Raw genomic sequence first — 57,671 nt, 5'->3', positions numbered from 1 at the left:
CGGCGGCAAATTCACGGATATTTGGCGGATTTACCGTTTGTGAAGGAATTTAAAACAGCAGAGGAAGGAGAAGGCGGCGGAGCCGGTGTGACCTTGGTTTATTTTAAATAAATAAAAAAGAAAAAAGTACGTGTACCTTTTCAGGCAACACGTACTTTTTTCATGCGGCAAAATGATAGCGGTCGGGGGCTGTAGGTATCCCGGACAATACGCCCAAATAGACGGAGGCGTTGCCGGGGTAAGAAACTTAGCGGGCAAATCCCGCTTTTTCAAAGGTTTCGCCGATAGGATAGCGCAAAATTAAGTCTGCCGCCGTATCCATGTCGGTAGTACTTTTATTAATTAATACGAGTTTATGTCCGCGGTAATAGCGCACTAATCCGGCCGCCGGATATACGACCAAACTGGTGCCGCCGATAATCAACATATCCGCTTGGCGAATGTATTGTAGAGCGGCTTGCAATACGCTTTCATCCAGGCCTTCTTCGTAGAGCACTACATCCGGTTTGATAGTGCCGCCGCAAACGTCGCAACGAGGAATGTCCGGTGCATCGGCCATATAGGAAGCGGCAAAAAATTTTCCGCATGATTCACAGAAATTGCGATGAATACTGCCGTGCAGTTCCAATACATTGCGGCTGCCCGCTTTTTGATGCAGCCCGTCAATGTTTTGGGTAATTACGGCTTTTAATTTTCCTTCTTTTTCCAAGGCGGCCAACGCATAATGGGCGGCATTCGGTTGTGCGGTTAGGCAGAGCATTTTATCATGATAAAAGCGATAAAATTCGTGCGGCTGAGACCGATAAAAGCTGTGGCTCAAAATCGTTTCCGGCGGGTATTGATAGGTTTGATTATACAAGCCGTCGGTACTGCGAAAATCGGGAATGCCGCTTTCCGTAGAAACCCCGGCACCGCCGAAAAATACAATATTTTGTGAGGATGAAAGTAAATTTTGGAATTTTTCTATAGGGGACATGCAACCACTCCTTTACACGTATAGTGAACCCGTTAAGGGGAACGTTTTATTTATTATACTACATTTTGTCGGCTCATAAATAACGTGAAAATAATCGGCACAGGTATACAAAATACAATATTTTTTCAGCGGTCCGGGATACTTGAGGAGAACGTAATCTATAAATGAAAAATAAGAATACAGAAAAAACGGCTAAAACGTAAAACCGGAAAAGACTGAATACCCCGAAAATTACGGGATATATAGAAAAATATCTATTTTTTTATGTAATATGTGGAAATGATATAAATATTGACATAAAAACGAAAAAATATTATGATATTTTTATGTTTTTCAGAACCTGTATGCGGCAGTTCGGATTCATGTATTTTTGGTATGAATATAAAAGGTGCATATAGGTTCCGAACCTTAATAAAAAAAGGAGTGGTTTTCGGATGATGCCTATTTTGGACTATTGGGACGGCGTATTGTATTATCCCGTATTAATTGTAATTTTAACGATTGCGGGGGTTTATTTTACCGGTAAAACAGGCTTTGTGCAGTTGCGCATGTTTAAGGAAAGTATTCGCGTAGTCATGGAAAAGCCGGCGAAAGAAGGTTCGGTATCTTCCTTTCAGGCTCTTATGGTATCGACGGCATCACGAGTGGGTACCGGGAATATTATAGGGGTTTCCACCGCCATTTGTTTAGGCGGTCCGGGTGCCGTGTTTTGGATGTGGTTATTGGCATTAATCGGCGGTTCTACGGCATTTATTGAAAGCACGTTGGCACAGATTTACAAACGCCGTGATATATATGGCGGCAGTTTCGGCGGTCCTGCATACTATATTTCGGTGGCGCTGAAAAAAAGATGGATCGGTGTGATTTTTGCAGTCGCTTTGATTTTGACGTATGCCGGCGGGTTCAATCTTCTATGTTCCTATAATATGCAATCTACTTTTATTGCCTATTCTTTTTATAACCCCGACACTACACCGTGGATTATCGGGGCCATATTTGCGGTCATTGTAGCCTATTGTGTATTGGGCGGCGGCAAACGTATTATTAAAATTACTTCTGTATTGGTACCCGTCATGGGGGCGGTATATATTATTGCGGCAATTATTGTTATTTTAATGAATATTACTGCCTTGCCGCATGTATTCAGTGTGATTTTTGCCGATGCGTTTGATTTTAAATCTATGTTGGGCGGCGTTTCCGGATCCTGCCTGATCTATGGGATTAAACGCGGGTTGTATTCTAATGAAGCAGGTATCGGTTCCGCTCCGAATGCGGCGGCGGCGGCGGATGTCAGTCACCCCGTTAAGCAGGGGCTGGTGCAAATGTTATCCGTATTTATCGATACAATTTTAGTTTGCAGTGCGACGGCGTTTTTAGGGTTGTTTTCCGGCGTGCCTATTACGGAAGACGCGGCGGGCGCTTTATATGTTCAGCAAGCCGCCACTTCCGTATACGGTCATTTCGGCCCCCTGCTTATTACGGTTTGCATGCTGCTTTTCGGCTTTTCCACATTAATCGGCAATTTATATTATGTGGACAATTGTATTCGCTTTATTCATAAAAAAGGCCCGTCCCGCTTGTTTGTATGGTGGTTTCGCGCAGCCTGCGTGGCCGTTATTTTTATCGGCTCCGCTATGTCGATGGCGGCGGTTTGGGATATTGCCGATATTTTAATGGCCATTATGTGCATTATTAACATTCCGTCCTGCGTGGTTCTGGGGAATGTGGCGGTAAAAGCATTGAAGGATTATGCCCGGCAGAAAAAAGAAGGGAAAAATCCCGTGTTTAAGGCGGCCGATGTGGGGATTGAGGAACACACGGTGGAATTTTGGAAATAAGAAACGCTTTCCTTTACTTGACAATATAGCTATTTACCCTTACAATACGGCTATATACAATAAGTTTATATACAAAAGCAACGAACAAGACGGCAGGTATGAGATGCTTTGACAGCGAATCGAGGATAGTGAAAGCTCGAGAAGAGCAGTATACAGGCGGATCACTTGGGAGCTGCAGGAAACTGTCGGGTCGCATCGTTATTGTGCGTATAAAGTGGCTGTAAATACAGTCAATAGGGTGGTACCACGGTGATTAAACATCTTCGTCCCTTTGGGGCGAAGATGTTATTTTTTTAGGAGGGATCGGTATGGATTACGGCAAGACATTACATTTACCGGAAACGGCATTTCCCATGCGCGGCAATTTGCCGAAACGGGAACCTGAGTTTTTGAAATTTTGGCAAGAACAGGATGTGTACCATAAACGTTTAAAAAAACGGGCAGGCGGACCTAAATTTATTTTACATGACGGGCCTCCGTATGCTAATGGGAAATTACACATCGGCCATGCTTTAAATAAGGTATTAAAAGATATTGTGTTAAAATATAAAACCCAACAGGGGTTTTATACGAAATATGTTCCGGGTTGGGATACGCACGGATTACCTATTGAACATGCCGTTATTAAAAATACGGGGTTAAATCGTCATGAAATGACGCCATTGGAATTGCGGAAAAAATGTCGGGATTATGCGTTGGAACAAGTGGAAATTCAAAAAAACGACTTTATTCGTTTCGGCGTGTTGGGCGAATGGGAGCATCCGTATTTGACGTTGCAGCACCATATTGAAGTGGAACAAATCGGCGTTTTCGGAAAAATGGCTAAAAACGGGCATATTTATAAAGGCAAGAAAACAGTATATTGGTGCCCTCATTGCGAAACGGCGTTGGCCGAAGCCGAAATTGAATATAAAGAGGATAAGTCGTTTTCTATTTTTGTAAAATTTAAAGCAGTGGATGTGAATTGCCATATGCCGAAAGACGCCGATCCGGACAAGGTATTTGCTTTAATTTGGACGACGACACCGTGGACCATTCCTTGTAACTTGGCGATTAGCGCCAATGCCGACTTTACCTATGTATGGGTCAAAGTGGCGGAAGAATATTTACTTATGGCGCAAGAACGGGTGGACGAAGTAATGAAGGCCGCCGACATAGATACGTATGAGATTTTACCGGAACGTATGCAGGGAAAGCAGTTGGAAGGATTCATTTTTCAACATCCGTTTTATGAACGAAAAGCCCCGATTCTGCTGGGGGATCATGTTACGTTGGATGCCGGTACCGGTTTGGTTCATACGGCGCCCGACCATGGGCAAGATGACTTTGAAGTGTGCATGAAATATTCGGCCTGGGATATTAAACCGTTGGGAACGGTAGATGAAACGGGACGATATACGGACAAAGTTCCCGGATATGAAGGCGTGTTTGTGTTTGACAACAATGTGCCGGTGATTAAAAAATTAGCGGCCATCGATGCATTGTTTGCCAAAAGTACGTTCCGTCACCAGTATCCGCATTGTTGGCGTTGTAAAGAACCTATCATTTATCGGGCTACGGAACAGTGGTTTTCTTCGGTAGACGGGTATCGTCAAGAGGCCTTGCAGGCGATCGATCAAGTGCAGTGGATTCCTTCCTGGGGGCATGATCGAATTTATAACATGATTCATGATCGGGGAGATTGGTGCATTTCACGGCAACGGGTATGGGGCGTGCCGATTCCTATTTTTTATTGTAAGCATTGCGGAGAATATATCATTAATGATGAAACCGTGGCGCATTTGCAGAAAATTTTTGCCGAAGAAGGCTCGGATGCATGGTGGGCACATAGTGAAGCGGAACTTTTACCGGAAGGATTTACCTGCCCCGCATGCGGCAGTCATGAATTTCGCAAAGAAAGCGACATTATGGATGTTTGGTTTGACAGCGGCTGCACGCATCAAGGCGTGTTGAAACATGATCCGGATTTGTCGTATCCCTGCGATTTGTACTTGGAAGGTTCGGATCAGCATCGCGGTTGGTTTAATTCTTCTTTATTGACGTCGGTGGCAACCAACGGGTATGCTCCGTATAAAGCGGTTTTAACACACGGATTTACGGTTGACGGGGAAGGCCGTAAAATGAGCAAATCGGTTGGAAATACAGTAGCGCCGCAGGAAGTTATTGAAAAATACGGCGCCGATGTAATGCGGTTATGGGTATCTTCCGCTGATTATCAGGGGGATATTCGGTTGTCGCCCAAGATTTTAAAACAATTGTCCGATGTATATCGGAAAATCAGAAATACGTTCCGTTATTTATTGGGAAGTTTGGCGGATTTTGATCCGGCGAAGGACAGTGTGCCCTATGAAGCGTTAACGGAATTGGATAAATGGGCGTTGTCGCGATTGGAGCAGGTGCGGGAAAGTGTGACGGAATCTTATGAAACCTATCAGTTCCATGTCATGTACCATACCATTCATAATTTCTGCACTGTTGATTTGAGTGCGATGTATTTGGATGTCATCAAAGATCGATTGTATACGGAACGACAGGACGCTCCCGTTCGTCGCAGTGCACAAACGACGATATACCGAATTCTCACTACGTTAGTAAAAATTGTTGCCCCCGTATTGTCATTTACTGCGGAAGAAGTATGGCAACATATGCCGGAAACGGTTGATAAGGAAGAAAGTGTGCATTTAACGGATTGGCCTACGGCGCATCCGGAATATCGTAATGCCGATTTGGAAGCGCGTTGGCAGGAATTTCTTTCGTATCGCAGTGATCTCATGCGGGTTTTGGAAGGCGCACGGCAGGCGAAAACGATCGGCCATGCGTTGGATGCGGCGGTAACGGTCTATGCGGAAGGGGAAACGTATGACTTTTTGGCTACCTGGAAAGATCGTCTGGCCACTTTATTAATTGTCAGCGAAGCCACGGTGGTGAAAGGTACGGCACCGGAGAATGCGGTGCCCGGAGAAGAACATGAGGATATGAAAATTGTGGTTACGGCCTCGACACATGTAAAATGTGAACGTTGCTGGATACACAGTGAAAGTGTAGGTAAGGATGAACGGCACCCGACGCTTTGTGCGCGTTGTGCCGCCGTATTGACACAGGAATAGGGAGCGTGTCACGCCCGGTAACGGGATGTAGCGGATAGCAGTAGAGAGAATTTTTCGTTAGGATGGGTACCGGTTAGGATATCAGACCGTATTCATCCTAACTTTTTTATTTTCAGCGACGGCCTGGCGGGATGAAACGAGTGGTGAATTGCAAAAAAAAAAGCGCCGTATCCATAAGGAATACACGCGTTTTTTTTACATATGATGCCGGGCGATAAAATAAGTAATCCCCGTAATGAGCAAAATCAGTATAAGCAGCAGGTAGGTAATTCGTTCGGTGATAGGCGAGGGAGCTGTCGGTTGTTGTAAAAACGTATAGCGCTTTCGCAAGGTCATAATGACAGGTTTATATAGGACCATAATAAGAACGCTGTTTACGACGCCTTTTATTATATTGAACGGTAAAAAAGCGGGGAGCATCAGCTTCACAACCGCTTCGCGACTACAGCCCATGTAAATGGGCGCAAGGCAAAAATTCCATAACAGCATAAACGCCGTCATTACAACGGTACCGAAAACTAAACTGACAACCGCGCCGCGTTTGGTGTGATAGCGCCTATAAGTATAGGTCACTATACAAGCAAAGGCGCTACTGGCTAAAAAATTCATGATACAGCCCAATATTCCCGTATCACTGACCGTAATCATTTCTAAAAAAGCGGTAATCAAAGAAATAATCAGTGCCGTTAAGGGGCCGAAAATGAGGCCGCCTATAGTAATGAGCGCATCTTTGGGAGAATAGGTGAGAAACGGTAAAAAAATAGGAATGCGAATACAAATTACCGCTAATAACGATAAGGCGCAAAACATGCTGATAACAGTAATTTTATGAGTACGAAAATTCATGAATCATATCCCCCTTTTATCGGTATGGAAATAAAAGTTGTTATTATAATCAGGGGCATACTTGCAGGCAAGAGAGGCCCCGGAGCACGATTTATAAATTTTAAGAAGAATTATTACAATTCTTTAGGTTTTGTTTTATTATAGAGGGAACTTACTATTATTATAGTATATATAGTAGCATAGGGAGATATGAAGTGCAATATAACCGGGGCGGGAAAGCGGAAAATTGATAACCGCATGCACTATAATGAAAAGAAAATGAGAGTATTACATAAAATCATTCACAAATTATGCGATTCTTGAGAATATGCATAAAAAATAAAAAATAAAATATAATAATGAATCTCAACTTTATGCGGCAAATAAATTTTTCGACAAAAAATTAAAATAATAAAGAATAATTGTGCGGAAATATATTGTATATAAAAATTTAGAACTATTAAGAATGATAAAATAAAAGCATTGCTATAATAGAATACTATATTGCATTATTCGACATATGCATTATAATGATAAAAGAAACACACACGGAAGTGTAAGGTGTTCCGTTAGGCGGTTTTGTCAGTTGTAGAATAAGAGAAGGCGGGAGGTGAAAGCCTGATTCTTGGCACTCTCCGTTATCAGAAAAAAGGAAGAATAGGGATTTTGATAATCGGGAAATCAAGAAATGCGAAGAAACAGCAGGAATATACTTCGCAATTACAGAAAGGGTGAATATTCATGAATGCTTTGGATGTATTTTTATCAGTCTTGCCTATTTTATGGTTGCTGATCGGGTTAACCGTATTGAAAATGCCGGCTTGGAAGGCGTGCAGTATTGCGGCGATTATTTCCTTTATCGTTGCCGTAGGGCCTTTCGGAAAAGTAGTGATTGTTATGCTGTCCGGTGCTTTGGAAGGGGTGGCCTTGGCAATTTGGCCTATCTTACTGGTTATTACGGCGGCTATTTTCACGTATAATTTAGTCGTACATACAAAGGCTATGGAAACGATTAAAACTATGTTGACCAGTGTGAGCCCGGACAAACGGATTTTGGCCCTGCTGTTGGCATGGGGCTTCGGCGCTTTCATGGAAGGGATGGCCGGGTTCGGTACGGCCGTAGCAATTCCGGCAGCCATGATGGTGGCCTTGGGATTTGATCCGTTAAAATCTATTTTGGCTTGTTTGGTAGCCAACTCCGTACCGACGACATTCGGTTCTATCGGTATTCCGACGACTACATTAGCTTCTTTGACGGGGTTGGAGCCGACCCAATTGGGGACCTTTATTTCGACGCAATTATTTGTATTAAATGTTATTTCGCCGTTCTTTGTGGTCGGTATTATTTGCGGGGCCAAATCGCTGAAAGGGGTATTTTTCCCGACCTTGATTGCCGGGTTGGCGTTGGCGGTTCCGGAACTGGTGATCAATTTGGCTGTAGGACCGGAATTATCCGTTATGATTTCTTCGATTATTGTAATGGGTGCGATTATTGTTTGCGCTAAAATATTCAAACCGAATGATCCCGACTATCGGGTAGATGCGGAAGTAAGACCCGTATCCACAAGTGAAGGGATTACTGCGGCTATGCCGTTTATCCTGATTTTTATCTTGTTGCTGGTAACTTCGAAACTGTTTCCGTTCATCAACGGGCCGCTCAGCTCCATTAAGACGGCGGTACATATTTACTTAGGCGCGCATGCCAAACCGTATACGTTTGTATGGATTGCGACGCCGGGGATCATGATCTTTATTTCCGCATTTTTGGGCGGTGCCTATCAAAAAGCTAAAGGCGGAGAAATGCTCAGCGTGCTGGGGACTACGTTTAAAAATCTGAAATTTACGTATGTAACCATTATTGCGGTGGTAGTGACTGCAAAACTGATGACCTACAGCGGCATGACGGCTAATTTGGCGAGTGCGTTGGTAGGTGTCACCGGTACGGCATATCCCGCATTTGCGCCGTTTGTCGGTGCAATCGGCGGATTTATTACCGGTTCCGGTACGAACAGTAACGTTCTTTTTGGGCCCTTGCAGACCGCGGCGGCAGCAAAACTTATGCCGGGAAATGCCGGGCTGGCTTCGTGGTTGGCGGCAGGCAGTTCCGGTGCAGCGGGAACCGGTAAAATGTTCTCGCCTCAGAGTATCGCTATCGGTATCGGTGCGGTAGCTCCGGCGTTGGAAATTTTCATTAAAGATAAGAACATAGAAAGCGGTAAAGCAGAGCAATTACGACAAAGCATCAAAGCGAATGTTATTATGCAGAATGTCGCTAAATACTTCGTTTTATATGTTATTATAAGTGGCGTAATTTGCATTTTCGGTATGAACATATTCTTGCATTAAGGAAGTTCCCTCTCTTTTTCATGGCAAAACTGCGTAAAGCGGCAGTATCAACTGATACTGCCGCTTTTTGTTGCGCAAGATTCTGCCGCTTGCGAAATCGCGGTAAAGTGACAAAATAATCGGTATATGGCTGCGGCAATAAGAGGGTATATACAAATACCCGACGTATAGGCAATAGAGGTGTGTAAGCCGCAATATACTGCAAAGAAAGAGAACGGCCGTATACAGTGCGGGTGTGCCGGTTTCAGCGGTGGGGAGACGCGGAAGCGGGGAGGTCAACGTCCGGCATTTTATTATAACGGTCGCTTACAGGTAACTGCCGGAGAGGATCGCAGCATGGTGAGGCGGTACGGGTTTATGTGTCGAATAGTAGGCGGTACTATAAAGAAATCGGGACGGTTTTCAGGCAGCGGGAAAAAGGATATAAAAAAATAAGGGCGATACTCTTTATTAGAGAGAGTATCGCCCTTATGGGAAACTTTCACGGTAATCGTACCGAGATTATTTTGAATACAATTCGACAATTAACGTTTCGTTAATTTCAACCGGTATTTCATCTCGTTCCGGCATACGAGTCAACGTACCTTCAAAGCCGTCAAAATTCTTTTCAATATACGGAACATCGAATGTTTTGAGTTCCTGGAAAGATTTTTTGTACATTTCATTGTCGCGGGACGCTTCTTTTAAAGTAAGAACAGAACCTACTTTAACGTGGGCCGAAGGAATATCGCAACGTTTGCCGTTGACTAAGATATGTCCATGGTTCACCATTTGTCGAGCTTGACGAATGGAATTGGCAAAGCCGATGCGATAGACGATATTATCCAAACGGCATTCCAGTAATTTTAACATATTTTCACCGGTTACGCCGTCCATTTTTTTAGCTTTATCATAATAACGGACAAACTGGCGTTCGAGCAAGTTATAGTATGCGCGAAGTTTTTGTTTTTCCAATAATTGTGTACCATATTCAGACATTTTTTTCTGACGTTGTTCTTTTTTCACACGTTTTAATGCTTTAGGATGTCCGTACACATTGAGTCCGAACCGGCGACATTGTTTAAAACGTGCTTCTCTCCTCGTTGCCATTGTTTACATCACCTCATGTAGTTTATTTGTGACATGCATCATGTCACAATATGAAACCATAATAACATAGTGTATAGATCGTGTCAATATCTTATAAATACAGACGGAAGGTTACTTTTGAATGGAATTGTCACAGGTAATGACAATATTGGTATCGTCGTTTTTTATACGGGTTTTGATCACGGTGAAATTGCCTTTCGTGGCAGGTAAGGCCTTTTTTAATGCGGGACTGTACCAGGATTGGGTTTCCATGGCGGTTACGCCTATATCGCGTTTGCGAGTGCCGCGTTTTCGGCTGTCTTTGGGGATCAGGGCGGTAAGGGCGGGAATCTCGCCGACTTGGGGATTTAAGGTAATAGTAGTGGCCTGCCCTTGGGTAAAGGTCACTTTGCAGGTACCGTTCCGGTATACTTTCAAGGCGGTACCCTGCTGATAGGGCATACCGAAGACGCGATTCCAATTTCGGGCAGTATTACCGAGGCCGGTTATTATGCGGGTATGATTAATTTCCGGCCGCTCCGGTTCGTCCGGCGGGTTTTCTCCCGTCGTTTGCGGTACTTGCTTTGCAGGGAGCGGTCGGGGATGCTTGGTTTTATGGCGACTGTCGGTATAGGCGATATCCTTTGTCGTTTGTTCCGTTTCGCGGGCGCGATCGTTTTGCGGGCTGTTTTTCGGCGTATTTTGCGATTCTTGCACGGACGGAAACGAAACGGGTTTTCCGGAATACGTAATATTGTCACAACCGCCACAGCACAGGGCGGTTACGGCACAGAGGGCAATGAGTATTGTTCTGTTCATACGTGGCCTCCTAAGAGCGACGGCGTCGATTATTGCCGCCTTTATGTAATGTTTTATGACGTTTTTCTTTGGTAGCCTGATAGGTGGCGACAGGTAATTTATCTTTGTAAATTCGTTTCTTTTTAGGCGCCGTAGGGGCTTGTTTTACTTGTATTTTTCCGGAGGCCGTATATTTGGTAATGGTGGCCCGAATCGCATGTTCAATCCGACGTACCCAATCTTCGTCCGCCGCCGTCGCCAAGGTGACGGCAAGACCGTCATTACCGGCACGTCCGGTACGGCCGATACGATGAATATAGTAATCTATATCGTGCGGGACATCATAATTAAAAACGTGGGTAATGCCGGCAATGTCCAGTCCGCGTGCGGCAATATCGGTAGCTACGAGTAATTGTGTTTTGGCTTTGGAAAAATCGCGCAATACTTGGGTGCGGCGTCCTTGTGAAAGATCGCCGTGAAGTTCGCTGACGGCAAACCCCGCCCGGATCAGTTGGCCCGCTAAAATCGAAGTTCGTTCTTTAGTATTGCAGAAAATCACACTTAAATACGGATTCATTTCGTGTAACAGTTTACAGAGAAAGGAAAATTTTTGTTCTTCTTTTATCATGTATATGCGTTGTTCAATAGTTTCCAAAGCAATACTGCTTCCTTCCAGCACATGAAACACGAACGGATTGTGCATATGTTTTTTTGCCAGGCTTTTTATTTTATCCGGTACGGTTGCGGAAAAGAACAGCAGTTGTCTTCTTTTGGGGGTCATGTCGAGCAGCGTATCGACATCTTCTAAAAAGCCGGTTTGTAACAGCTGGTCGGCTTCGTCCACAATGATTCGGCCTACGCCGGTGAGATTTAGTGAATGCCGCCGACAATGATCCAATAAGCGACCGGGCGTCCCGATAATCACCTGCGGATGACGTTGTAATTTTTGTAATTGATTTTCGATGGTTTGTCCGCCGATAATATTCAGTACGTCAATGTGCAAGGCGGCGGCCAAGTCGGTGGCGACGGCGGTGATTTGTTTGGCCAATTCGCGTGTCGGAGCGAGGATTAATACTTGTTCCTGATGTTGGTCCGGGTGTATTTGTTGTAATGCCGGTAATAGAAAGGCGAGTGTTTTTCCCGTTCCGGTTTGCGCCTGTCCTAAGATGTCGCGCCCTTGAAATAAGGCGGGCAAGGCCTTTTCTTGTACCTGCGTAGGAACGGCGATTCCCCGCTTTTTTAACAGTTCGCAAAGAATCGGGCTTACGCCCAAGGTTTGAAATGTAGTATTCATGGATAATATCCTTTCCCGTATAAAGTAATCATTAATATTTATTTATTATAGCAAGGTACTGTCGGAATGACCAGAGGATACATATTGTGTGACATGATGTGTCGTACGGGTTGGAGGAAGGAGGGATGTACGGGGGTAAAATATTGACAGCAAGAGTAAAAGAGTATAGAATAGCTATAAATTAGGACATCGTCAATGAACGGGTGTAAGTACTTCCATGGGAGCTCTCACAGCGAGTCGGTGCAAGTGTAAGTCCGATAGGGAGAAATGGCAAGGAATGGGCCCGGGAGATGCGCTTCGAAAATTAAGTAGGTGCCGCCGGTCGCTCCCCGTTATTAGAGTGTTTATATGAGTCGGGCTATATGCCAACCGGGGTGGTACCGCGGAACGTTTTTCCTTTCGTCCCTATAAGAGGGCGAGAGGTTTTTTTTATCTTTGCTTAAGGTAAAGGAGGAGCTGTTATGGCAGTTATTTTTTCGGGAATTCAACCGAGCGGAAATCTTACGTTAGGAAATTATTTAGGCGCTTTGCGTAATTTTACCAAGATGCAGGAGCAAAATGAATGTTACTATTGCGTGGTTAATCAACATGCGATTACGGTGCATCAAGATCCTGCTTTATTGCACCGGCGGACGCGGGAATTGGCGGCAATTTATTTGGCGGCAGGGTTGGATCCGGAAAAAGCGGCGTTATTTGTGCAGTCGGAAGTTCCGCAGCATGCACAGCTGGGGTGGATTATGACCACGTTATCGTATGTCGGAGAATTGGAACGGATGACCCAATATAAAGATAAGGCGGCTAAACAGGGCGATTCTATTCCGGCCGGGTTATTAACGTATCCTCCTCTTATGGCGGCGGATATTTTATTGTATCAAACGAATTTTGTGCCTGTAGGCGATGACCAAAAACAACATTTGGAAATTACGCGGGATTTGGCGCAACGGTTTAATCGTTTGTATCAAGAAGAGGTATTTACCATTCCGGAAATTTATTTAGGACAAGGCGGCACGCGTGTCATGAGTTTACAAGAACCGACCAAAAAAATGAGTAAATCGGATGATAATACGATGGCTACGATTTATGTACTGGATGCGCCGAAGGATATTGAAAAGAAAATAAAGAGGGCACAAACGGATAGTGAAAATTCCGTTCATTATGATGCGGAAACAAAACCGGGTATAGCTAATCTTATGGATATTTACGCGGCCGTGACGGATACGGATCATGCGGCGGTGGAACGAGAATTTTCCGGCCAAGGATACGGGCAGTTTAAAAAGAGTGTGGCCGCCGCCGTTATTGCGGCATTGGAGCCGATTCAAAAGCGGTATGCCGAGTTAATTGATAATCCCGTGTTGGATGCAATATTGGATCAAGGTGCGGTTAAGGCCCGGGAAACGGCCTCTCGTACGTATGATAAGGTTGTACAAGTGATGGGATTGGATCGTAAATAGGAGAAGAATATGAGTCATTTTTTTGCTATTCTTTCACGGATGAAATTGATTCGGCGTTGGAGTTTGATGTATAATCGTCGCTCTGAAAATGTACAGGAACATGCGTTGGAAACGGCTGTTTTGGCGTATCATTTATGTGTGCTGCATAATACGTATTTTCACGGCGCACTTAATGGGGAACATGCTGCCGTATTGGCGATGTATCATGATGCTTCGGAAGTTTTTACGGGGGATATGCCGACTCCGGTCAAATATTTTAATTCCCGCATGCGACAGACGTACGGGACGGTAGAAGAGCAGGCGCGGAAACGATTGCTGTCCGCGCTTCCTGCGGAGTTGCAAGCGGGGTATAAACCGATTATTTGTTATCCCGAAGAAGAACCGGAATGGCCGTTGGTTAAAGCTGCGGACACGTTATCCGCGTATTTAAAATGTTTACAGGAAGTAGCGGACGGAAATCGAGAATTTACAGAAGCGTTTCATACGTTGGAAGGGCAATTACAAGCGTTGAACATGCCGGAGATTACGCTGTTTCTGGAAACCTATGCGCCGAGTTTCAGTCTTTCGTTAGATCAAATGCATGCGAATTCTGACGGCTAGTACGGCAGGAGGAAAAAGGAGTTTTATTATTTTTGTGGAATATACTAAATAAGCCCCTGAACATCAGTAATGGAGGTGTCAATATGACACTCAGTTTGTTTTGGTCACGGTATATATTGGAGCTTCGGGAACAGCATTTACGTGCGATTGACGAGAAGTATCAATACGTTATCGCCGGAGAACGTTGGAATTGGCTTTTAGCAAAAATTCCGGAATCGGAACAGATTCGTATATTGCGCGGTCATAATCATGGCGACACAGCTTGGACATGTAAAGTTTGGCTGGAGCATATGATTGAATGGATTCGGGAGAATAAATCAACGGCTGTGTACGAGGCGGTCTTGGATAAGATTGAAATTATAAAAATGAAAACCGTAGAAGAGTTGGAAAAACAAGCGGCCTACGGGTTGTCACCGGAAGAATTGAGGTCTTTTCGGGATGCCGGCTATTTTCAATGGATTTCGGAAAAAACGCATGACGACGTACGTTCCGATTAAACCGGGAGAAATCATATGAAACGGTTACTATACGGATGGATTCTCTTTTTTGTTTTTGTATGGGGACAGGCGGCGGAACACCGGTTGCGGCTAAGGACAATGCGGCGGTTCGTATTGTTCATGTTGCGGGACAGTTGGCGGAGAGTCGGCAGGTATTGCTGCGACGAACGTTAACGCAAGCCGCAACCGAAGGCGCACCGGCGGTGGTAGTCGTATTGTCCGTTACTTCCGGTCAGGAACGACAGGCGCAACAAGTGAGTGCAGTGTTGGCGGCATCATCTGTGCCGACGATTGCCTATGTCAGAGGTGCGAACAGTGCGGCCGGAACGGCGATTGCTTTATCCTGTCGCCATATTATTATGGCCCCCGGCGGGCGCTTGGGAAGGTATGCAACCGAAGGAGATACGCAGGCGTGGCGTTCTCTATTTGAAAACAATGCGGCGGCAACGGGGCGAAATCGTTTGGTGGCGGCCGCGATGGCGGATGCTACCGTAAAGGTACCGAACTATACGGCGTCCTCGGCATATACTTTGACGCTTACTCCCGACCGGGCACAGACGTTGGGATTTTCGGAAGGAACGGCAACGACTGTCGAAGAGGCTTTACAATTTTTCAGCTTAGGGCGTTTCCGAACCGTTGACGTAACCGTTACCCCGGGCGATCAGTTGACGGGCATCCTGCAGAATGTGTATGTACGGATGGTCTTGGTCGTGCTGATTATGATGGCGATACTTGCGGAAATTAAACTGGCCGGCATCGGTGCCGGAATGGCTGTCGCCGTTGTTGCGGGGATTGGCTTGTATGTTTCGGGGGCATCGACGATGAACTTTGATTTTCGTGTCATGGCGGCCTTTATGGGCAGTATTCTTTGTTTGGGGATAGAGTTGGTTATACCGGGATCGGGGGTGTTCGGTGTAACGGGTGTTATTCTTTTATACGGCAGCTTATTTTATTTTTTGGGCGCCAATGTAGCCGCCGTGTATTTTTTGGCGGCCTGTACGGTAGCTGCAGGGGTTGTTTTTTTCTTGCTTGCAAGATGGCTGCCGCACAGTCGCGGGCTTGAAAAATTAGTATTGCATCAACGACAGCAAACGGCGTACGGTTATAGGTCGCAAAAAGATTATAGTTCCTATGTATCGGCTTGCGGCAGAACGATTACCGTTTTGCGTCCCGCCGGTATTATTCGGGTGGACGGGGAACGTATAGATGCCGTATCGACCGGCATGTTTATTGAAAGGGATGTAGCTGTTCGCGTACTTCGTGTGGAAGGCGGGCGAGTAGTAGTGGAGCCGCTTCCCGAACGATCATTATGAGCGCAAAGGAGGACTTTTCATGTTTATTGTATTTCCCGGTTTTTGTATTGTTGTAGCGATCCTGGTTATTTCCGCATTTTTTCATTTTGTGCCGTTGGGGTTATGGATTTCCGCCATGGCGGCAGGAGTTTCTGTCGGCATCGGCAATTTGGTAGGGATGCGTTTGCGGCGAGTGGTGCCGTCAAAAATTATTTTACCGTTAGTGAAGGCTAATAAAGCGGGATTGAATATGAATGTGAATCAATTGGAAGCGCATTATTTAGCCGGCGGCGATGTCGATCATGTGGTAGATGCGTTGATTGCGGCACATCGTGCACAGATGGAATTAACGTTTGAACGAGCCTGCGCGATTGATTTGGCGGGAAGAGATGTGTTGGAAGCGGTACAAATGAGTGTGAATCCCAAAGTAATTGAAACGCCGTTTATTTCCGCCGTAGCTCAAAACGGTATTGAGTTAAAGGTACGAGCGCGAGTAACCGTGCGGGCCAATATTGAACGGTTGGTTGGCGGTGCGGGAGAAGCGACGGTTATTGCTCGTGTCGGGGAAGGGATTGTAACCAGTGTGGGATCGGCTGCCGATCATGCCATGGTATTGGAAAATCCGGATGAAATTTCAAAAACTGTTTTAAGTAAAGGGTTGGATGCCGGAACGGCTTTTGAAATTCTTTCTATTGATATTGCCGATATTGACGTGGGACGTAATATCGGCGCCCGGTTGCAGACCGATCAGGCGGAAGCGGATAAACAAATCGCGCAGGCGAAAGCGGAAGAAAGACGGGCGATGGCGGTAGCCAAGGAGCAGGAAATGCAGGCGTATACACAAGAAATGCAGGCGAAAGTTGTAGAAGCGCAGGCGGAAGTGCCGTTAGCCATGGCGATAGCACTTAAATCGGGGAATTTAGGCGTAATGGATTATTATCAAATGAAAAATATTATGGCCGATACACAAATGCGCGATGCTGTGGCAAAAGCGGGGATACCCAAGCATCAACATCGACAGGTGGGAGATTCCGACACCGGACACGGCGAATCGTCGTCTCCGGAGGATAAGTAGGTGAGAGAATGCGAATAGCGGATTCTGCTATATCATTGGCAGGAAATTTTAAAATTATTTTTCCCATTATATTATTTGCCGTGTTTTCTCTACCGGATGTACTGCGAAGAAAAAGAACGTATAAGAAGCGTCGAAGGTCTCGTTCGTTTCCGATACCGGCACGACAAGAAAAAAAGAAACGGGATCCGTTGATAGCGGAGACGAAAGAAAAAGAGATTCGCCAAGAAAATACCGCATCTTTTCCGGCGTCGATTGTCGGTCCGGATAAAAAGTCGGCAACAATCGCTTCACCTATGCGGTCGTCGGCGCGCCGGCGACCGGTGTCCGGAGACGGTTGGCACGAGGTAGCTCCTGAGGCGCAAGACCTATATGCGGGAATTATTTGGTCGGAAATATTACAACCGCCTTTGGCGATACGTTCGCGGCAACATAGAAAATGAAATTACTGAAATGAGGAGGGGTTCTGATGATTGAGGTAACAAAGCATTATATGGAAGGGTTTCCCTGCTTGCATGTGTCTTGCGGAGAACGTCCGAAGGGGGTCATTTTGTTTTATCACGGCTGGTCTTCCAATAAAGAGAAGCAAGAGGTGCGGGCAAGACTTTTAGCTGCATATGGCTACGATGTAATTATTCCCGATGCTGTAAATCATGGGGAACGGGGAACGTTGGATTATGATTCCAAACGAATGTATGGAAATTTTTGGCAAACCGTGTTTCAATCTTTTCGGGAAGTCCCTTTGTGGTTAAAGTATATTATTCATTGGAATAGACGGGTTCCTAAAATCCTTATGGGCCATTCTATGGGAGCGATTACCGCCTTGGGGATTATGAGTTTTTTTGATGAATTTTGTGCGGCTGTAGCGATTAACGGTACCGGCTGGTGGGCGGAAGCGGATCGGTTGTTTCATCAAGATTTGGACATTCCGCCGTTTAAGGGTCAACATGCGTTGGAAATGAATTTTCGTGTGACGGATCCCTATAAACATGCGCATTTGTTGGGAGGTCGGGCCATTTTGGCGTTGAATGGGGCGGCGGATACGACCGTGAATCCGCTTTCACAAAAAAAATATATGGAAGAATTATCTCATAAAGAAGAGGTTACGTCCGAACATATTTTGTATGAAGGCGTGGGACATTATGTTACTACCAATATGATGGGAGATGCCATCGCGTGGTTGGAGCGAAATATTCCGCGGTATTAATGAACCTGTTTTTTATTGCCGCACAGCTCCCTAATGGTGTATAGTTAGGGAGCTGTGCGTTTTTTATGCAGCGGCGCGGTTGCGGTTCGGAAATTCGGAACAGTCGGATGAGGGAAATCGTGAAACTCGTCGGTCGGCGTAGGTAGACTATAATTTTATACATCATTAATGAAAGAGGTGCGTATGGGGATGAAACACATACATATTATTGCGTGCGGCGGTACGATTGCCGGCATCGGCGAGCGGGCGGAGTCACTTACGCAATATCAGGCGGGAAAGTTGGCGTGGCAAGAGATGGTGCAAGCTGTACCGGCTATACGGAAGACGGCGGTTTTAACCGGAGAGCAATTTTGTAATTTGGACAGTGCCGATATGACGGAAGCGCTTTGGATTAAACTGGCCGGGAGAATCCGGACCGTATTGCAAAAGGATTCGTGTGACGGAGTGGTCGTCACACACGGTACGGATACATTGGAAGAAACGGCATATTTTTTAAATTTAACCGTACATACGGACAAACCGATTATTTTGACGGGAGCCATGCGCCCGGCAACGGCGTTAAGCGCCGACGGTCCGCTTAATATATTGGCGGCCGTACAGACGGCGGCGGTTCCCGAGGCGGGAAAATATGGGGTATTGGTCGTGATGAATAATCGTATATGTGCTGCTCGCTTTGTAGAAAAAACGGATACGGCACAAGTGGATTCGTTTCAATGTCGGCAACAGGGATATGTCGGTGTGGTGCAGGAAAACAGACCGTATTTTTATCAACGGCCATTGCGCTTACACACTTACGAGTCGCAGCTTATATTGCCGATAACCGATGAATTGCCGTATGTACCGATTGTATATTGTCATGTGGGGATGGATCCGAATCTTTTTTCCGTATTGGCGGCCGCCGGGGCGCCCGCAATGGTTTTGGTCGGCTTGGGACATGGCAGAATGCCGCAAGGCGTTTATACGAAGATCGAGGCGTTGCAGAAACAAGGCGTACTGTTTGTGCGGACGAGTCGGGTGTCGGGAGGGACGGTTACTTTTTTACAAGAATATGCCGGGTGTCTTTGGGGAGATTCGCTGACGCCGCAAAAAGCAAAAATTTTATTGCAGCTGGCATTGCTGCAGGGGGCGGATTCTACGCGGATACAACACTTGTTGCAAACGCATTGAAAAGAACGCTTGTTCTGCTGTATGGCCTGTGCTACAATGAAAACAAATTTAAAATGCAGGATAAGATTTGCAGCGTTAAGACGGGAGAAGGTAATATGAACTTTGTTATACGCAGGGTAACTGCGGTATTGGTACTTGTCGTTTTGACCGCATCTGTGGAAGCGGCCGGGGCGGTAGGGCGGCATGCGTTGTCGCCGACCTCTACGGCCGTGACTGTGCAGGCACGGCAATCGCCGGGGCTTCGGGTAAGCGGCGGTAAGCCGAAGACGGCTCGCCAACCGCTTACTCGGGAGGAATTGGCGGGTTTATTGGCGCAGATGACGGGGATACAAACTCCTCAAAACGCAACCTATAAGGGTGTGCATGCCCGTCCGACGAAGAGTGCCGTAGTCTTAGTTACCGGTCGGCATAGTATGACCGGTTTTAAACCCGGTTATTTGCGGCCGCAACGATATGTATCGCGACAGGAGTTTGCCGTTGTTACGTATAATTATATGAAAGTGAATAATTTACCGTTAACCGGCACTGTTTCTTTATATAAAGATGATGCGGAGATTGCCGACGGGGCAAAGAAAGCGGTATATGCGTTGACGGCACAACATATTATGCAGGGCGAGAATCAACGCTTTTATCCGCATGCGATTGTCAGTCGGGGAGCCGCCGTACGGATGTTGCAACGTGTATATGAGCGGCAACAACAAAAAGATAAGACCGTATCGATGACGGCCGTTCCGGCAGAGAAGGCGGCGCTTCATGAAGCACGCCGGGCAGTACTGCCGGTACATAAGGAGCGGCAGTTGGCGAGTGTTGCGCCGGTATTTTCTTCCCGGGAAGCGGAACAGCAGGTTTTCGGGTACCTTCGTACCGTATATGGTTCGATCGGCGCTTTTGCCGCAGACGGGGTACTGTATTGGCAAGGGAACGTGTTGCATATCGGTTGTAAATCGGCGGTAAAAAGAGCGGCGTTGGAAAAATTGTTACAGCATGACGAGTATTTGCAACCGATAGTCGCTGTGAAATCGATACGCTATAGTATTATGGATTATCAACAGTTGACGGATCGGGCCAAAACTGTTTATTTATCTGAGATGCCGCAAGGCACAGTGATTAAAACCGGGATAGATTATACAACGGAAACGATTGTGTTGACGGTTCCGGTAATGAAAAAATCGGTACGAGCGGCATTGCAGGAAGCTTTTGGTGCAAATGTCCGCTGCATTGTGCGGGCGTATGGGAGTAAAGTATGAGAGTACAGTATATCATAGGTATGATTGTTTCTTTTTTTTGTGTTACTTCTGCGTGCGGAGCGACGTATATAGATACGTCCGGCTTGCCGGATGCGCAGATTCTTTCGTATTTACAAGTTACGCGAGGGTTACAGGTATTTCCGGAAAAGCGTTTGTACCCGCAACGGGAGATTACATATAATGAATTGGCAAAACTTCTGACGGATGTAGATGGAAATATACCGGGTGTGACAGACAGCGGCAGTAATAGTCGAGAAATTTTGCAAAAAAATGGCATTTTTCCCCTGAAAATAGCGGGAAATGCGGTGGTCACCCGACAAAATTTGCAGATTATTTTGCAACGGTGGCAACAATTTAACGGTCGTGTCGGCGGCAAGAAGATGCCTGCGCTTAACGGGAAATCAGTGCCCGTGACGCGATATGAAGCGATTAGAAGCGTATATTATGCCTTGTATGGAACAACGATGCCGTCCCCTTCCGGGTGGCAGGACGAAGAACGGGTTTGGCAAAAACTTTTGGGATATTATGGCTCTCCGGCGAATTTTTTCGCAAACGGGATTATATACAGAGAACAAAATGCGGTGGTTATCGGTGTGTATCCGGAGAAAAGAGAGCATCTTGAAGCGATAATTCCCGCCGCATGGGTGCGCTCCGGAAACGTAAGAATACGTTCCGTAGTATATAGTCAACAAGAGTATTTGACGCAAATGAAAAAAGTGAAGTATATTTTAAAACAATGCGGAGACGGGGAAAAGTATCGGGCATTGGTACCGAATTATGAGCGACAGCAACTTATCCTTACGGTATGGCAGCCTTTACGGGTGGAGACTCGGAAGGTATTGCAAAAAAATATATTGCCGCACATGCTTTATGTTGTAGCGGCGGGACAAGGGAATAATCCGCAGTATAAGGAGAATCTTCGGCGAGAGAAGAACCGCTTGCGATTTGTTCCTTATGTGCCGGGATTATCCCCGGAGATGGAACAGGCGATTGATGATTTTCAATATGAAGTGATGAGATGATCGACATAAAGCCCTTAGACAAAATTTTGTACTGAGGGCTTTGTTTCGGAAGTAAGGAATAAAATGACATACCGGATGCGGCAATACGATGGATATAGGCAGTATAACCGCATAACATATGGAGAAGGTTGTCTCCGGTCAAAGGTATGTTTTACATTGGCGCTATATGGGAACGATGGTAAAATAAAAAAAATCCGGTGCGTATTAGAGGAGAGAATATTATGAGCAGCTTGTTACCGTATGCCATTATTATCGGCATTGTGGTTATTTTTTTCGGAGTGTGTTATGTTGTTTTTTCCGGTAATTCGGGAAAAAAAGAAATGGGCAATGGGGAAGTATTAAATCGTAATGATAATCAATTCAGAAGAATAAAACAAAACGGAATAACTGTGACCGATCAACGAGTGAAACCGTCGGTTGCGCATGAACGGCACGAACCTTCACAGAACACCGCTTGGGGGACAACGCAGGGAGAAACGGTGCGTCGGGTGCGGCAAACCGGTGGTACGGCAGTGCATAATAAAAGACATGCCGTTCGCGATTTAGAGGCCACGTATGTATTGCCGAAAGAAGATGTAGAATTTTTAGCGGCGCAAGAAAAAAAAGAGCAAGAAAGAAGTAGGGAAGAAAACCTGTCGACGTCTCGCCGGGAAAAGGAAGATTTAGGGGCTGTAGTAGCCGCCGATTTGGCTGAAAAACAAGCCGTGCGGGCAGCACGGGCCAAAACCGCGGTACAACATGTGTTGGCAGCTAATGAAAAACAGCGGGAAATAGAAAAAACACAAATTATAAATCGGCAGGACATGCGGCGGGTTTTACAAGACGGGCGACATAGCGAAACGGCGGCATCGCGGCATACGGAAAATACCCCGGGCGATCAGGTACATCCGCAGGCGACGGTGGCGGATATGCGCGGTCAACAACCGAGCCCCGTTTTTACAGCGGCGGAAATATCACCGGTCATACAGCAGTGTGTGGATGATTTTTTGCAGCATTTCGGCAAGGCGACGGCAAAGCGAAAAGCTTTGGTAACGGAAATTACAGTTGCCGCATTTACGTATGTCGGCTGCCGGAGTGATCGGGAAAGACAGGAACTTATAGAACCGTTGCTTGCTCATGAAGCACTGCATAATATGCAAAAGGCCTATGTTGCGCATCCGCAAGAAGAGGTGAAAGAAATTGCGTTAATGGCGTTTAAGGATGCCGTGCGGAAAACAGCGGCAACGACAAGACATTTTATTGCGGTGGAAGCCTTGAAGGTGCTTCCGTATTTGTCGCTTCCTCATTATAAAATTTTAGCGATTTTGTTTACGTTTTTGTATTCGCGGAATACGCGCAATGTCGATAAAGAATCGTTTTGCAGTTATTTGGATTCTCATGTGCTTCCGTTTCAAGCGGGGCTGCCGATGGAAAAAGCTTATTATCAACAATTGGGATATTATCAATGTACCGTTACGGAAAATAAGGAAACCCGGTTTGCGGAAATTTTACGCGGTTCGTACCCTCTGTTGTTCGAGTATCGCGGGATGACCCCATTGGAGTTACAGGATATTTTGCAGGGCCAAAGTATTCCTGCGGAATATGTCGTTACGTCTTTTAATTCTGATTTAATAAAATTAGCGTTGATTGATGAATCTATGGCAAAAGCATTTTTTAATCGCATACATATTCAAGACCGTCGTATGCAACAACGTCTTTTACAGGCGGTAAAAAGTAGACCGGTCGATTTTTCGGGGGAAGCAGCTCTGAATATTATGGAAAATATTTCGCCTGTATTGGCAGATTTGAGTGACTTGTGGGACAGTTCGCAGCTACGAGTTTCCACATTATCCTTATTGGGACTTTATTTGGCACACGGATATATTCATAGTGTAACCGGGGAAGAAGTGGATTTATCCCGTTGGTTTGAATAGAAACCGGCAGGAATAAGACATGTCTTATAAGAGACATGTCTTATTTTTTATATACAGGCAGAGGAAGCGGCGCTTCTTTGGTAGCGTGTTTCAGAAATCGGCGTAAAGAGAATGTAACTTTTTTCGTTTTATATAGTATATGGATTACGATAATAAATTAATATATAATAAAAAATATAGGCAGCGTAAGGAATGTAAAGGATACTGCGATGATTTCTTATTAATCAGATGCGTTGCATAACTCGTATAAAAACGTAAAATGATAATGAGAATATTGATAAACCCAGCAAATAAGCGAAGAAATTGAATAAAAAAATAAAAAATGCCGTCTCATTCTCATTGACAAGAAGGAATATATTTTATATAATAAGGGTGTCAAAAATATTAATTGCTTTTTTATTGCAAAGGAGAGGTGCCATTATGTTTCAGAATAGCGATTTTTGGATTGGTTTAGGTGTAGGTGTCATTGCCGGTATTTTCGGATATAAGTTGATGAGTGAAAGAGAACAACAACTCATGGCTTTACAGCAACCGGCAGGCGGTGCGGTAGCCGCCAATGTACCGTTGGCCGAATTGCAACGTCAAAAAGAAGAGTTGGAAGATATGATTGCAGCACAGGAAGCAGCGCAAGCACAATAAGAGTAAAAAAAAGACTGTTGCCTTGGAGGTGGCAGTCTTTTTTAAGCGTATGAAAAAGAAGATTTATCTTGAGAAGGGTAGTGAGCTTATTGTTCTTTCCCAGTTTATCCGATTTACAATGGGAGTTTATACTTCGTGCCGTACAAATTTCCTCTTATATTCCGGGGAGAATTCGTTTGCGCAGCGGCAAATTGGTCGGGAATACGGAATTGAGTAAAAAACTTTCGACTATGGCGGCGCAATATCCGGAAATACGAAAACTGGAAATTAATACGGTGACCGGTTCCGCCTTGATTTTATATAATACACAAGCGGTACGGGCAAACAGTCGGTTTGCCAAGGTGGAACAATATATAAAGATGCATGCAGAAAGGAGAGGATAACTATGTCTTTAATTTCCGGACTTATGTTAGGTGCTTCTATCGGGAAAGCGATTCACGGTATGTTTTTAAAAAATGATCACCATGGAGCACATGTGCTGGATTTTGTTTCCAAGTCCGCCCGAACACATCGCAGCGGGGGAGCCCGGACAAGCAAGAAAAAAGAAGAAATATTGCCGTTTTCCTGCGTTTCCGCCACACCCGGACGCAGACGGTATCGCGTGGCCGAGCTGGTGGACAATACGGCATTGGCGGCGTTGTTACAAGAACATTTATTGCGATTGACAAGTGTGAATGAGGTGCAGGTTCATGCTTCTACAGGCAGCATTTTAGTATGCTCGGATAATGAATCGGTATTGGATGAAGTGGAACGGTTTTTACGTTTTCGGTTGTTTCCTTTACGTCGGGAAGAAGAGGCACGGGAAGAACACTTGGATGCACATGGCGGTCCTACCGTATATATGGAAAAAATTTATGAAACGCTGGACGGGTTCAGTCATTTTATTTTACGGAAAACCGGGCGAATGTTTGATTTGAGGTCGATTATTTCTCTGATTTTGGTTATACGCGGCTTGCGGAAAATACTTACCTTTGATCAACGACCTACCGGTCCGCAAATGTTGTGGTGGGCTGCAGCATTATTGAGAGGGCGGCGATAATTATGTACACGCGGGCAGTGATTACGTTGAACAGAACATTACCCCAGCGAGTTCGCCCTATGTTAAGTGCTAAAATCCGACAGACCGTCGGTATGGCGGCGGCAACGGTGGAAGAAACGCAAATTCGCATGTATTATACGGGGAATCCGGATTGGGCATATATTCGTACGCTTATATCCGGCTATGAGTTGACGTACGGCAAGAAAAAGGAAGAAAAAAAAGAATGGGATGTTGCGGCGTATCGTCGTGAAGCGATTTTATCCGTAGGCGGTTTTATTGCCATGAATATCCTGCGAAAAACCAATCCGGAATTTTATGGCAGTATTTTGCTGATTCGGCGGCTATTCACTCTGTATATTGCCCGTCGGGTGATTAAAAACGGCGTCATGGGATTGGTGAAGGATCATCAGGCCAATGCGGATACGTTGACGGCCACTGCTGTTGCCGCCTCTTTGTTGGCAGGTAAGCCGGAATCCAGTCTGACCTTGTTGGCATTGTCCAACGGAGCGGAAATGTTAACGGAATATGCGGCTGAAAAAGCAAGACGGCAAATATCCGGTTTATTAAAACTGGATCAGCGGGATGTTTGGCTCATTGAACACGGAAGAGAACGCAAAGTGCCGGTAGAATCGTTAAAAGTAGGAGATCATATTGCGGTTCATTTAGGTGAAAAAATTTGTGTGGACGGGCGCGTTTTATCCGGTAATGCGGCAGTGAACCAGGCGTCTATTACGGGAGAATCCAACCCGGCGATTAAACAATCCGGCTCCTTTGTGTATGCCGGCAGTGTCATTGAAGCCGGAGATTTAATTATTGTCGTTGAAAAAGTGGGTGCCGATACGTCGTTGGCACAAATTATTCATTTAGTAGAAGAGGCGCAAACACGGCGTGCGCCTGTACAAAATTTTGCCGATAAAATGGCCAATATGTTAGTTCCTATTTCTTTTATCGGCGCCGCTATTGTGTATGGTGCCACGAAAGATTGGCAGCGCGTATTAAATTTGCTCTTTATTGATTTTTCTTGCGGACTTAAGCTTTCGACAGCTACTGCTATTTCGGCCGCGATCGGCTTGGCCGCACGTAAAGGAATTTTGGTTAAGGGCGGTAATTATATTGAAAATTTAGCCGACATTGATACGGTTGTGCTGGATAAAACCGGTACGATTACTATGGGTGTGCCGCAAATTTCCCATATTGATACGGTGGAAGGTGTGGAAGAAAAAGAAGTCATTCTTCTGGCCGCTTCGGCGGAAATGCATTCGGTACATCCGTTGGCCGTAGCTGTGCAAAAATATGTAAAAGGAAAAGGTTGGGATACGCCTCCGCATGATATGTCGGAAACCGTAGTGGCTCGCGGTATGCGCGCGCAGGTTCCTTCTTTTGAACAATACGCAGGCGGGTTTGTATTGGTCGGCAGTCGGCGTTTCATGACGGAAGAAGGAGTCACCGGCGTACCGGTTACGAATGACACCGCTTGGGGAAATAATATTCTCTATGTGGCATGCGACGGCCGGTATATCGGCAGCTTGACGATTCAGGATCCCGTTCGTCCGGCGATGAAGAAAACCTTAAATCAAATGCGCCGTATCGGCATTGATGAAGTCGTTATGCTAACCGGGGATTCTAAAGAAGTGGCTGCGGAAGTGGCCCGCAATATGGATATTGATTCATACCATGCGGAAATTTTACCGGAAGACAAGGCAAATTATGTGCTGAAATTGCAAAAACGCGGCAATGTCATGATGGTAGGTGACGGCATTAATGATGCTCCCGCATTGGCGTTTGCCGATATCGGGGTCAGCTTGGGGGGCAATAAAACGGATATTGCCGCCGAATCGGCGGCGATTACCATTCGTTCCGAAGACCCCGGTCGCTTATATGAAGCTCTGCGCATTGGTCGACGTACGATGAAAGTTATTAATCAAAACTTTACGGCTACTATTGTAGTCAACTCGGCGGCGATGTTATTGGGCGCTTTAGGTCGTATTAGTCCGCTTTGGGCGGCGGTTATTCACAATACGGCTACGTTGGCGGTAGTTTTGAATAGTGCCGGCATTTTAGGATCCACTCGCAGAAAAATAGTCAGGTAGGATACAGAGTACACCCGTTTCTTATAATAAGAAACGGGTGTATTTTATTTTTAAACACTTAATTAAAGGAAGTTTTCATTGTACTAATTATTCCCTTTATGTGAATTAAAAGATGAATCCTGTCTATTTTCCTTGTCTTTTTTAAGTAGTAAATTTATAATATAATAAAATATATATGCAGACAGATTGTGTCGGGGAGAAAGAAGGGACGGTAAATGAAAATTGAAGAAGGCGCAATTATTGCGGTTCCCTCGCCGGGATTGGCGGAAGTTAAAGTGGGGAGACATTCGGATTGTATGGCGTGCGGCTCCTGTCCGGGTTCGGAAAATATTGTGGTTACGGCAGTGGATCCGTTAGGTGTAGAAGTGGGGCAACATGTGAAATTTGAAGTACGGGAATCCAATATAGTGGTCGGTGCATTTGTGTGTTTTATTATGCCGCTATTGATCACCGCCATAGGGGCAATCGGCGGACATTATTACGGGCTTCGGGAGGCTGCCGATGCGGTGCATACGGCGGTTATTGGCGGTATTATAGGCTTTTTAGTCGGCGTGGGGGGTGTAAAAGTATTTGATCGCTCATTACGGAATGATCAAACGGCCAAGCCGAAAATTATAGAAATTTGCAAGTAAGTCGGCATATGTTACCTTCGGGTATGCGGGAAGTGTAAAAAAAGGAGTGGGTGTATATGGCATCAAAAGACATGGTTGCGTTAGGCGCACAGTCTTCCGTTATTAGGGATTTATTTGCGTACGGACAGGCGCAAGCGGCTATAGTGGGAAAAGAAAATGTTTTCGATTTCAGTATCGGAAATCCCACGGTACCGCCGCCGGACAGTGTGGCGGAAGCTATTTGTCATATTGTGCAATCCGAACCCGCTGTCGGTGTGCACGGGTATACGATGGCTGCCGGTGATCGGACTGTACGGGAGGGATTGGCTGCGTATATGAATAAGACGTATCAGGCGCAAGTGACGGCGGATAATTTTTATATGACTTGCGGTGCGGCCGCTTCGTTGACTATTTCTTTAAAAGCGCTGGTAGAAAACGCGACCGATGAAATTATTTTGGTAGCGCCGTTTTTTCCGGAATATACTGTATTTATAAAGAATGCAGGGGCATGCCCGGTTATTTTGCCGCCCGACACGGAACATTTTCAAATATCGCCGGCGGCGTTGGAAGCGGCGATTACGCCGCAAACGGTGGCGATTATCCTGAATTCCCCCAATAATCCCTCCGGGGTTGTCTATGCTCCTGAAACTTATGCGGCGGTAGCGGAAATTTTGAAGCGAAAATCGGAGGAAATCGGTCATCCTATTTATATCATTTCCGATGAACCGTATAGAGAAATTATTTATGACGGCAAACCGATTGTATATGTGCCGAAATATTATGCGAATACGATTATTTGCTATTCATACAGTAAATCGTTGTCCTTGCCGGGAGAACGGATCGGCTATATTTTAGTGCCGCCGCAGGTTACGGATGCGCATACTATATATTTGGCCGTATGTGGAGCCGGAAGAGCGATGGGCTTTGTTTGTGCGCCTCATTTATTTCAAAAGGTGGTTTTACAATGTATGGGGCAGGTTGCGGATATTGAACTATATGATCGGAATAGAAAATTATTGTATGGAAGTTTAACGGAAATGGGCTATGAATGTGTATATCCGGACGGGGCGTTTTATCTTTTTGTAAAGTCTCCGGAAGCGGATGCGACGGCCTTTTCTGAAAAAGCGAAGAAATTGTGCCTGTTAATTGTCCCGGCCGACAGTTTCGGATGTCCGGGATATGTGCGGATTTCTTATTGTGTAGAGGAAGCGATGATTCGACGTTCTTTTCCGGTGTTTAAAAAATTGATAGATGGCTATAAGGAATAGTTTATAAAGTATCCGATTATATCGTGTATGCGCAAAGGCCGATTACCGGAATGTACGGTAATCGGCCTTTGCAATAGAGCGGAAACCCGGATGGCGGCTATCCTATTATAGGGTCGCAGCTATGGGGGATAGCTCCGAAGGGATTGAAGAATATATTTTTTTTGTTGATTTTGAAAATAAGAGAATTAAGCGGGCTTTTTATATAGCGAGGCGCTCATGGCGAGCAGAATCAGTCCGGCGACGATAAAAATATATTTCATGCCGAAACAAACGGCAATGGCGCTTCCCGCCAGCGGACCGACAATAGAGCCGATTTGCTGGGCTGAAAATAAAAGCCCGAAAACGCTTCCTTTTTCTTGGGAAGTAGTATTTTCGGCCAATAAGGCGTTAATAGAAGGATATAAGCCGGAAAAGAAAAGTCCGACTGCAAATTGAGTAGCGGCAAAATAATAGAGATGATTGGGAACGGCCTGTATTAAAAAACAAATGCCGGCACAGGCGGCGGCGATGGTTAATGATTTTCGAAAGCCGTGAAATTGGCCGAAACGCCCCCAGAGGGGAGAGGAAGCGGCACTGGCGATGCCTCCCAACGAAAAGACTAATCCCGAAATAAAGATAATATTATGAATAGGACCGGTCATATTTTGAATATATAGGGTTAATACCGGTTGAATTAACAAAATAACCATTTGTACAAACACGGCGTAAATTAACATGCGCCGAATAAGGGGATTTTTCCACAAGGAAGGACGGTCCGTCAGGGAATCGGAAACCGCGGCGACAGGAGGGGTTTCTTTGATGCAGAAAAGCAGCACTAACGTATTCAGGAAGAGCACGGCGGCGGCCATAAAAAAAGACATGCGCATGCCGAAACAGTCTGCTAAAAACCCGCCGAAAAGAGGCCCTATTACGGACCCTGCAGTTAAGGCGCCTTGCATAACCCCGAGACAGAAGCCTTGTTTTTTCGGCGGCGCATAAGTAGACATCAGCGCTAATTCCATGGGCCAAAGACCGGCGGCGAATCCCTGAAATATACGTACAAATACTAATTGCAACGGCGTATGAACCAGCCCTCCCATAAAATAGGTAATCGTTAACAGCAGACTGGAACGCACGGCCATAAGACGTTTGCCCTTTTTATCCGCCAGACGTCCCCAGATGGGGGCCATAAAGGCGCTGATCACAAAGGTAGCGGAAAATACAATGCCCGACCAAATATTGACGGTACCGGCCGTAACACCTAATTCTTTTGTTAAATACATGGGTAAAAAAGGAATCAGCATGGTATAGGTGGCAGCCATGAAGATAACATTACTGGTTAAAATAGATAAACAAACTTTCCAATTCATACATTCACCTAAGTCTTTCATAATAAATATACTACATAAAAATAATATAATTTATTATAGCACTTTTACATTGGATGTATATCTTTTTATGTTCTTGCTTTCGCGGCGTCTGCATGTGGTATAATGAAGAAAACGCAGATAGGAGGGATTTTTTTGATTATTCGTGATAATAGCGTCAAACCCGGTGATTTACATAAACCGGAACAGAGCAAAAAACGTGGCGAAGAATTAATTTTGGATTTTGGGCGTCCGTTGACCGAGGAAGAGAAAAAAATTTTTGCAAAATTGCAAGAAGGATTGGACTTATAAAAAAGAATATATGGATTTCCGGCTCTCGCGACTAAGACGGGATACCGGAAAAGCGGCGCCGGGGGATGGCGGTAGGTATATTAGGTGCCGTATCATACGTAACACGTGCCGACAGGGAATGCCCTGTCGGCACGTGTGGTTCAGGGGTGTTTTATTTATTTCCACGGACAAGCTTTTCGTTCTATTCGGTCAAGAAGAATATAAAAGCCGATTCCTAACAGCCCCAAGGTAATAATTGCCGCGTACATGTCTTCGTAGTTACGGGTTTCCATGGCATTCATGATAAAATATCCCAATCCGGAGTAAGAAGCAAAGGTTTCTGTAATAAATAACAAGGCCAAGGCAATTCCTAAACCGGTGCGAAGAGCGGTTAATATGGCGGGCAGACACGCCGGCCAGAGTAAATGACGAAAGGTTTGCCCGGGGGTAGCACCGAGGGAACGTAAAATAGCGACCTGCATGGGATCAATGGCACGGGCGGCATCGCGGATGACAATGGCTATGTGAAAGAAGACGGTGCAGGAAATTAAAAATATTTTAGGCGCATTTCCTAACCCCATGGCCATCAATATTAACGGCAAAAAGATGATTTTGGGCAAAGAGTAAAATAAATAGAGAAAAGGGGAAAGGATTGCGTTCCCGCGCCGGGTTCGGCCGGCTAACAGTCCTACAGGAACGGCCGGTAATAACGCTCCGCATAAGCCGAGCAACAATCTTCCGCAACTTGCTTGAATGTGTCGCAGCAGTTCCTGTTCCTGCCAAAGTTGCCACGTATGCTTCAATACGATATGCGGCGGCGGCAGGAGGTACGTATGTAAAGCAAGGGAGAGGCCTTCCCACAGGAGGGCGAAAAAAAGTAAGGTCCATATATAAGGAAGTAAAGAAAAAGGGTATTTTTATGGTTCCAAAAAAGTTCGCAGTACGGACGCGGGGGTAGAATGCGGAACGACACGAGGCACACCTCCTTTTTTGTGAGATAGTACGAGAATATTGGTTCCGAAGGAGCGGGCATCGGTTAAATTGTGGGTGACGAGCAGTAAGGTGGCGTCGGTTTGTTGCAGATACCGATGAATTTCTCGGCGACACAGCGCCCCGGTATATTCATCCAAGGCACTGAAGGGTTCATCCAACAGTAATAAACGCGGGTGACTGATAAGGGAACGAGCCAGTGCTACGCGTTGTTGTTGCCCGCCTGAAAGTTGATGGGGATAGTGGGAGCGTATATCTTCCAATTCCAATCTTGCCGGGAGGTCGGGATCCGCCGGGGGGAGACCGGCAGCGTTATGTAAGCGCAGCGGTAAAAAAATATTTTCTTCTACCGTTTTCCATGGAAATAGACCGTAGTGCTGGAATACGACACTGATGCGCGGATGGGGTTTGTATAAAGGCGCTCCTTGAAAGTATACGTGTCCGGAAGTGGGCGCCAATAAGGCACTGCAAAGGTGTAATAAAGTGGTTTTTCCGCTTCCGGAGGTACCGATAATACTGTAATGTTCACGGGCCCGGATGCGGAGAGAAAAATGTCGGAATAGCGGCTGTTGCGGCTGATAAGACCAACTGATATTTTGCAGGGCCAATAAGGGCGGGTTATTGGGGAAGAACGAATTCATCATAGGTATACGGCTTTTCCAGTAAGTGCTTGGAGACCATCCAATTCATGACGCGTTGGACGTTTTCTTTTGCGGGAACCGATTTTTCGGTAAAAGCGGGAACCTTATAAGATGCCGCTAATGATTTGGGAATGTTGGCTTTTTGTAAAGCCAAGTTCCGATAGGCAGCGGGGTTTTGATTGATGTGTGCAATAGCAGTGTTATAGGCGGTGAGAAATTTAGTTACATCTTGACGGTGGTTCGTAATCATAGTTTGCGTTAAAATAATGACGGATTGTGAATAATTTTCCTTAAGTTTCGTGTCATCAATGAGAATATGCGCTCCCTGACGAACTGCAAAGGCGGCCAAGGGATCCGGCAAAATGGCGGCTTGGACATCCTTGCCGGCAAGAACGGCATTCAGGCGCAGCGATAAATTCGGTAATTGTATCGTTTTTATTCGATTTTTCGGCAGGTGTAATTCGGTTTCGTATTGCTCCAATAAGTATTCCATCATTGTGTTTTTGGCAATGGCGACGTTTCCTTTCGGCAGATCGCGGGCGGTTTTTAAGGAACTGTTCGGTGCGGACACGACAAGGAATCGTCCTTCCGTCTTGTCGGCTCCCAGGGCGGTGGCAACGATACGTACGTCATTACCGCCTTTTTTTAATAAACCGGTTACGATCATATCGGTCATCATGCCGTCCAATTCTCCCGCTTCCATGGCTTTGCGTTGATCGATAGCACTGTTGAATTCTATGATTTTGACAGGAACCCCGGCTTTTTTAAATAATTGTTCCTTTTCGGCCAGATAGAGAGGCAGACTGTCGTCAATTCGTAAAACGCCGATTTTGTAGGGTTTGGGGGTGTCGGCGGCGGTTTGGGTATTTCCGCAACCGCTTAATAAGAATAGAAGAGAACAGACAAGGAGAGAACAGAACATAAAAATTTTTTTCATACGTACGACCTCACTTTACAAATGACAATAATGAAATAAAAATGCAGCGTGCATAATTTAATTATAAAAAAAAGAAATGAGAATTTCAATGTAGAAAAAGCATAAATTACTTTACAAATTATCAAAACAATTGTGCTTGTATTCTTAATAAGAATAGGAAAATTACAAATGTATGAAAAAATGGTTTGGTATAGCAGTTCTTCTTATACGCAGCAGATGTTTTTTGTCGACCGATTGGTAAGGGAAAAATACTTGAAAATTAAGGCATAATACTATAATATAAATATATTATTCTAATGGCATTCGTGCCGTTGGAATGCAGGCGGAAATTATAATATAAGGATCATAAAAAGGAGTGTTGATACATATGATAAACAGTGTGGCAGCTCCGCAAGCGCGCGGTAAAAGTGCTGAGGATAAAATTTTCGGAGCGAATAATCGAGCTACGGCCTTGGCGGTACAGTTGGGAAATGACCGTGTTATCAACGGTACGGTAGGCGCCATATTGGATGAAGAAGGGCAGTTGGTCATGTTGGAGGCGGTACAAAAGGCGTACCGCGAATTAACGCCCCGCGATATGGTGGCGTATGCGCCGATTCAGGGATATGAAGACTATTTAACCGCTGTTGCGGCACAGTGTTTCGGTCAATCCCGTCCTGCCGGGTATATTCGTGCGTGCGCTACAGCCGGCGGCTCAGGTGCGTTGCATCATGTTATTCACAATTATTCGCAATGGGGAGATGAAATTATTTCCAGTGATTGGCATTGGGGTGCGTATGACTCCATGTGTAAGGATAACGGCAGAAGTTTGCGTTGTTTTTCTTTAATTAACAAAGAAGGAACCTTTGATTTTGAGGATTTTCAGACACAAGTTAAAGCGGTTTTTGAGGAGCAGGAAAATACGGTTATTATTATGAATTCGCCGGCCAATAATCCTACCGGATTTGCGTTGACCGCAACGGACTGGGATCGGGTATTGGCGTTTTTAGAAGGACTTTTACAAGGGTCGAAAAAAAATATTATTCTTGTACCGGATGTGGCGTATTTGGATTATAGCGGCGAAAAAGAAGAATGTCGCCGTTTTTTTACTAAATTCGGAAATTTGCCGGAACGGTTGTTTGTCATTGTTGCTTATACTTGCAGCAAAGGTTTTACTATGTACGGACAACGGATGGGGGCCATGATTTGTGTAACGCCGAATGAAAGGTTGGCGGATGAATTTGTGGCGATTAATCAATACAGCAGTCGGGCTACATGGTCCAATTCCAACAGTGCGGCTATGAAAGTAATGAGTCATATCTGTCAAGACCCCGTACAATTGCGGTCCTTGGAAAAAGAGCGGCAACAGTATTTTGATTTAATTCGGGAACGGGCGGATATTTTTATGAACGAAGCGGATCGGTGCGATTTGAAATATTTGCCGTATGTGTCGGGATTTTTTATTACCGTGCCGATGGATAATACACAGGCGGTTTGTGATTATTTGGAAAAACAAAATATTTTTTTGGTTCCTTTACGTAAAGGAATACGCGTGGCAGTCTGTTCGATTTCAAAAAATAAATTAAAAGGACTGGCGGAAAAAATAAAAGTCGCAGCAGAAACAGTCGGCGCACGATATTTATAAAAAAAACTGTCGCTGTTTATGGCGACAGTTTTTTCGTATAGACCGCGGGTGTAAGGAAAGGATGAGGTATATGTTTAATACAGTAGGCGTTTGCGGTGTAGGAAATATGGGAAAGGCGATTATTAAAGGAATCGCAGCTTCCGGATTGATGAAACCGGAACAATTATGGATTTATAATATACATACTGAAAAAGCGGAAGCGTTTGCGGCTTCTACAGGGGTACAAGTTGCCCGTACGCCGGCAGAATTGGCGGCACATGCGGAAGCGATCATTATGGCGGTAAAACCGGCTGTTATACCGCAGGCATTACAGGCGATAGGACCTTTTATTACCTCGCATACGGTGCTTATTTCTATTGCCGCGGGAGTGACGCTTTCGCGGTTGGAAGCCGAGTTGCCGGCCGCTGCAAAAGTGGTTCGCGTTATGCCGAATACGCCATCTATGGTAGGGGAAGGGATGGCGGCTTTGGCAGTGAACGAACAATTAGGGGCGGCAGAGACGGCAGCTGCAGTGGCTTTATTTCGCAGTTTCGGTAAAGCGGAAGTGGTAAAAGAAGCGTTGATGGATGCGGTTTGCGGCGTGAGCGGCAGCGGTCCGGCGTATGTGTATCTTTTTATAGAAGCGTTGGCGGACGGCGCGGTACAGGAAGGGATGCCGCGCGAGTTGGCCTATACCTTTGCCGCACAGACAGTATTGGGAGCGGCTAAAATGGTATTAAGCACAGGGGAACATCCCGGCGTTTTAAAGGATGCCGTATGCTCGCCGGGCGGTACTACTATAACGGCGGTACACGCCTTGGAAGAGGGCGGATTGCGAGCGACGGTAGCCAAGGCGGTTATTTGTGCGGCGGAAAAAAATAGGGAATTATGAGAAAAAATATCAACGTTTTAAATATTATATCAAAAATGCAAGTGTGTAAGAAAAAGTGAAAAAATAAAATTAAAATATCTTAAATATTAATTATTCTTAATTTTTTTAATTCGTAAGGCGAATAATTTTTTAAGCATAAATATCTATGATGAAATAGCATAGGATTAAAATTTTAAATACGAATATCATATGACTAAAATGTCAAAAGGTAATTTACATAAAAAATATAATGCGTTATAATGAGGTACGAAAGACACGGGATGGAGAAAATTTTTATACCCGGCAATACGGCATATAGAGTCTGTATTGCAGTTGTACCTTCCACGGTACAACGTCTTGCACCTCGCTCTTGAGCGGGGCAATATCTCACTGGATACAACATAGTTATACGTATCATTAAAATTTTAATTGTATGGAGGTAATTACTATGGCAAAAGGCACAGTATCACCCGAAATTATTGAAGAATTAAAAAAGATCGTCGGCGAAAAGTATGTGTATACGGACAAAGACAAATTGGAACCGTATTCTCATGACGAAGTAACAGATCCGCATTATATGAAAGAAGCGCAGGTTGTCGTATTGCCGGCATCGACAGAAGAAGTATCTAAAGTCGTTAAGCTGTGCTACGATAACGATATTGTCATGGTACCGCGTGCAGCAGGCACAGGGCTGGCAGCCGGTGCGGTTGCTATTTTCGGCGGTGTCATCATTTCGATTGAACGGATGAATAAAATTTTGGAAATCGATATGGATAACATGGTTTGCGTTACAGAACCCGGTGTTACGACCTCCGTATTACAGGAAGAAGTCAAGAAGAAAGGCCTTTTTTATGCAGGCGACCCCTGCAGCGGGGATTCCTGCTTCATCGGCGGTAACGTTGCCACGAATGCCGGCGGTAACCGTGCTGTAAAATATGGCGTAACTCGTGAACAGGTTATGGGGTTGGAAGTGGTTACTCCGTCCGGTGAAGTTGTTATGCTCGGCGGGAAATTCCGTAAAAATGCTACGGGTTATATGCTCATGCACTTATATATCGGCTCTGAAGGTACCTTGGGAATTGTAACAAAGGTTATTGTACGTCTGGTTGCGTTGCCGAAGTATCAAATGGACCTTTTGGCTGTGTTCGATACGTTGGATGCGGCGATTGCGTTAACTCCGAAAGTTATGAATGCCGGGATTACTCCTGTTTGCGTAGAATTTATGGATAATGCTTCTATTAAACAGGTAGAAATTTTCTTGAATGAAAAATTACAACATTCGGATAACGGCAACTATATTATTATACAGATTGCCGGTGACAGTGAAGACGTATTGGATGAACAGTGTGAAATTATTGATGAATTGGCACGTAAAAACAATGCGTTGGATGTATTGGTTGCCAATCCGGCTGTTATTTGGAAATCGCGTAAAGCATACTTGGAAGCAGACCGGGCTCGCAGCTTAGTTTTCTCCATGGAAGATATCGTCGTTCCTTTGACCTTGATTCCGGAAGCTGTACAGTTGATTTCCCGCTTGTCGGATAAGTATAAAGTTGCTATGCATTGCGCAGGTCATGCCGGTGACGGAAACGTTCACATTGACATTTTGAAAGATGATCGTACGCAGGAAGAATGGGAAGAAATGTTGCCGCAGATTCAGGGCGAAATTTATGAAATTGTCGCACGTATGGGCGGACGTCTTTCCGGTGAACACGGTATCGGCTATAAACGGGAATCTTTGCTGGAAAAATATGGCAATCCCATTGAATTGGAATTGATGAAGAAAGTAAAGAGAGCTTTGGATCCGAAGAATATTATGAATCCGGGCAAGGTTATCAGCATTAACGACGAAGTTCCTGTTGAATAATACAACGTATTTACTTACCGGGTAAAGCCTTTGGCTTTACCCGGTTTTTTGTTACATGCAGTAATAATATATGTATTATAGGGAATAAAGAAGCATTATACGAAAAAAAGATTTTCTGTTATACTAAAAACATCTGTTAAAATAATAAAGGACATGGAGGTTTTCGATTGAAAGCATTGGAAGCGGCGGTAATGTTCGATATTACCATGGTATTACAAGTTATTTTGTTGGATTTGGCATTAGGTGCGGATAATTCTGTCGTTATTGGTATGGCGGCAAAAAATTTGCGACCCGATTTACAAAAAAAGGCGATTATATACGGTACGATAGGAGCCATCGGCTTGCGATTTATTATGGCGTTTGCTGTTTCCCTGCTCCTTCGCATTCCTTTCGCCAAAACAATAGGCGGTATATTACTACTGTATATCGGAATGAAGCTTATCGGTTCTCAAGGGGAAGAGGCGGCCCGCGGAGTGGCGGCAAAAAGTTCTCTGCTCGGAGCGGTGCAAACGATCATTGCGGCGGACGCTTTAATGAGTATGGATAATGTGTTGGGAATTGTAGGTGTTACGAATAATCATTGGGGCTTATTAATCTTGGGAATGATGATTTCTGTGCCGATTATCATTTTTGGCAGCACGGTGGTAGTAAAGATTATGAATCGCTTTCCTGTTTTAATCTATATGGGCGGCGCTATTTTAGCTTGGGCGGCAGCTTCCATGATATTTACGGACGGGTATTTACTATCGTATTTTCCAAAAGTAAATCAATATTTATGGGCAGGAAAAGGGCTTTGTTTGTTGCTTACTATCGGCGGCGGTGTAGGGTGGCGATATAGAGCTTGTATTTTCAAAAAGAACCGGAATTTTGCAAAAAAGTAGCTTGACTTTTTAATGAAATATGGTATTATATACAAGTCAGGTAGCGGGGCGTGGCGCAGTTTGGTAGCGCGCTTGGTTCGGGACTAAGAGGTCGCAGGTTCAAATCCTGTCGCCCCGACCATATTTTGTATAAGTTTTCTGACAAGGTAGGTATATAATTTGGAGAGGTGTCCGAGCGGTTTAAGGAGCATGATTGGAAATCATGTGTAGGGCTATCGCTCTACCGAGGGTTCGAATCCCTCCCTCTCCGCCAGTACAAGAAAGAATCTACGTTAGTGGGTTCTTTTTTTTGTGTGTGAGTTGACAGCTTGCCGGCGAATGATGAGATAGTTTGATTGTGTATAAAGAAAGCGGTATATTCTTGCGGTTTGTAGGGCGAAAATGTTTGAATTTGTTGAAACATTATTTAAATATTGAAATTTGTTTTAATAACGGTTACAATATAAGAAAGAATATTTTTTAAATACTGATTTAAAAAAATCCCGGCAGATAGCTTATCGGGGAAAAGGAGGCTTTCATGAATATCGCGGAAATGTTGAGAACCAATGGATATAAGGTTACTCCGCAGCGCTTAGCGGTGTATGAGGCGATTAATCATAATACGACACATCCCAATGCGGAGAGTATTTATAAACAATTGCAGCCGAATTATCCTTCCATGAGTCTGGCAACTGTATATAAGACCATGGAAATTTTTGCCAAGATCGGCGTAGTACGTGTTTTGCAGTGCGGTGAGGATTCGCATCGATATGATTACAAAACGGCATCTCATGCACATATTCGTTGCGTGAAATGTAACCAAGTGTTTGATGTGAATATTGAGCAGGAACCGCTTATACGGGAAGCGGAACGACAAACGGGTTTTTCTATAGACGATATGAATTTATCATTTATCGGTGTATGTAAGGACTGTCAGGAAAAAGAATAATGTAGTAAGATAAGGGTTATAGAACATCTTATGTCTGTAACCTTTTTTTTATGAGGAGTATGAAATGAGAATCTTACATACCGCTGATTGGCATTTAGGAAAAATGTTTTATGGAGAATATTTGACGGAAGAACAGGCCCATGTGTTGACGCAACAACTTTTACCGTTAATTAAAGAAGAACGGATAGAAGCGCTGATTATTGCCGGAGATATATATGACAGAAGCTTACCGCCTGTAGGCGCAGTCGCGTTATTCGATGAAATATTGACTAAAATAGCGGTGGAAGCCCATGTCCCCTGTTTTATAATTAGCGGCAATCATGACAGTGCCACCAGACTTTCCTTCGGCAACGCTTTGATGGAAAAAGAAGGTATTTTTATCGGCGGGGAATTGGCTACGTTGCACAGTCCTATTGTCTTGGAAGACCGATACGGAGCGGTTTCTTTTTATTTACTTCCTTTTGCTGAACCGGCAGTAGTGCGACAATATTATAGTGAGGAAACGGTAAAAGATCATGAAACGGCATTGCGGTGTTTGCGGTCGGCACAAAAAATCGTGCAGGATACCCGCTCGGTGTGTGTGGCGCATGCCTTTGTAACCGGCGGTGTGCCTTGCGATTCGGAACGGCCCCTGGCTATCGGTGGCAGTGAATGTGTGGATGTATCTTGTTTTGACGGGTTTTCGTATACGGCGTTAGGTCATTTACATGGCCCGCAAAAAGCCGGCGGTCGGGATAATGTGCGGTATGCAGGCAGTTTATTAAAGTATTCATTTGGCGAAGCGAAGCAAAAGAAAGGGGTCAGTATTGTAGAAATAGATGCGAAAGGGCATGTTGCATGGGAACAAATTCCGCTTGTACCGCAGCATGATGTGCGGATTATACAAGGTCGGTTTGCTGATATTATGACGCGGCCGGAGGCAAATAAAGAGGATTTTCTGTTAGTACGACTGGAAGATGAAGAACCGATATTGGACGGGTTGGCAAAATTGCGAAAAAAATATCCGCATGTTTTGGCATTAGAAACTCCCAATCGAATGATTCAGGGGGCGCCGGAACGAAAGTTTGATGTGCGTCATACTAATGAGCGGGAACTGTTTTTAAATTTTACCATGGCTATGCGGGACGGACGTACTTTGTCGGAACATGAAAAAGAATGGACAGAAACGCTTTGGCGTCGTTTGTGGCAAGAAGGGGGAGACGGATTGTTATGATGCCGTTGTATTTGGAAATGCAGGCGTTCGGACCTTATGCCGAAAAACAGGTCATTGATTTTCGGAAATTGGGAACGCGACGCCTTTTTTTAATTTGCGGACCTACAGGAGCCGGAAAAACGACGGTATTGGATGCTATGTGTTATGCGTTGTATGGAGATACCAGCGGCAATCGTCGTTCCGGTACGCATATGCGCAGTGAATATGCCGCGCCGACGTTGGCGACCAAAGTGTCTTTTTCCTTTGCTGTAGGAACCAAATATTATCGTATTGAACGCAGTCCGGAGCAGGAAATTGCCAAAATTCGTGGAACAGGATTAAAAAAAGCGGCCGCTGCCGTTGCTTTTTATGAAACGGACGGGCAGGGAAAGGATACGGCCGTATTGGCGACGAAAAACGTCAATGCCAAAGTAGAGGAGATTCTCGGGTTTAAATCGGATCAATTCAGACAGGTAGTGTTGTTGCCGCAAGGCGATTTCAGGCGATTGTTACTGGCTAATTCGACAGAGCGGCAACAAATTATGCAGGTCTTATTTCATACGCAACGATATGCCAGGTTTCAAGAATTGGCAAAAGAACGATATGATGCATTACAACAGGAATATCAAACCTTAGAAGAACAAAATGCACAGGCGTTGGCGATGGTGTCGGTTGCTACGCCGGAAGAATTAACGGAGTATATACGGCAGGGAAAAGATAAATGTCGGGTCATAACCGAGGCGATTGCCGCGAAAAAAAAGGAAATTAACCGCATACAGGTACAATTGACACAAGCTAAGCGTTTAGACGAGCATTTTAAAATTTTAGATAACGCTCGAAAAGAAGAAGAGAAATTAGCGGCACAGGCAGAGTCTATGGAACTTCGCAAGAAAAATATTGAACGCATAGAACAAGCGCAGAGATTGACGGATGCCTGCAATTATTTACAGGATATTATCGAGCGGGGAAAACAGGCGGCGCGTGCCGGGGAAGAGGCCGACAGACAAGTAAAAGAAGCGGAAAAGCAAGCTGCAAAGGCGGTGCACACGTATCAACAATGGGTGGATAAAAAAGATCTGTACCGTCAGTATGAGGAGCGTTCGGTACAGTTACAGTTATGGCTTCCTAAAGCTGCCGGATACGAGTCCTTGTGCAGAGAGGTGGAAATAGTTCGGCAGGAGGCGAGAGACCGGGAAGAGGCGATTGAAAAAGAAGCGGCAACGTTAACGCAGTATAAAGAAAGGTTGCAAGCCGCGCAGCGGGCGGTGCAGGAAGCGGCGGCAATAAAACTGGCTTTGCAGCAGCAAAAAGTGAAAATTATTCGTTTACAAGAAGAAGCGCAAAAAAGCGCAATTGCGGGAAAGCTTACGCACACGTATACAGACGCAACAAGCGGCGGCAGATGCGATAAAAGAACAACTGCAAGCTGCAAAACAAGCGGCGGCAGACGCGACCTGTACGTATGAAAGAGCCCATTGTTTGTTTATACAAGGACAGGCATCTATTTTAGCGAAGACGTTAACGGACGGGACTCCTTGTCCCGTATGCGGCGCGACGGCGCATCCGCAGCCGGCTTTGCCGACTGCATGGATTCCCGCCGAAGAGGAAGTGGAAGATAAAAAACAGGCGGCTCATACGGCGCAACAGCAATGGCAGGATTGCAAGCTGGCATATGAAAAAGCGTGCGGTACTCTGGAAAGTTTGCAAACGCAGTATACAGAAGCGCCTATGCCGGAAAATGACGAGAAAACATCGGCGCAATGGCAGCAGGAAATACAGGACGGAGAACTTCTTGGTAAACAATGGGAAAAAAGTTTACGGCAACAAGAGATACAGGCGAAAGAAGCTCCCCAGTGGGAAACGTGCGTAGCGGAACAAGAAAAAAAAGTACAAGATTGTCGGCAGCAACAAGTTCAATGGGCGACCAAGGTCAGTCGTAAGGAAACGGAAAAGCAACAGATGGAAGCGGAGATCCCCGCATCGTATCGGTTAACGAATAAGATTACAAGCGAAATTCATACATTACAAACAAAGCAGGCGGAATATGAAGAGAACTTACGTCATGCGGAGGAAAGAAAAAATGAAGCGGCGCGTAGTGTAGAAGGTGCAAAGGGCAGGGCAAAGGAACGACGCGAGCAATATAAATATTTGCAGGACGTATATAAGAAAGAAGAACCGGAAGTGCGGCAACGCGTACAGGCGGCAGGATTTGCAGACATTGCAGCGTGTAAAGTATGGCAACAAAAACAGGTAGATTTAAAAAAAGAAAAGGAATGTTTGCAACAGTATACGGATCGGCGGCAAGAAATTATAGGGATTATTAAGCAGGAGCAGACGATGATACAGGGAAAAAGTCGCCCCGATCCGGAAATACAACAAAAACAATATGATGCCGGAGAAAACGACTTACATGTCCTTATCAAACAACAAGCGGAATATAAGCAACAAGTACAGCAAGCGGAAGAAATTTATCAAAAAATAGCCGCACGACATAAGCGACAGCAGGAATTAATGGACCAATATAAGGTAGTAGGCGGATTATATGAATTGATCAGCGGGAAGCAAACCGGGATTAATTTTGAACGGTATGTATTGGGCGCGTTATTGGATGAAGTGTTGCGGGCTGCGAATTTACGACTGCAAACCATGAGTCGGCAACGGTATGAATTGCAACGTTCCGTGCATTGGGAAGATAAGCGTACGCGGCAAATCGGTTTGGATATAGCGGTCTTTGATCATTATACGGGGTATGCCCGACCGGCTAATACCTTATCGGGAGGAGAAACCTTTTTAGCGTCTTTGTCGTTGGCCTTGGGGTTGGCGGATGTAGTGCAAGCCTATTCGGGCGGCATTCATTTAGATACTATTTTTATCGATGAAGGGTTCGGCACCTTGGACGGAGAAACGCTGGATTTCGCATTAAAAACATTATTACAATTGCAGGGAGACGGTCGGCTGGTGGGAATTATTTCGCATGTTCCGGAATTGCGGGAACGTATTACAACCCGGTTGATTATCACGAAAAGTGATCGCGGCAGCGCGGCGGCTTTTGAATTATTGTAATGGTGAACGGTACGCATATAAAGGAGGAAGCGCTATGGATTTTGTTTTTTTACATACGAATTTTAATGTCTTGGATTTATCCCGCAGTTTAGCTTTTTATGAAGAAGCATTGGGACTGCAAGAAGTACGACGAATTGAAAAAGATGCTTTTACGATTGTGTATTTAGGGGACGGCAAAACCTCTTTTTGTTTAGAATTAACGTGGTTAAAGGGAAGAACGGAACCCTATAATTTAGGAGAAAATGAATTTCATACGGCATTTAGTGTACGAGATTTTGCAGGAGCATTGGCAAAACATAAAAAAATGGGCTGTGTTGTATATGAAAATTCGGAAATGGGCATTTACTTTATTGCCGATCCTGACGGCTATTGGTTGGAAATTATTCCGGAGGTGCGGGCATGAATCCGTTATACACACAGCGTACGGAGCGTCTTATCGGCCGTGAGAAGGTAGCGTTGTTAGCCGAACGGGCCGTGCTTTTATTCGGCGCGGGCGGCGTGGGCTCCTTTGCGGCGGAAGCGTTGGTACGGGCGGGGATTGGCAAATTAATTATGATGGACGCCGACTGTTTCGATCCTTCCAATATAAATCGCCAATTGGGGGCTACGACGGCGACAATAGGTAAGAAAAAAGTAGACGTTATGAAAGAACGATTGCTTACTATTAATCCCGATTTACAGATAGAAACCTATGCGGAGTTTTATTTACCTGAAACGCATGCCGGATTTATTGCCGCAAGCGGGGTGAATTATGTGGTAGATGCTGTCGATACGGTGCGGGCAAAAATTGCCGTTATTGAAGAAGCGTATATACATCATATTCCGGTCATTTCTTCTATGGGCGCCGGAAATAAATTGCATCCGGAATTATTTGAAGTAACTACCATAGAAAAAACGTCGGTAGATCCATTGGCAAAAATTTTGCGGAAAGAATTGAAAAAACGAAATATTCACGGTGTGAAGGTGGTGTATTCTAAAGAAAAACCGTGTGCTGTTGGTCGGGCGTCGACAGAGGCACATCCTTCACCGGGAAGTATTTCGTTTGTACCGGCCGCGGTGGGAATGATTATGGGGGGAGTCGTTATACGCGATTTGGCGGAATTGGCTTGAAAAAATTTTTTTTCAGTTATGCACAGGAGAAGCGCGGAAGAAAATACCGCTATGTTACGGCATGGCGGTATTTTTGATAATACTTAGAAACAATACAAGGTAATGTATACACATTGACGTCATATACAACATATAGTATGATAAGGACGTATTCAGCAAAGAAGACAAAAAGAGTATTGCTTTTTATTCGGCCGCGGGTGAGCGGTATATGTGAGAAACGGGTGGGGGTAACTATATGTTGGAAGTAATCAAGCGCAATGGAACGCGTGTGGTATTTGATCGCAATAAAATTGTGGTGGCTATTGAAAAAGCAATGAACAGCAGCAGCGGTGTATATGAACCGGGGCAGGCGGAAAAGATTGCGGAAGAAATCGAACATTACGCCGTTTCTTTACGTAAAGATATGACTATATACGGGATTGAAGATAAAGTATATGAATTTTTATTAAAATATAATAATCCGGCAACCGCCCGGGCGTATGAAAATTATAAGGCCATTCAGGCATTTAAACGGCAAACGAACACTACCGATTCGGATGTGTTCGGCTTGTTGGATAATACGAATTTGGATGTACTTAATGAAAATTCCAATAAGAATGGGCATGTCGTATCGACACAACGGGATCTGATTGCCGGGGAAGTATCGAAGGATATTGCGAGAAGAAAATTAATTCCGGCCGATATTGTGCAGGCACATGATTCCGGCGCCATTCATTTTCATGATATGGATTATATTATTCAACCTATGTTTAATTGTTGTTTGATTAATTTGGAAGATATGTTAAAAAACGGTACGGTTATTAACGGCAAAAAAATAGATACGCCGAAGTCCTTTCAGGTGGCTTGTACCGTAACCACTCAAATTATTGCACAAGTGGCCAGCGGACAATACGGCGGGCAATCTATTAACGGCATTGATCGTATTTTAGCGCCCTATGTGCGTAAGTCTTTTGAAAAATACATGGCTGCCGTAGTGGAAGAACAACGGGAAGTATACGGCATTGAACCGGATACGAAAAAAGCGGAAGAAATTGCCTGGAAACGAACTAAAAAAGAAATTAAAGACGGGATTCAAACTGTACAATATCAAATCAACACCTTAATGACGACTAATGGACAGGCGCCGTTTGTCACGCTGTTTATGTACTTCAAACCGGAGTATGCCTATGCCAAAGAAGCTGCTATGATTACCGAAGAATTACTGCGTCAGCGTATTAAAGGTATTAAAAATGAAGCGGATGTATATGTGACGCCGGCGTTTCCGAAACTGATTTATGTATTGGATACGCATAATGTGACGGCCGACAGCCCGTATTTTTATTTAACGGAGTTGGCTGCGGAATGTACGGCGAAACGGATGTATCCCGATTATATTTCGGCTAAGAAAATGAAAGAAATTTATGAAGGAAATGTATTCAGTCCCATGGGATGTCGTTCTTTTTTATCTCCTTGGAAAGATGAAGACGGAAACTATAAATTTGACGGACGGTTCAATATGGGAGTTGTATCGCTTAATTTACCTCAAATCGGTATTTTAGCGGACGGAGATGAAGAAAAGTTTTTTCAAATACTGGAAAAACGGTTGGAGCTTTGTAAAAAAGCCCTGCTTTTGCGGGTAGAACTTTTAAAACGGATTACGTCCGATGTATCTCCCATTCATTGGCAATATGGCGCGATTGCCAGATTAAAACCGGGAGAAACGATTGAACAATTTATTTATGGCGGCTATGCCACGTTATCGTTAGGGTATATCGGTATGTATGAAGCGACGTTGTTAACGAAGCATTGTTCGCACACGACTCCGGAAGGCAAGGCATTTGCACTCAAAGTGATGGAAGTGTTTGATGACCATATAAAAAAATGGAAGGCTGAAACCGGCATCGGGTTTGCTCTATACGGTACACCGGCGGAAAATTTGACCAATCGTTTTTGTAAAATAGACAGAGCCAGGTTCGGAGATATTCCGGATGTTACGGATAAAGGGTATTATACCAACAGTTATCATGTGGATGTGCGCGAACCGATTAATGTATTCGATAAGTTCTTGTTTGAAGCGGAGTTTCAAAAGAAATCAACCGGCGGGTGCATTTCGTATGCGGAAATTCCCAATATGACACATAATGTGTCGGCTGTATTGTCGATGATTCAGTTTATATATGATAATATTTCCTATGCTGAATTTAATACTAAATTGGATTATTGTCATGCTTGCGGATTTGACGGGGAAATTATAGTAAATGAAGACAATGAATGGGAATGCCCGCGTTGTCATAATACGGATCGTACAAAATTGACGGTGATTCGACGGACTTGCGGATATTTAGGAGAAAATTTCTGGAATGAAGGGCGAACAAAAGAAATAAAAAATAGAGTTCTTCATATTTAGGTGAGGATAGTATGCGGTATGGTCAAATACGACAATTTGATGTCGCTAATGGGCCCGGGATTCGCACTTCCGTTTTTGTGACCGGGTGTACCCATCATTGTGTAAACTGTTTTAATGAGGAATATCAAGATTTTTCCGCCGGTACGGAGTGGACGGAAAAAGAGACGCAACAAGTGATTACGTATATGCAGTCTCCGAGTGTCAGCGGCTTGACTCTATTGGGGGGCGAACCGATGCAAAATACGGCGGGATTGACGGCATTAGTAAAACGGGTTCGACAGTGTATTCCCGATAAAACGATTTGGATATATTCCGGTTTTACGTATGAACGAATTCTTCGGGATAGGGACAAAAAAGAGTTGTTATCTCTTTGTGATGTACTGGTGGACGGACCGTTTATCGATGCATTGCGTGATCCGGGATTATTCTTTCGGGGGTCTGCCAATCAGCGGATTATTAGGATCCGGGACAGTCTACAACGCGGGACGATTACGTTGCTTTGGCCTGACGGCAGATAAAGGGAACAGGGTATAAAGCCTGTGCGTTATTCGAATGGCGCATAGGCTTTTTTGCGTTACAGGGTCCGTTTACCCGGCGCCCGCAGCGACGGAGAAAGGTAAAATATATTGAGCCGTTGCGGAGAATATGGTAACATGGAACTATCTCATTTTTATTCATGATCAGCCCGCGGGAGGAAACAGGCAGTGAAAGAGAAGAAAAAAATTCGTTTGAAAAAAAGATCGGAGCAGGAAATTAAATTGCGTAGAGGATTTGAATTGCCTGCACGTGCCGGAAATGGTACCGTCAGTTTTACGAGTATAGGGGATTTGCGCGCCAAATACTTTCGTACGGAAGGAAGATTGGCGCGACGACCGTTTATTTTACGTACGTTGGTGTTAATGGCGGCCCAGGTCCTATATTCGTTAATTTTATATAGTCGCTTTGTAGAATCTTTACTTATCGGACGACAAGACTTGGCAATCTTATTTTTTATTATTTTTATTATTTTGTCGATTCCTGTTGTAGTTGCCGAATTTTCATTAGGTGTACGACGGTGTCATGACTTGAATATACAAGGTGCCGCTTTTATTATTCCTTTATTTTTTTATTTAAGCCTGTACATTTTACCGCTTGTTAAAAATGTACTTTTATGGAATGTATTCTTGGCGGCAGCGGCGGTAATGTATCTGTGTTTGTTTACTGTGAACAAAAAAGACAAGGATAACATTTATGGAGAGGATAGAGAGGTATAAGCTTAATTATGCTGTTTTTTCGTTCTTTTTATTTTACAAAAAAAGTAAAAAATGTATAATGAATGAGACTGAATAAAAAGAGGAGCGAAATCATGAGCGAACCTATGATTACATTGGAACACTTGAGTCATGCTTATGAAGATGAAAACGGTACGTGTGTATATGCGGTTAAAGATATATCTTTAACCATCGGCGCAGGAGAATTTATCGCGATTATCGGCACTAACGGCTCCGGAAAATCTACCTTGGCAAAGCATTTGAACGGATTGTTATTGCCGACATCGGGACGTTGTATCATTAACGGTAAAGCGACGTCGGATATGAAAAATATATGGGCGATTCGTCAAGAAGTGGGAATGGTTTTTCAACATCCCGATAATCAAATTGTCGCTTCTATTGTGGAAGAAGATGTTGCCTTCGGACCGGAAAATTTAGGGGTTCCTTCGGAAGAAATTCAAGAACGGGTGAAGCAATCGTTAGCACGAGTAGGAATGACCTCTTTTGCGAAACACGGCCCGCACTTATTGAGCGGCGGGCAAAAACAGCGAGTGGCGATTGCCGGGATTTTAGCGATGCATTCGCAATGTATTGTATTGGATGAACCGACGGCTATGTTGGATCCGGAAGGTCGGCGGGAAGTTATGGAAACATTATTGCAACTGCATGCGGAAGGAATTACGATTGTTTTAATTACGCACTTTATGGAAGAAGCGGTACAAGCGGATCGGGTGGTAGTCATACAGGAAGGCGTGTTGGCGGAAGAAGGTACGCCGCATACTGTTTTTTCGCAAGCGGAACGATTGCGAAATATGGGATTGGATGTTCCGGTAGCGGCGGAAGTTGCAGATTGGTTACGACGCAGACAGGTGCATGTACCGTCTCAAGTCATTACTAAAGAAGAGTTGGGAGACATACTATGTCCATAAAATTGGAAGCGGTGACGTATACCTATGGGATAGGATCGCCTTTTGAAAAGAAAGCATTATATCCGCTGGACTTGGAAATTAAAGAAGGCGATTTTATAGGCATTATCGGCCATACCGGTTCAGGAAAATCAACATTGGTGCAATTGTTAAACGGGTTGATTCAACCTACCGGCGGGCGTGTCGGTATAGATGGGACGGATATTTCCCAAAAACAAGAGGCGGCGCGCAAGGCAAAACGAAAAGTAGGGATGGTTTTTCAGTATCCCGAATATCAATTATTTGAAGAAACTATTGCCGAAGATATTGCCTTCGGACCGAAAAATATGGGGCTGACAGGGCCGGCTCTGCAAGCCCGGGTAAAAGAAGCTATGATGTTTGTCGGCATGGATTATGAACAGTATAAAGATCGTTCGCCGTTCCGATTGAGCGGGGGACAAATGCGGCGAGTGGCCATTGCCGGGGTGATTGCCATGGCTCCGAAATACTTGATTTTAGATGAACCGTCGGCCGGCTTGGATCCTGTCGGGAGACGGGAAATTTTTGCCCAAATTCGTGCATTGCATCAGGAAAAAGGGGTAACGGTTATTTTAATTTCACATAATATGGAAGACATTGCGGCTATGGCCAATCGTTTATTAGTATTAAAACAAGGAAATGTGATTTTAGATGGCAATCCTTTAGATATTTTTTCTTCGCAACGCTCTCTTTTACAAGGCGCCGGGGTGGCGGTACCGCCGATTACGGAGTTGTTGCACTATTTAAAACACCGGGGGTTGGCGGTAGGCGAGCGGGTACATACGGTAGAGGAAGGTGCCCGGTTGATTTATGAAGCTTGGAAGGAGAAGCAACATGCTCACTGATATTACGTTGGGTCAATTTTTTCCGGGTAATTCGTTACTTCATCGGTTGGATCCTCGTGCCAAAATTATAGGGACGATGCTATTTATTATTGCTATTTTTTTGGCGAATTCCTTGGCGACCTATGCGATTGTAGCGATATTTGTTATGGGTAATTTTATTATTTCCCGCTTACCGGTCAAATTAATTCTCAAATCTTTGAAACCCTTATGGGTTATTATTGTGTTTACGATGGGGATTCATGTATTTACCACGCCGGGACAGAGTTTGTGGCAGTGGGGATTTTTGCATATTACCCGGGAAGGCGTGACGCAGGGCGCCCTGATGACGGCACGATTGGTTTTTTTAATTGTTTTTTCGTCATTATTGACGTATACTACTTCTCCTATTGTTTTGACGGACGGTATTGAACATTTATTGAATCCTTTTAAGCGTTTCGGTGTGCCTGCTCATGAATTGGCGATGATGATGACGATTGCGTTACGATTTATTCCCACGTTGTTGGAAGAAACGGAACGAATTATGAAGGCGCAAACTGCACGAGGCGCTAATTTTACGAGCGGCAATATTTTACAACGCGGTAAAAATATGATTCCCTTGTTGGTGCCTCTTTTTGTCAGTGCTTTTCGGCGGGCGGATGATTTGGCGATTGCCATGGAAGCACGGTGTTATCGGGGCGGTACGGGAAGAACGCGATTGCATGAATTGGAATATACCGCAAAAGACGGTGCGGCGTTGGGCGTCATTATTGTTATTACGGTTATCTTGGCGGGGGTGCGGTGGTGTCTATGAAAAAAAATATTTGTCTTATTGTGGCCTACGACGGCACGGATTTTCATGGATTTCAACGACAAACTAACGCCTCTTCTATTCAACAATATATAGAAGAGGCGTTAACGCGTATATTTCAAGAACCTATTACGGTCTACGGGGCGGCACGCACGGATGCGGGCGTGCACGCCCGCGGACAAGTGGTTAATTTTTACGCTTCCGGCTCTATTCCTGTAGACAAAATTCCTTATGCGATGAAAGCGTATTTGCCGCCGACGATTGCCGTATTACAGGCAAGAGAAATGGCCTCGCACTTCAGTGTGCGTCATGATAATTGCGGGAAACATTATTGCTATCGTATTGTCAATCGCGCCGTCCCGGATCCGTTTCAATTACGGTACAGTTGGTTTATTCGCAAACCTTTGGATGTGGAAGCGATGCGGCAGGGCGCGAATATTTTGTTGGGAACGCATGATTTCTCGGCATTTGAAGGAAAAAATACGACCCCTATGAATCCTATAAAAACGATGTATGCCGTGCAAATACAAAAAAATAGAGATAATGTAGAGATTCATGTTATCGGAGACGGCTTTTTATACCATATGGTACGGAATATGGCAGGCGGGTTGGCGGATATCGGACTGCACAGGTTTACTACAATTCATTTTAGGCGTATACTGAAAGGGTTGGATAGAAAAAAATTAGGGGCAACAGCACCGGCAGGCGGACTTTGTTTGGAAGAAGTGTTTTATACGGAAGCTCGTCGCAGGTGTGTCGTGCGGGATATAACCGGTGCCTCTATGTAAGCAATCCGACAAATTCTGGTTCCCGAATACTAAGAAAATTAGCGGGACAATAAGGTGGGGAATAGCTTGACGAAACATATTGAAGTGATTCAACGTGGCGAGCGGGACAGAATTCGAAATATCGGGTTTGTCCATTTTATGTCGATTTCGACATTTTCAGCATCTATGGGATATTGTGGGCTTTGTTTCGGTTGGCGATTGGCACATGATATTTGGGGCGTACCGGCGGGTATCGGCGAAGGCTTCGGTGCGTTTGCGCTCTTATTATATGTGCTTATTTTCATTCGGTATTTTCAGAAATGGAAACGTGACGCCGACGCCGTGTTGGCGGAATGGAACAGCCCGACAAAAGTTAATTTTTTTGGAACATTCAATGTTTCTACCGTATTGTTGGCAGCTGTTTTATCTCCCTATAATCATGCACTGGCAAGTTTTTTTTGGTATGCCGGCATGCTGTTAATTATGATTTTCAGTTGGGTATTATTAAAACATTGGCTATATGATGATCAAGTCGTCGAATCGGTTACGCCGGCATGGCTGTTGGCGGTATTGGGCCCGATAACGATTCCGGTTGCCGGTAATATGTTACAAAATCCGGGATTTCATGATATTTCGATATTTTGTGTGGCCATCGGTTTGGTAACCGGGATTCCTGTCATTGCTTTATTATTTACGCACAGTATTTTTTCCAAACATATGCCCGATGCGGTACAGCCGAGTTTAATGATTTTAATGGCCCCTTTCGGCATGGGGTATATAACCTATACGGCTACTTTTCAGCCGGACACATTTACGGAATTGTTTATTAATGCGGGTATTTTTATGTTTTGGCCGGTCGTGCTGAAAATAGTACATGTTATGCGGCATTCTCGGTTTTGCATGGGATGGTGGGCCTGCAGTTTCCCGACGATGGCATTTGCCAATGGCGTGCTTCATTACAGCATAGATCATGCGGCATTATGGACGAAAACGTTAGCCGGCGCTTTGCTTATTTTCGGGACAGGCTTGATTTTATACTTATCGATTAAAACATTATGGGCCGTATATCATAAGACATTATGGAAACTGTATTAAATACCGGCGGGGACGGAATATGCTTTGACTAGCCAAGACGAAGTTTTTTTCGTATAATAAGTAAGGTCTGACTCATGAAGTGCCTTCATGAGATCGTGCAATGACAAAGGATAGAATATATATGACTGATAAAAACTTAAGTAGGCTGTTAAAAAGCGGCAGTATTCTCTTAATCATATTGATGATCGCTGCAGTACAGTTGTGTTTGCCCGGCTTTTTTGCGGAAATGGGACGGCTGGTTATTCAAGGGGATTTGGACGGATTGGCGTATTATATTGCTTCTTTCGGATATGCGGCGGTTATTGTCAGTATGGTAATGATTGCGTTGGTCAATGCGGTAGGCTTTCCTTCTATTTTATTTTTAACGGTAAACGGAATTATTTTCGGTCTTGTGCCGGGAATTATTATTTCTTGGATAGGGGAAGTAATCGGTATCGAAATCAGTTTTCGATTAACCCGTACGCTGTTTCATAAGCAGGCGCAAAAATTATTGGCACGGAGTCATGTGTTGGAAAAATTCGACTCGCACAGCTGTTTGCGAACAATGATGATTGGACGTGCTATTCCTTATTCGCCCAATATGTTTGTTACTGCCTTCGGCGCCTTGAGTAACATTTCTTATCGCGATCAATTTATTGCCAACTTTTTGGGAAAATTACCGGCAGTTATTATTGAAGTGTGGTTGGGGCATGATTTATTACGTATTCAAGAGCATTGGCAACGATTGTTGGGTCTTATTTTGTTGTTAGCGATTATTTACGGATTTATTTGGTTTCGCAAACATTTAGAAAAAAAACACAAGATGTTTTGAAAGTGGCTCGGACAGATACAAGTGCCAAGAGAGCGGGAAGCGTTTTCTCGGCACTTGTTTTTGTATTTCTTTACCCCCTGTCGGAGTGCCGCTTTAAGCAAGGTACGAACTCGAACTTGTTTTATGCGGTTCCGGCAGCATTCGAAACTACTTTTTTTGTGATTAGGGTATAGAAAAATAGAAAAGTGCTTGACGAAAATGAAAAATCTGATATAATAAATCTTGTCCTTGAGAAACAAGGAAAGACAACATGCCGGAGTGGCGGAATTGGCAGACGCACCTGACTCAAAATCAGGCGGGTAACACCGTGGGGGTTCAAGTCCCTTCTCCGGCACCAAAATAGCAACGCATCCTCATGGAGGATGCGTTTTTTTCTTATCAGCCTTAGCAGGAGGAACGCTATGGGAATGAGTGAGTTGATATTGGTCGGGATTGTGGCATTATTGGTTTTCGGACCGAAAAAATTACCGGAAATCAGTCGATCCTTAGGAAAATGCGTGCGTGAATTTCGGCAAGCTATGGAAGAAACGGAAACGGTAGAAGTGGAAATACGGAAAGAACATCCCGCCTTACCGCGTAAACCGGCAGAACTCACCGCGAAAGAGGACGAACATGACGGCAAACAATGAGGAAAAATGTATGCCCGTCAGCGGGCATTTGCAGGAATTGCGCCGGCGGCTGGCGGTCTCTGCGGCGGTGATTGCAGGCGGTGCCGTTGCGGCATACGGGTATATGGGGGATCTTCTTCATATTCTGGCGGCACCGGTGGGGGAATTGTATTTTTTCAGTCCTACAGAAGTGTTTTTTACCTATTTGGAATTAGCGGTAATCGTAAGCGTCATAGGCACCTTACCCTTTTTGATCTATCAAGTATGGGCCTTTTTCGCACCGGCGTTAACGCCGCCCGTACGGCGTATAGCAAAGCGTTTATTACCGTTCAGTGTCCTATTATTTTATAGCGGCCTGGCTTTTGCCTATGTGTTGGTATTGCCGACTGCCGTGCGCTTTTTGTTGAGTTTTTCCGGCAGCTCGGTGCAGTCTATGCTTTCTCTTAGCGCATATATTTCTTTTGTCATATCGTTTGTACTGCCGTTCGGACTGGCATTTGAATTGCCGTTGGTTATTCTGCTGTTGGCGGCTATGGGGATTGTTACGGAACAGGGGCTTTGTAAAAAAAGGCGTTATATGATAGTCGGTGCGTTTATTTTTGGCGGCGTTGTATCGCCTACTACGGATATGTTTACACAGACGATGATTGCCGTACCGATGATTCTGCTGTATGAAATAAGTATTTTTTCCGTACGTATACTATTCGGTAAATGAGTGCGTATACGTATGATGAATGAAAAATATTGTAGGGTAAGGAGCGGAGACGATGAAAAAAAGATGGTATGAGTTGACCGTAGCCGGATGTACACGAAGATTACCGATTTTGAATATATCCGATACATCGGCTATTGCCGCATTTGTTATTTTAGGAGATGTGGAATTGACACGGCGGGCGGCACGGGAGTTATCATTGAAAGTACCGCAACAAGCTGCGTATATTATGACGGCGGAAACCAAAGGGATTCCTCTGGCGGCCGCGTTGGCGGAATGTATGGGGCATTCCCGGTATATTGTGGCGAGAAAATCGGTAAAAGCATATATGGAAGATCCGATTTGGGTGGAAGATCAATCGATTACGACGCAAGGAAAGCAACGATTGTATCTATCGTCCGCCGATGTGGAAACGATTTCCGGGAAACGCGTATTGTTAGTGGATGATGTGATCAGTACGGGCGGTTCTATGCGGGCGTTGGCGGAATTGGCACAAAAAGCGGGGGCTGTTTCGGTGGGACAGGCCGCTATTTTGGCGGAAGGAAAAGCGGCTCAACGAAAAGACATTATTTTTTTAGAAACTTTACCGCTTTTTTCTCCGTTATAAGCAAGCAGGTACAAAAGAGAATTTGCGTGCGTTGGGGCCCTATGGTATGATATAAGATACAATTAAATTCTTATATAGTATATGGAGTGTTGAACCTGATGGATGTTTTAGGAAATAAATTTGCGTATATTGCGACGTATGGATGTCAAATGAATTCCAGCGACAGTGAACGGTATGCCGGGCAGTTGGAAGCGTTAGGCTACCGGTTGACGGAAGAAATGGATGTAGCGGATGTAATTTTGCTCAATACTTGTTGCGTGCGGGAAACGGCGGAAGGAAAAACGTTGGGCAAGATTGGGGAATTAAAACATTATAAAGAACGGAATCCCGAGTTGGTCATTGCCGTCACGGGATGCATGGCGCAGGAATGGCAAGAACGCTTATTTGAACGTGCTCCTCACATCGATTTAGTTATCGGCACGCATAATATTCATAAGTTAACCGCGTTGTTGCAAGAACGGCAAGGAAAGTCCGGGCATGCATTAGCTGCGGACATGTCTTTGCCGGCTTTTCATGATTTGCCTACTAAACGGTTTCATAAATTTTTTGCTTGGGTGCCCATTATGAACGGGTGTAATAAATTTTGTACGTATTGTATTGTTCCTCATGTGCGAGGTCGCGAAGTGAGTCGGCCGGTGGCGGAAATTGTGCGGGAAGTGGCGCAGCTGGGAAAAGACGGCTATAAAGAAGTGACGCTGTTGGGACAAAACGTCAATTCGTACGGATTGGATTTACGGGACGGTACGGATTTCGGCACCTTGGTGGAAGCATTGGAAACGGTACCGGGAGTGGAACGTATTCGGTATATGACGAGTCATCCGAAGGATATGACGCCGGCTATGATTGATGCGATTGCTGCCGGTTCACGAGTGGTGCATCATCTGCATTTACCGATTCAGAGCGGTTCCAATGCTATGCTTAAACGCATGAACCGCGGGTATACGGTTGAACATTATTTAGACTTAATCGCGTATGCCCGAAAAAAAATGTCGGATTTGGTATTAACGACGGATTTAATCGTCGGCTTTCCGGGAGAAACGGAAGCGATGTTTCAAGAAACCTTGCAGCTTATTCGTCAGGTCGGCTATGATATGGCCTATACCTTTATTTACTCGCCGCGTACGGGTACGCCGGCGGCGACTTGGCCGGATCAAGTGGCGGCGGCGGAAAAGAGTCGGCGGTTACAGTGTTTGATGGATATACAAAATGAAACCAGTTTAGCGTTGAACCGGGAGATGGAAGGGCGTTCGTATGAAGTAATTGTAGAAGGACCGACCAAAAATGATGCCCGGCATTGGTTCGGGCGGACGCGGGGAAATAAAATGATCATTTGGGAAGAAGACGGTTCCGTTCAGATCGGCGATACGGCCGATGTAATGGTTGATAAAGGACAGACTTGGGTTTTAAAGGGGCATGTAATTCACTAAGGAGGAACGAATGGCGGAGGCGATTAAGTTGACTCCCATGATGAAGCAATACATGGAAGTGAAAGAGCGGTGTCGGGATAAAATTTTATTTTTTCGTTTAGGCGATTTTTATGAAATGTTTTTTGAAGACGCGCTTACCGTATCGCGGGAATTGGATTTAACCTTGACGGGACGTGCCGGCGGTAATAAAGAAAAGGTACCGATGTGCGGAGTACCCTTTCATTCGGCGGATACGTATATTGAAAGGTTGGTACAAAAAGGATATAAGGTTGCGGTTTGTGAACAGATGGAAGATCCTAAAGCCGCGAAAGGGATTGTGAAACGGGAGATTATAAAAGTTATTAA

The 57,671-nt window shown here is 44.8% G+C and carries 55 protein-coding genes, 3 tRNA genes and 1 other annotated feature (1 of these 59 running past the window's edge); of the genes, 49 read left to right on the top strand and 9 right to left on the bottom strand.

Annotation, left to right across the window (positions count from 1 at the left end):
* Nucleotides 1-111 carry the end of an endonuclease MutS2 gene (locus tag HMPREF1039_RS04725; protein WP_007391313.1) on the top strand. Its footprint begins 2,262 nt before the window's first position, so 111 of the gene's 2,373 nt are visible here — the last part of the coding sequence; the start codon falls outside the window, past its left edge; it ends in the stop codon at nucleotides 109-111.
* A 136-nt stretch (nucleotides 112-247) separates the two neighbouring features.
* Here HMPREF1039_RS04725 and HMPREF1039_RS04720 read toward each other — a convergent pair whose 3' ends face one another.
* Nucleotides 248-976: an NAD-dependent protein deacylase gene (locus tag HMPREF1039_RS04720; RefSeq protein ID WP_007391306.1), complete on the bottom strand. Its 729-nt coding sequence runs from the start codon at nucleotides 974-976 to the stop codon at nucleotides 248-250.
* Between the two features lie 434 nt (nucleotides 977-1,410).
* On the opposite strand from HMPREF1039_RS04720, the gene HMPREF1039_RS04715 reads away from it, so the two are divergent.
* Nucleotides 1,411-2,814 (top strand): alanine/glycine:cation symporter family protein, encoded by a 1,404-nt coding sequence (locus tag HMPREF1039_RS04715; RefSeq protein WP_007391311.1) that lies wholly within the window; start codon nucleotides 1,411-1,413, stop codon nucleotides 2,812-2,814.
* 308 nt (nucleotides 2,815-3,122) lie between these two features.
* On the top strand, nucleotides 3,123-5,921 hold the full coding sequence (ileS, locus tag HMPREF1039_RS04710) for an isoleucine--tRNA ligase (protein WP_007391221.1): 2,799 nt from the start codon (nucleotides 3,123-3,125) through the stop codon (nucleotides 5,919-5,921).
* 195 nt (nucleotides 5,922-6,116) lie between these two features.
* Here the strand turns inward: ileS and HMPREF1039_RS04705 are convergent, their stop codons facing one another.
* Nucleotides 6,117-6,767 carry an ECF transporter S component gene (locus HMPREF1039_RS04705; RefSeq protein ID WP_007391273.1) on the bottom strand — a complete coding sequence of 217 codons (651 nt, stop codon included), beginning with the start codon at nucleotides 6,765-6,767 and terminating at the stop codon, nucleotides 6,117-6,119.
* Between the two features lie 720 nt (nucleotides 6,768-7,487).
* On the opposite strand from HMPREF1039_RS04705, the gene HMPREF1039_RS04700 reads away from it, so the two are divergent.
* The gene (locus tag HMPREF1039_RS04700; RefSeq protein ID WP_007391237.1) at nucleotides 7,488-9,092 is read left to right on the top strand and encodes an L-lactate permease; all 1,605 of its coding nucleotides are present in this window, start codon (nucleotides 7,488-7,490) and stop codon (nucleotides 9,090-9,092) included.
* Nucleotides 9,093-9,593: 501 nt separating this feature from the next.
* On the opposite strand, the gene rpsD is transcribed toward HMPREF1039_RS04700, so the two are convergent.
* The 3 genes from rpsD to HMPREF1039_RS04680 form a co-directional block, all read right to left on the bottom strand.
* Nucleotides 9,594-10,181: a 30S ribosomal protein S4 gene (gene rpsD, locus HMPREF1039_RS04690; protein WP_007391316.1), complete on the bottom strand. Its 588-nt coding sequence runs from the start codon at nucleotides 10,179-10,181 to the stop codon at nucleotides 9,594-9,596.
* A 111-nt stretch (nucleotides 10,182-10,292) separates the two neighbouring features.
* Nucleotides 10,293-10,979, bottom strand: a complete 687-nt coding sequence (locus HMPREF1039_RS04685) for a hypothetical protein (RefSeq protein ID WP_007391214.1) — start codon at nucleotides 10,977-10,979, stop codon at nucleotides 10,293-10,295.
* Nucleotides 10,980-10,989: 10 nt separating this feature from the next.
* Nucleotides 10,990-12,252 carry a DEAD/DEAH box helicase gene (locus HMPREF1039_RS04680; RefSeq protein WP_007391220.1) on the bottom strand — a complete coding sequence of 421 codons (1,263 nt, stop codon included), beginning with the start codon at nucleotides 12,250-12,252 and terminating at the stop codon, nucleotides 10,990-10,992.
* Nucleotides 12,253-12,438: 186 nt separating this feature from the next.
* Nucleotides 12,439-12,662 (top strand) — a binding site (T-box leader).
* A gap of 51 nt (nucleotides 12,663-12,713) precedes the next feature.
* Here HMPREF1039_RS04680 and trpS point away from each other — a divergent pair.
* The 17 genes from trpS to HMPREF1039_RS04595 all read left to right on the top strand — a co-directional run bounded on the left by trpS (nucleotide 12,714) and on the right by HMPREF1039_RS04595 (nucleotide 29,367).
* Nucleotides 12,714-13,703 (top strand): tryptophan--tRNA ligase, encoded by a 990-nt coding sequence (gene trpS / locus HMPREF1039_RS04675; RefSeq protein WP_007391319.1) that lies wholly within the window; start codon nucleotides 12,714-12,716, stop codon nucleotides 13,701-13,703.
* 9 nt (nucleotides 13,704-13,712) lie between these two features.
* Complete coding sequence (gene yfbR / locus HMPREF1039_RS04670) at nucleotides 13,713-14,303, top strand: 5'-deoxynucleotidase (RefSeq protein WP_007391245.1); 591 nt, start codon at nucleotides 13,713-13,715, stop codon at nucleotides 14,301-14,303.
* A gap of 83 nt (nucleotides 14,304-14,386) precedes the next feature.
* The gene (locus HMPREF1039_RS04665; RefSeq protein WP_007391244.1) at nucleotides 14,387-14,800 is read left to right on the top strand and encodes a hypothetical protein; all 414 of its coding nucleotides are present in this window, start codon (nucleotides 14,387-14,389) and stop codon (nucleotides 14,798-14,800) included.
* A 59-nt stretch (nucleotides 14,801-14,859) separates the two neighbouring features.
* On the top strand, nucleotides 14,860-16,113 hold the full coding sequence (locus tag HMPREF1039_RS04660) for an NfeD family protein (RefSeq protein WP_176603346.1): 1,254 nt from the start codon (nucleotides 14,860-14,862) through the stop codon (nucleotides 16,111-16,113).
* A 19-nt stretch (nucleotides 16,114-16,132) separates the two neighbouring features.
* On the top strand, nucleotides 16,133-17,167 hold the full coding sequence (floA, locus tag HMPREF1039_RS04655) for a flotillin-like protein FloA (protein WP_007391271.1): 1,035 nt from the start codon (nucleotides 16,133-16,135) through the stop codon (nucleotides 17,165-17,167).
* A gap of 8 nt (nucleotides 17,168-17,175) precedes the next feature.
* The gene (locus HMPREF1039_RS04650; RefSeq protein WP_007391295.1) at nucleotides 17,176-17,607 is read left to right on the top strand and encodes a hypothetical protein; all 432 of its coding nucleotides are present in this window, start codon (nucleotides 17,176-17,178) and stop codon (nucleotides 17,605-17,607) included.
* Between the two features lie 26 nt (nucleotides 17,608-17,633).
* A complete protein-coding gene (locus HMPREF1039_RS04645; protein ID WP_007391282.1) occupies nucleotides 17,634-18,371 on the top strand; it encodes an alpha/beta fold hydrolase in 738 nt (245 codons plus the stop codon).
* Nucleotides 18,372-18,554: 183 nt separating this feature from the next.
* Nucleotides 18,555-19,538 (top strand): asparaginase, encoded by a 984-nt coding sequence (locus HMPREF1039_RS04640; RefSeq protein WP_007391217.1) that lies wholly within the window; start codon nucleotides 18,555-18,557, stop codon nucleotides 19,536-19,538.
* Between the two features lie 95 nt (nucleotides 19,539-19,633).
* Nucleotides 19,634-20,785 carry an S-layer homology domain-containing protein gene (locus tag HMPREF1039_RS04635; RefSeq protein WP_007391254.1) on the top strand — a complete coding sequence of 384 codons (1,152 nt, stop codon included), beginning with the start codon at nucleotides 19,634-19,636 and terminating at the stop codon, nucleotides 20,783-20,785.
* Nucleotides 20,782-21,807, top strand: coding sequence for a hypothetical protein (locus HMPREF1039_RS04630; RefSeq protein ID WP_007391269.1), 1,026 nt, complete (start codon nucleotides 20,782-20,784; stop codon nucleotides 21,805-21,807). The genes HMPREF1039_RS04635 and HMPREF1039_RS04630 overlap by 4 nt, the downstream gene beginning before the upstream one ends.
* 221 nt (nucleotides 21,808-22,028) lie before the next feature.
* The gene (locus HMPREF1039_RS04625) at nucleotides 22,029-23,720 is read left to right on the top strand and encodes an LPO_1073/Vpar_1526 family protein (RefSeq protein WP_007391223.1); all 1,692 of its coding nucleotides are present in this window, start codon (nucleotides 22,029-22,031) and stop codon (nucleotides 23,718-23,720) included.
* Between the two features lie 420 nt (nucleotides 23,721-24,140).
* On the top strand, nucleotides 24,141-24,359 hold the full coding sequence (locus tag HMPREF1039_RS04620; RefSeq protein ID WP_007391318.1) for a hypothetical protein: 219 nt from the start codon (nucleotides 24,141-24,143) through the stop codon (nucleotides 24,357-24,359).
* Nucleotides 24,360-24,427: 68 nt separating this feature from the next.
* Nucleotides 24,428-24,742: an HMA2 domain-containing protein gene (locus tag HMPREF1039_RS04615; protein WP_156210613.1), complete on the top strand. Its 315-nt coding sequence runs from the start codon at nucleotides 24,428-24,430 to the stop codon at nucleotides 24,740-24,742.
* Nucleotides 24,743-24,744: 2 nt separating this feature from the next.
* A complete protein-coding gene (locus HMPREF1039_RS04610) occupies nucleotides 24,745-25,398 on the top strand; it encodes an HMA2 domain-containing protein (RefSeq protein ID WP_007391310.1) in 654 nt (217 codons plus the stop codon).
* Between the two features lie 2 nt (nucleotides 25,399-25,400).
* Complete coding sequence (locus HMPREF1039_RS04605) at nucleotides 25,401-27,488, top strand: heavy metal translocating P-type ATPase (protein ID WP_176603345.1); 2,088 nt, start codon at nucleotides 25,401-25,403, stop codon at nucleotides 27,486-27,488.
* Nucleotides 27,489-27,703: 215 nt separating this feature from the next.
* On the top strand, nucleotides 27,704-28,120 hold the full coding sequence (locus HMPREF1039_RS04600) for a SoxR reducing system RseC family protein (protein WP_007391253.1): 417 nt from the start codon (nucleotides 27,704-27,706) through the stop codon (nucleotides 28,118-28,120).
* Between the two features lie 56 nt (nucleotides 28,121-28,176).
* Nucleotides 28,177-29,367, top strand: coding sequence for a pyridoxal phosphate-dependent aminotransferase (locus HMPREF1039_RS04595; RefSeq protein WP_007391297.1), 1,191 nt, complete (start codon nucleotides 28,177-28,179; stop codon nucleotides 29,365-29,367).
* A gap of 185 nt (nucleotides 29,368-29,552) precedes the next feature.
* Here HMPREF1039_RS04595 and HMPREF1039_RS04590 read toward each other — a convergent pair whose 3' ends face one another.
* A complete protein-coding gene (locus HMPREF1039_RS04590; RefSeq protein WP_007391262.1) occupies nucleotides 29,553-30,716 on the bottom strand; it encodes an MFS transporter in 1,164 nt (387 codons plus the stop codon).
* 153 nt (nucleotides 30,717-30,869) lie between these two features.
* Here HMPREF1039_RS04590 and HMPREF1039_RS08175 point away from each other — a divergent pair, with 153 nt between their 5' ends.
* A complete protein-coding gene (locus HMPREF1039_RS08175) occupies nucleotides 30,870-31,025 on the top strand; it encodes a hypothetical protein (protein WP_007391222.1) in 156 nt (51 codons plus the stop codon).
* Nucleotides 31,026-31,180: 155 nt separating this feature from the next.
* Here HMPREF1039_RS08175 and HMPREF1039_RS04585 read toward each other — a convergent pair whose 3' ends face one another.
* The 3 genes from HMPREF1039_RS04585 to HMPREF1039_RS04575 all read right to left on the bottom strand — a co-directional run bounded on the left by HMPREF1039_RS04585 (nucleotide 31,181) and on the right by HMPREF1039_RS04575 (nucleotide 33,572).
* A complete protein-coding gene (locus HMPREF1039_RS04585) occupies nucleotides 31,181-31,807 on the bottom strand; it encodes an ABC transporter permease (RefSeq protein ID WP_007391246.1) in 627 nt (208 codons plus the stop codon).
* A 114-nt stretch (nucleotides 31,808-31,921) separates the two neighbouring features.
* Nucleotides 31,922-32,638, bottom strand: a complete 717-nt coding sequence (locus HMPREF1039_RS04580) for an ABC transporter ATP-binding protein (RefSeq protein ID WP_009369800.1) — start codon at nucleotides 32,636-32,638, stop codon at nucleotides 31,922-31,924.
* Nucleotides 32,613-33,572 (bottom strand): ABC transporter substrate-binding protein, encoded by a 960-nt coding sequence (locus HMPREF1039_RS04575; RefSeq protein ID WP_007391215.1) that lies wholly within the window; start codon nucleotides 33,570-33,572, stop codon nucleotides 32,613-32,615. Before HMPREF1039_RS04575 ends, HMPREF1039_RS04580 begins: the two co-directional genes overlap by 26 nt.
* Nucleotides 33,573-33,939: 367 nt before the next feature.
* Here HMPREF1039_RS04575 and HMPREF1039_RS04570 point away from each other — a divergent pair, with 367 nt between their 5' ends.
* From HMPREF1039_RS04570 to HMPREF1039_RS04445, 27 genes are all read left to right on the top strand, one after another.
* Nucleotides 33,940-35,196, top strand: coding sequence for an aminotransferase class I/II-fold pyridoxal phosphate-dependent enzyme (locus HMPREF1039_RS04570; RefSeq protein WP_007391321.1), 1,257 nt, complete (start codon nucleotides 33,940-33,942; stop codon nucleotides 35,194-35,196).
* Nucleotides 35,197-35,266: 70 nt separating this feature from the next.
* Nucleotides 35,267-36,067 carry a pyrroline-5-carboxylate reductase gene (gene proC, locus HMPREF1039_RS04565; protein ID WP_007391298.1) on the top strand — a complete coding sequence of 267 codons (801 nt, stop codon included), beginning with the start codon at nucleotides 35,267-35,269 and terminating at the stop codon, nucleotides 36,065-36,067.
* Nucleotides 36,068-36,494: 427 nt separating this feature from the next.
* Entirely contained in the window at nucleotides 36,495-37,913 is a 1,419-nt protein-coding gene (locus HMPREF1039_RS04560) for an FAD-binding oxidoreductase (protein WP_007391287.1), read from the top strand.
* 167 nt (nucleotides 37,914-38,080) lie between these two features.
* On the top strand, nucleotides 38,081-38,794 hold the full coding sequence (locus tag HMPREF1039_RS04555) for a TerC family protein (protein ID WP_007391227.1): 714 nt from the start codon (nucleotides 38,081-38,083) through the stop codon (nucleotides 38,792-38,794).
* 44 nt (nucleotides 38,795-38,838) lie between these two features.
* Nucleotides 38,839-38,915: transfer RNA gene (locus HMPREF1039_RS04550), tRNA-Pro, on the top strand.
* A 40-nt stretch (nucleotides 38,916-38,955) separates the two neighbouring features.
* Nucleotides 38,956-39,047 (top strand) — tRNA-Ser (locus tag HMPREF1039_RS04545).
* A 264-nt stretch (nucleotides 39,048-39,311) separates the two neighbouring features.
* On the top strand, nucleotides 39,312-39,722 hold the full coding sequence (locus HMPREF1039_RS04540; protein ID WP_007391247.1) for a Fur family transcriptional regulator: 411 nt from the start codon (nucleotides 39,312-39,314) through the stop codon (nucleotides 39,720-39,722).
* A 64-nt stretch (nucleotides 39,723-39,786) separates the two neighbouring features.
* Entirely contained in the window at nucleotides 39,787-40,935 is a 1,149-nt protein-coding gene (locus tag HMPREF1039_RS04535) for an exonuclease SbcCD subunit D (protein ID WP_007391259.1), read from the top strand.
* On the top strand, nucleotides 40,878-42,380 hold the full coding sequence (locus HMPREF1039_RS07910) for an AAA family ATPase (RefSeq protein WP_083811857.1): 1,503 nt from the start codon (nucleotides 40,878-40,880) through the stop codon (nucleotides 42,378-42,380). The genes HMPREF1039_RS04535 and HMPREF1039_RS07910 overlap by 58 nt, the downstream gene beginning before the upstream one ends.
* Nucleotides 42,268-43,977 carry an SbcC/MukB-like Walker B domain-containing protein gene (locus tag HMPREF1039_RS07905; protein ID WP_235720032.1) on the top strand — a complete coding sequence of 570 codons (1,710 nt, stop codon included), beginning with the start codon at nucleotides 42,268-42,270 and terminating at the stop codon, nucleotides 43,975-43,977. Before HMPREF1039_RS07910 ends, HMPREF1039_RS07905 begins: the two co-directional genes overlap by 113 nt.
* Nucleotides 43,978-44,011: 34 nt before the next feature.
* Nucleotides 44,012-44,380, top strand: coding sequence for a VOC family protein (locus tag HMPREF1039_RS04525; protein ID WP_007391265.1), 369 nt, complete (start codon nucleotides 44,012-44,014; stop codon nucleotides 44,378-44,380).
* On the top strand, nucleotides 44,377-45,087 hold the full coding sequence (locus tag HMPREF1039_RS04520) for a tRNA threonylcarbamoyladenosine dehydratase (RefSeq protein ID WP_007391224.1): 711 nt from the start codon (nucleotides 44,377-44,379) through the stop codon (nucleotides 45,085-45,087). The genes HMPREF1039_RS04525 and HMPREF1039_RS04520 overlap by 4 nt, the downstream gene beginning before the upstream one ends.
* 235 nt (nucleotides 45,088-45,322) lie before the next feature.
* Nucleotides 45,323-47,473 carry an anaerobic ribonucleoside-triphosphate reductase gene (nrdD, locus tag HMPREF1039_RS04515; protein WP_007391294.1) on the top strand — a complete coding sequence of 717 codons (2,151 nt, stop codon included), beginning with the start codon at nucleotides 45,323-45,325 and terminating at the stop codon, nucleotides 47,471-47,473.
* Between the two features lie 11 nt (nucleotides 47,474-47,484).
* Entirely contained in the window at nucleotides 47,485-47,991 is a 507-nt protein-coding gene (gene nrdG, locus HMPREF1039_RS04510) for an anaerobic ribonucleoside-triphosphate reductase activating protein (RefSeq protein ID WP_007391300.1), read from the top strand.
* A gap of 186 nt (nucleotides 47,992-48,177) precedes the next feature.
* Nucleotides 48,178-48,726, top strand: coding sequence for a DUF805 domain-containing protein (locus tag HMPREF1039_RS04505; RefSeq protein WP_007391230.1), 549 nt, complete (start codon nucleotides 48,178-48,180; stop codon nucleotides 48,724-48,726).
* A 92-nt stretch (nucleotides 48,727-48,818) separates the two neighbouring features.
* A complete protein-coding gene (locus tag HMPREF1039_RS04500; protein ID WP_007391278.1) occupies nucleotides 48,819-49,652 on the top strand; it encodes an energy-coupling factor transporter ATPase in 834 nt (277 codons plus the stop codon).
* Nucleotides 49,643-50,512 carry an energy-coupling factor transporter ATPase gene (locus HMPREF1039_RS04495; protein ID WP_007391276.1) on the top strand — a complete coding sequence of 290 codons (870 nt, stop codon included), beginning with the start codon at nucleotides 49,643-49,645 and terminating at the stop codon, nucleotides 50,510-50,512. The genes HMPREF1039_RS04500 and HMPREF1039_RS04495 overlap by 10 nt, the downstream gene beginning before the upstream one ends.
* Nucleotides 50,502-51,302: an energy-coupling factor transporter transmembrane component T family protein gene (locus tag HMPREF1039_RS04490; protein WP_007391289.1), complete on the top strand. Its 801-nt coding sequence runs from the start codon at nucleotides 50,502-50,504 to the stop codon at nucleotides 51,300-51,302. Before HMPREF1039_RS04495 ends, HMPREF1039_RS04490 begins: the two co-directional genes overlap by 11 nt.
* Nucleotides 51,299-52,087, top strand: coding sequence for a tRNA pseudouridine(38-40) synthase TruA (truA, locus tag HMPREF1039_RS04485; protein WP_039891805.1), 789 nt, complete (start codon nucleotides 51,299-51,301; stop codon nucleotides 52,085-52,087). The genes HMPREF1039_RS04490 and truA overlap by 4 nt, the downstream gene beginning before the upstream one ends.
* A gap of 66 nt (nucleotides 52,088-52,153) precedes the next feature.
* Nucleotides 52,154-53,161: an SLAC1 anion channel family protein gene (locus tag HMPREF1039_RS04480; RefSeq protein WP_007391307.1), complete on the top strand. Its 1,008-nt coding sequence runs from the start codon at nucleotides 52,154-52,156 to the stop codon at nucleotides 53,159-53,161.
* A 121-nt stretch (nucleotides 53,162-53,282) separates the two neighbouring features.
* Entirely contained in the window at nucleotides 53,283-53,972 is a 690-nt protein-coding gene (locus tag HMPREF1039_RS04475) for a TVP38/TMEM64 family protein (RefSeq protein ID WP_232217199.1), read from the top strand.
* Between the two features lie 252 nt (nucleotides 53,973-54,224).
* Nucleotides 54,225-54,309, top strand: a tRNA-Leu gene (locus tag HMPREF1039_RS04470).
* A 70-nt stretch (nucleotides 54,310-54,379) separates the two neighbouring features.
* The gene (locus HMPREF1039_RS04465; RefSeq protein ID WP_232217198.1) at nucleotides 54,380-54,601 is read left to right on the top strand and encodes a Sec-independent protein translocase subunit TatA/TatB; all 222 of its coding nucleotides are present in this window, start codon (nucleotides 54,380-54,382) and stop codon (nucleotides 54,599-54,601) included.
* On the top strand, nucleotides 54,585-55,295 hold the full coding sequence (tatC, locus tag HMPREF1039_RS04460) for a twin-arginine translocase subunit TatC (protein WP_007391213.1): 711 nt from the start codon (nucleotides 54,585-54,587) through the stop codon (nucleotides 55,293-55,295). Before HMPREF1039_RS04465 ends, tatC begins: the two co-directional genes overlap by 17 nt.
* 52 nt (nucleotides 55,296-55,347) lie before the next feature.
* Nucleotides 55,348-55,899 carry a phosphoribosyltransferase family protein gene (locus HMPREF1039_RS04455; protein WP_007391286.1) on the top strand — a complete coding sequence of 184 codons (552 nt, stop codon included), beginning with the start codon at nucleotides 55,348-55,350 and terminating at the stop codon, nucleotides 55,897-55,899.
* Nucleotides 55,900-55,997: 98 nt separating this feature from the next.
* A complete protein-coding gene (gene miaB, locus HMPREF1039_RS04450; RefSeq protein ID WP_007391255.1) occupies nucleotides 55,998-57,326 on the top strand; it encodes a tRNA (N6-isopentenyl adenosine(37)-C2)-methylthiotransferase MiaB in 1,329 nt (442 codons plus the stop codon).
* Between the two features lie 10 nt (nucleotides 57,327-57,336).
* Nucleotides 57,337-57,671, top strand: a 335-nt coding sequence (locus tag HMPREF1039_RS04445; RefSeq protein ID WP_007391256.1) for a MutS N-terminal domain-containing protein, incomplete at its 3' end; no start/stop codon positions are given.

Origin of the sequence: Megasphaera lornae, from assembly GCF_000214495.1 — a bacterium.
Taxonomy (GTDB): domain Bacteria; phylum Bacillota; class Negativicutes; order Veillonellales; family Megasphaeraceae; genus Megasphaera; species Megasphaera lornae.
This window is presented reverse-complemented; position numbering and strand designations above follow the sequence as displayed.

Bases quoted from the DNA above. Each gene is read 5' to 3' on its own strand.
- HMPREF1039_RS04540 (WP_007391247.1), top strand. From the start codon at position 39,312: ATGAATATCGCGGAAATGTTGAGAACCAATGGATATAAGGTTACTCCG.
- HMPREF1039_RS04520 (WP_007391224.1), top strand. From the start codon at position 44,377: ATGAATCCGTTATACACACAGCGTACGGAGCGTCTTATCGGCCGTGAG.
- HMPREF1039_RS04525 (WP_007391265.1), top strand. From the start codon at position 44,012: ATGGATTTTGTTTTTTTACATACGAATTTTAATGTCTTGGATTTATCC.
- HMPREF1039_RS04705 (WP_007391273.1), bottom strand. From the start codon at position 6,767: ATGAATTTTCGTACTCATAAAATTACTGTTATCAGCATGTTTTGCGCC.
- HMPREF1039_RS04660 (WP_176603346.1), top strand. From the start codon at position 14,860: ATGGGGACAGGCGGCGGAACACCGGTTGCGGCTAAGGACAATGCGGCG.
- HMPREF1039_RS04645 (WP_007391282.1), top strand. From the start codon at position 17,634: ATGATTGAGGTAACAAAGCATTATATGGAAGGGTTTCCCTGCTTGCAT.
- HMPREF1039_RS04625 (WP_007391223.1), top strand. From the start codon at position 22,029: ATGAGCAGCTTGTTACCGTATGCCATTATTATCGGCATTGTGGTTATT.
- floA (WP_007391271.1), top strand. From the start codon at position 16,133: ATGTTTATTGTATTTCCCGGTTTTTGTATTGTTGTAGCGATCCTGGTT.
- HMPREF1039_RS04595 (WP_007391297.1), top strand. From the start codon at position 28,177: ATGGCATCAAAAGACATGGTTGCGTTAGGCGCACAGTCTTCCGTTATT.
- HMPREF1039_RS04580 (WP_009369800.1), bottom strand. From the start codon at position 32,638: ATGATGAATTCGTTCTTCCCCAATAACCCGCCCTTATTGGCCCTGCAA.
- yfbR (WP_007391245.1), top strand. From the start codon at position 13,713: ATGAGTCATTTTTTTGCTATTCTTTCACGGATGAAATTGATTCGGCGT.
- HMPREF1039_RS04475 (WP_232217199.1), top strand. From the start codon at position 53,283: ATGACTGATAAAAACTTAAGTAGGCTGTTAAAAAGCGGCAGTATTCTC.
- trpS (WP_007391319.1), top strand. From the start codon at position 12,714: ATGGCAGTTATTTTTTCGGGAATTCAACCGAGCGGAAATCTTACGTTA.
- HMPREF1039_RS04455 (WP_007391286.1), top strand. From the start codon at position 55,348: ATGAAAAAAAGATGGTATGAGTTGACCGTAGCCGGATGTACACGAAGA.
- tatC (WP_007391213.1), top strand. From the start codon at position 54,585: ATGACGGCAAACAATGAGGAAAAATGTATGCCCGTCAGCGGGCATTTG.
- HMPREF1039_RS04570 (WP_007391321.1), top strand. From the start codon at position 33,940: ATGATAAACAGTGTGGCAGCTCCGCAAGCGCGCGGTAAAAGTGCTGAG.
- ileS (WP_007391221.1), top strand. From the start codon at position 3,123: ATGGATTACGGCAAGACATTACATTTACCGGAAACGGCATTTCCCATG.
- HMPREF1039_RS04610 (WP_007391310.1), top strand. From the start codon at position 24,745: ATGTCTTTAATTTCCGGACTTATGTTAGGTGCTTCTATCGGGAAAGCG.
- HMPREF1039_RS04685 (WP_007391214.1), bottom strand. From the start codon at position 10,979: ATGAACAGAACAATACTCATTGCCCTCTGTGCCGTAACCGCCCTGTGC.
- HMPREF1039_RS04575 (WP_007391215.1), bottom strand. From the start codon at position 33,572: ATGAAAAAAATTTTTATGTTCTGTTCTCTCCTTGTCTGTTCTCTTCTA.
- HMPREF1039_RS04535 (WP_007391259.1), top strand. From the start codon at position 39,787: ATGAGAATCTTACATACCGCTGATTGGCATTTAGGAAAAATGTTTTAT.
- HMPREF1039_RS04495 (WP_007391276.1), top strand. From the start codon at position 49,643: ATGTCCATAAAATTGGAAGCGGTGACGTATACCTATGGGATAGGATCG.
- miaB (WP_007391255.1), top strand. From the start codon at position 55,998: ATGGATGTTTTAGGAAATAAATTTGCGTATATTGCGACGTATGGATGT.
- HMPREF1039_RS04630 (WP_007391269.1), top strand. From the start codon at position 20,782: ATGAGAGTACAGTATATCATAGGTATGATTGTTTCTTTTTTTTGTGTT.
- HMPREF1039_RS04490 (WP_007391289.1), top strand. From the start codon at position 50,502: ATGCTCACTGATATTACGTTGGGTCAATTTTTTCCGGGTAATTCGTTA.
- HMPREF1039_RS07910 (WP_083811857.1), top strand. From the start codon at position 40,878: ATGGACAGAAACGCTTTGGCGTCGTTTGTGGCAAGAAGGGGGAGACGG.
- HMPREF1039_RS04600 (WP_007391253.1), top strand. From the start codon at position 27,704: ATGAAAATTGAAGAAGGCGCAATTATTGCGGTTCCCTCGCCGGGATTG.
- HMPREF1039_RS04590 (WP_007391262.1), bottom strand. From the start codon at position 30,716: ATGAATTGGAAAGTTTGTTTATCTATTTTAACCAGTAATGTTATCTTC.
- HMPREF1039_RS04635 (WP_007391254.1), top strand. From the start codon at position 19,634: ATGAACTTTGTTATACGCAGGGTAACTGCGGTATTGGTACTTGTCGTT.
- HMPREF1039_RS04720 (WP_007391306.1), bottom strand. From the start codon at position 976: ATGTCCCCTATAGAAAAATTCCAAAATTTACTTTCATCCTCACAAAAT.
- nrdG (WP_007391300.1), top strand. From the start codon at position 47,485: ATGCGGTATGGTCAAATACGACAATTTGATGTCGCTAATGGGCCCGGG.
- HMPREF1039_RS04605 (WP_176603345.1), top strand. From the start codon at position 25,401: ATGTACACGCGGGCAGTGATTACGTTGAACAGAACATTACCCCAGCGA.
- HMPREF1039_RS04715 (WP_007391311.1), top strand. From the start codon at position 1,411: ATGATGCCTATTTTGGACTATTGGGACGGCGTATTGTATTATCCCGTA.
- HMPREF1039_RS04560 (WP_007391287.1), top strand. From the start codon at position 36,495: ATGGCAAAAGGCACAGTATCACCCGAAATTATTGAAGAATTAAAAAAG.
- proC (WP_007391298.1), top strand. From the start codon at position 35,267: ATGTTTAATACAGTAGGCGTTTGCGGTGTAGGAAATATGGGAAAGGCG.
- HMPREF1039_RS04640 (WP_007391217.1), top strand. From the start codon at position 18,555: ATGGGGATGAAACACATACATATTATTGCGTGCGGCGGTACGATTGCC.
- rpsD (WP_007391316.1), bottom strand. From the start codon at position 10,181: ATGGCAACGAGGAGAGAAGCACGTTTTAAACAATGTCGCCGGTTCGGA.
- truA (WP_039891805.1), top strand. From the start codon at position 51,299: ATGAAAAAAAATATTTGTCTTATTGTGGCCTACGACGGCACGGATTTT.
- nrdD (WP_007391294.1), top strand. From the start codon at position 45,323: ATGTTGGAAGTAATCAAGCGCAATGGAACGCGTGTGGTATTTGATCGC.
- HMPREF1039_RS04665 (WP_007391244.1), top strand. From the start codon at position 14,387: ATGACACTCAGTTTGTTTTGGTCACGGTATATATTGGAGCTTCGGGAA.
- HMPREF1039_RS04650 (WP_007391295.1), top strand. From the start codon at position 17,176: ATGCGAATAGCGGATTCTGCTATATCATTGGCAGGAAATTTTAAAATT.
- HMPREF1039_RS04700 (WP_007391237.1), top strand. From the start codon at position 7,488: ATGAATGCTTTGGATGTATTTTTATCAGTCTTGCCTATTTTATGGTTG.
- HMPREF1039_RS04620 (WP_007391318.1), top strand. From the start codon at position 24,141: ATGTTTCAGAATAGCGATTTTTGGATTGGTTTAGGTGTAGGTGTCATT.
- HMPREF1039_RS04500 (WP_007391278.1), top strand. From the start codon at position 48,819: ATGAGCGAACCTATGATTACATTGGAACACTTGAGTCATGCTTATGAA.
- HMPREF1039_RS04465 (WP_232217198.1), top strand. From the start codon at position 54,380: ATGAGTGAGTTGATATTGGTCGGGATTGTGGCATTATTGGTTTTCGGA.
- HMPREF1039_RS04680 (WP_007391220.1), bottom strand. From the start codon at position 12,252: ATGAATACTACATTTCAAACCTTGGGCGTAAGCCCGATTCTTTGCGAA.